The organism is Pseudoalteromonas sp. 4NS20-0020 (assembly GCF_057554385.1).
This window is the reverse complement of sequence record NZ_BAAJMI010000003.1, coordinates 173,015-230,685: the sequence shown is the minus strand read 5'-3', so window position 1 is coordinate 230,685 and position 57,671 is coordinate 173,015. Positions and strand designations below refer to the sequence as shown.

Here is a 57,671-nt window from a genome sequence, read left to right as displayed (position 1 = left end):
GCCAAGTTCAGTAATTTTATTTTTAAGTAATCGCCCACCAGCACCATCTATTTGTACGCCCATAAGTTGAGGTGCAAATTCTATTACATGGGTTTGCAAGCCAAGCTGCTTTAACGCATTTGCAGCTTCTAGTCCTAGTAAACCACCACCAATTACTACGCCCACTTTACTATCTTGTGCTGATTTTTTTATGGCATGTAAATCGTTAATGGTTCTGTAAACGAGGCAATGATCACGATCTTTACCTGGAATGGGTGGCACAAATGCAAATGAACCGGTAGCCAGTATTAGCTTGTCGTATTCAAATGACTCGCCTTTTGCAGTAGTAACTTTTTTTGCATCTCGGTTTATATCAACCACTTTAGAATGAGTATGGAAACACACTTGCCAATCTTGATAGGTTTTACTGCAGGTAAGTGCTAAATCGTCTTCGGTTTTACCGTTAAAAAATGACGAGAGCTGAACGCGGTCATAAGCGAGGCGGTCTTCACCACTGAGCACGGTAATATCAACATTTTTGTTATCACCTTGCTGCGATACTAGCTGCTGTACAAAATGATGCCCAACCATCCCGTTTCCTACGACGACAACACGCTGCTTGCTTGGCATTAAAATCACCTATTTTGTTCAAAGTACTCAATGCATAAATGAGTACTTTAAACGTATAATTTGTTATGTAGTTGTTATAGCAATATGCAAGCCAGATATATAATCAATATATTACAGTGACTTAACCAAATTGGTGCAGTAAAAAAGAAGTGAAAGCACCACAAGCTGGCGCTATTGCACCAACTTGTAACGCTTCAAATTAAATAACCAGAGCTCTGGTTAAATACTTAAAATTTAGCGCTCACCCACACCCATAGTTTTTGGGTATCAACTTTGCCTGCAGCGCTATCGCCTGCTGAATAATCGGCATATTTAGCGCCAACGGCATAGGTTTTATTAATAGGCTTAACGTATTGCACGTTTAGCTCTGAGCCTAAATCATCAACGCCATTTGCATTATCGTTTGCATCAAAGCTGTGATAAGCAACTAACCATTTACCGTCAAAGGCTTTACCATTTAAGCTTACATAAGTGTCATCAAGCCCTTGTGCAGGCGTTGCTAAAAACGTATCAGCCCAGCCATTAAATTTATGCATAGTGGCAAGCGGCGTGGCAAAACCATAATCGCCATCATCAGAGCCCAGTGACTCAATACCGGCTTTTAGTGTCACGTTTTTAATACCTAAACCGGCTAAATCAACGCCGCCTTCAAATGCATAATAATCAGCATCAAAATCACTCATGCTTGTTGATGCAGATTGCGTGGCGTACTCTGCTTTATAGTAAACCTTAGTATTGCTGAGTGTTTTATTCCCACTAAAAGAAACGCCATAAGTATCTAAGCTGTCATCATCTACTGCGTCGTTACTCAATAAATAACTGTATAAAACCACTTTACCCAAGCTTGTTTTAAAACTTGCATTGATAAGGTGATCGGATGAATCAATATCTTTGCTTTCGGCAAATATACGGTTGCGCTTGCTTATGTAGCTATAGTGTAAATTAATATCATTAAACGTGTAATTGACTGTTGCCGCATCAAAAGTTTGCCTGTCTTGTCTAAAGCCAACGTGGCCCACAAACCGCTGTCCATCAAGCGCTATTACTTGCCTACCCACTTTAATTGATAACGAATCTTTCGCGTATTTTATAAAACCTTGATCTACTTCTGTAGTTTCTGGGTCGGCTATTACTGAGTAATTAGTATTTTTACCCAGTGTATTGTTGTAATCGTCAACACCTAACAGGCTTCGGCTGTCTTCAAATTCAATAAGTGCAGAAAAACCATTCACTTCATCTGTTTTATGAGTAAGGCGTGTGCGCAGCGTTAAGCTACTTGCATCTTTTAACGCGTTATCTTGCTCTGCGCTTTCAAAACGCAGTCTAAAGTTAAGATCGGTTTGCGCTGCAACACTAATTGAAGGCGCAGTTAAGCTACCCAGTATAAAAATAATAGGTAAGTTTTTTTTATGATTTAACATGTTTATCTCTTAGTTTTTAATTATGAGTACACACACCAAGGCTATAAATAAACACAACGAAATACTTTTCCAGACTAAAACCGGATCGCGTTTCATTATTGAGTCTTTCGGGGCGGTACTTTTTAAATGTGGATTAGGTTTATTGATATCGCTTATAAATTCAGAAAATGCGTGGTATCTGAATTCAGGTTTGGGAGCCAATGCTTTCATTAAAGCCTGATCTAACCAAAACGGGATATCTGCTCTGTGTTTACGAATACTAGTGTATTGCCAGTGACTGTAATCTTTTGGTACATGATTATGCGCGAGTGGCTGATACGGCAATTTTGAACATAATAATTCGTACGCAACAACGCCTAGCGAAAATAAATCACTCTTAAAATCGGCATGCATAGTGATAAGCGTCTCTGGTGCGGTGTAATCTACCGTACCTTGCGGGCAATCATCTGCAATTTGCTTTACCGACTCATCCATAGCCGCAACACTTACCGTGCCGTAATCGATTAATGTTACTTTGCCGTGAGCGTCTATCATCACGTTATCGAGTTTTAAATCGCGATGCACCATATCCAAACGCTGAAACGCTCTAAGTGCTTGTACTATTTGTTCAATAATACTGCGCACTTGAGTAATTTCTGGATGCGGCACATCATGCTTCCAATCACTCAGTGTTTGCCCGTCCATGTATTCGCAAATATGATATAAAAACAGGCTTTGAGATTGCGTATTTAAAACCTTCATTACATTGGGATGATTAATACGTTGCCCTACCCAACCTTCTCTTATAAAGCCTTGAAGGTAGTGCACATCGTCTTCAAAATTTACCGAAGGCGCTTTTAATACAACCGGCGGCGTATCGGGTGTTTGTTGCACTAAATAAATGTGCGAGCGGCTACTAGCGTGTAATTCACGGATAACAGTAAAGTCATCAATTTTTTGGCCAACTTTTAACGGTGGCGGAATTTTTCGCCTAGTTAAAGAGTGATATAACTCGTCTAAATTTTGTTTTGCAATACTATTCACTTTTACAAGTAGGCAGCTTACGTTGTCGTCACTGCCTCTTGCTATGGCAAGCTCTGTCACTGCTTTTGCTGCGTGTTCTAAATTAGTATGCTCATCAATTAGCTTTTGTATATCACTGTTTGGCAATACATCGTGTACACCATCGCAGGTAAGTATATAAATATCATCAGCTTTAAGTTCAACTTCGTATACATCAATTTCTTGATGAAGCTGCGCGCCTAAAGCTCGCGTTAGGGTATCGTTTACTTTATGGTCGCGTGTTATCGCCTCCATACTTTTTGCACGTAACCGCGTAATTCGGGTATCACCTAAATGAAAAATATAACCCGTGGCCGATTTTAAAATAAGCGCTGTAAACGTGGTCATCCAATCTGCTTGGCGCTGGCCAAGGTGATTGTAGTTAACCGATTGCGAATAAAGCCACTGATTTAAACTGGCCAATACCTTAGATACCGACTTTTTAACGGCCCAACTTGGCGGTGTATTTAAATACTCATTTATAAAGTGCGTTACCGATAACTGTGACGCTTGTTTAGCATTTTTTGCTGATGAACACCCATCGGCCAAGCAGGCAATAACCCCTTTTGACTCTTTTTCTTGCGCTTGAGTATTAAGAGCAGCAAACGCATCTTGATTTTCGGTTTTTATACCTTTGCTACTGTGCCCACCAAACTCAACGTTAAGTTCGTTTGTAAGTGCGCTGGCTTTTTGGGTTTCATCAAACATATGTATGCCTTAAGTCACAGAAATAAGTTCAACGGTGCCATCTTCGTTTACTTCTGTGATGTGGCCATCGGGTTCTTTCATGAAAAATAATGCACCTAAGCCTAATAATGCGCTTGCCGCAATAATCATAAAGAATGTTTGGTAATCAACTAATGAGAGCGCCGTTAAATACACAACAGCTCCTACATTGCCGTAAGCTCCCGTCATACCTGCAATTTGACCCGTTAAACGGCGTTTAATAAGTGGTACAGCCGCAAATACAGCGCCTTCCCCGGCTTGCACAAAAAACGAACACGCCATGGCAGCAGCAACTGCAAGCCAAAGCGGCCAGCTAGCGTCAACTAAGCCCATAACAAAATAACCTACAGCTAAGCCAGTGGTAAGTAAAATAAGTGTTTTACGACGACCCATTCGATCTGAGATCCAACCACCACCCGGGCGAGAAGCTAAATTCATAAACGCATACGCTGATGCAAGTAAGCCTGCGTATACCATATCAAGGCCAAACACCTCACTAAAAAATAATGGCAACATAGATACAACAGCAAGCTCTGAGCCAAACGTTGTAAAATAAAGAATATTTAAAACTGCAACTTGTTTAAATTCGTAACGGTGTGATTCTGGAACAGGTTGCTTAAAAATATGGCCGTTTATGTCGTACGTTTTATAAACTTCATAAAGATAAAGCAGCACCAAAAATACATATGTACCAATAACAAAATTTTCAGAAAGTAAATTTGCACCAGTAGGAGAAAGCTTCCAAGTAAGTAGTGCTAAAGCACCGTACATAGGTAGCTTCATTATAAGAAGTAGTACAAAGTCGCCTTTGCTGGTTACTTCCATTGCTCCTACTTTTTTTGGTTTAAAGTAAGTGCCACCTTTTGGCGTGTCAGTTACGCTGATGTACCAAATAACACCAAAAATGACACTTAATACACCGGTTAGGCCTATCGCATAACGCCAGCCATCGTCACCGCCAAACATAAGCGCTAATACAGGCAATAGCATTGCAGCAGCTGCCGAGCCAAAGTTACCCCAGCCACCGTAAATACCTTCTGCTGTACCCAACTCGTTTGCCGGGAACCACTCGCTCACCATGCGAATGCCCACAACAAAACCCGCACCAATAAAGCCAAGTGCAAAACGCGCGATAGCGGCTTGCTCAAACGTGGTAGCCATCGCAAACATAAAACATGGGATGCTACATAAAATCAGTAATGAAGCATAAACGATGCGAGGCCCAAATTTATCAGTTAACATGCCCACAACCACGCGAGCAGGAATGGTTAGTGCCACATTTAAAATAAGCAGCGTTTTTACTTGTGCCATAGTAATACCTAGCGAACCCGCTATAGCGCCTAATAATGGCGCATGGTTAAACCAGACAAAAAATGAGATAAAAAACACCATCCAGCTTAAATGCAGTATTTTCATTTTTCCGCTAAACGATATGAGGTTAAACCCAGTACTCGGTTGCATGTTATTTTTCCTTAGTTACGTTTGTAGTTATTTATAGCAGTTACTACTTTGTTATTAATTACACTGCTATATTTGTTAATTTCACGTTAACCATGCTGAGCAATTAGTGAGCCAATAATTTATTTCATTAAAAATCATTAACTTATGTTTTTTCTAATTCGTTATAATTTTCATTTGCACTGTTAAGGTAATCAATGTGAGCACTAACAGTGCAATTACTTTTAACCTCGTTCTTGCCCACATATTCTAAAAATTGCTATTGTGTATAAAAATAATGAGAAGCCGCTAATGACTAAACCAGCCCTGACTTACCAACAACAACTACGCTACTCGCGCCACATAATGCTTCCTAAATTAGATATAGAGGGGCAAGAAAAAATATGGCAATCTCATGCGGTTATAGTAGGTTTAGGTGGCTTAGGCTGCCCGGTTGCACAGTACTTAGCTGCCTCAGGTGTGGGTACGTTAACGCTTGTAGATAACGACGTGGTTGATGCTACAAACTTGCAAAGGCAGGTGCTTTACAAACAAACAGATGTGGGAAGCTTAAAAACACACGCCGCTAAAGCGCAGCTAGCTAGCTTAAATGATGAAATAGATATACATACAATCGATGTATTTTTAGACGAAAAGTCAAAGCTTGACGAGCTATTAAAAAATATTGATATAGTTATTGATTGCTCTGATAACTTAACTACACGTAATGTATTAAACACAGCCTGTTATAAAACAAAAACCCCACTAGTATCGGGCGCTGCAATTAGAATGGAAGGCCAAGTTGCCTGTTTTACAATGCAAGAAAATAGCCACTGTTATGAGTGTTTATCGCAGTTTATGTCTGATCAGACACAAAGCTGCTCAGAATCAGGCGTGCTATCGCCCATTGTAGGATTAATTGGCAGTATTCAGGCCACTGAAGCGTTAAAAATGCTTGCTGGATTACCAAGCGGGTTGAGCGAACATTTACTGCTGGTTGATGGTTTGAGTATGGAGTTTAATCGCTTTAAAATCACAAAAAACAGTCATTGTGCTACGTGCAGCTAAAACCCACTTTACACTACTCTAGATTATGAATAGTCGCATAAAGTGTATCGCCTACTTTATAGTTTTTTTGATCCCATACTCTTGGTGAAAGTAAGCAATACAAGCTTTGCCCGTCTACATCTAGCGTAAGTTGCCATATTTTATCTATAAGTTCTGCACTGTGCAGCGTACATATTAAAACATTGCTGTTATTTGTGTTCAATGGCGTTTCTGCACTTACCGATATTTGCTCACACTCTAATATAAGTTTATTTCCTTGCTCTACAGCGCTCGGTAATGCAAATAGCTGCTGCTCGCTTTTGTGTAGTTTAAGCAAATACACACCGTATTTTTCATCAAATGTAATGATTTGAAAGTTAATTAAGCTCAGCGGTGCTTGTTTATTATTAGCGTAAATAGCTTTAGCCACCTGCGCACTCGGGCCATGGTTAATTACTTTACCGTTATTGAGCTGCACCAGGGTATCGCAACAAAATAATAGTTCTTTTAACGAGTGGCTCACTATAATAAATTTAATAGTAAACGTTGCCGCCAATTCACTTAATGTTGAGAGTGTTTTAAAGCGCAGCGGCCAATCAAGTGCGCTAAATGGCTCATCTAAAATAATTAATTTTTGACCTGCTAACAACGTCCGTGCAAACACCACCCGTTGGCGCTCCCCGCCAGACAAGCTTTGAACGTTGCGTTTAAGTAAGGGGTGTAACTCAAGTGCATCAATAACTTTTTGTTCAGTTAAGTCAGTTTGCCTATTAAAACAATGCTTTTGTGTAAACGCTAAATTACCTGCTACATCCAAATGCGGAAATAATGGGCAAGATTGAACTTGCAACGTAACACCGCGTTGTTCAGTTGGTAAGTGATGTACCGATTTATCATTTATATAAACACTCTGCTCACCCTCAAGGCCACTAATACAACGTAGCAAGGTGGACTTACCCGAGCCCGATGGGCCAAAAATTCCCGCAATAGTAAAAGATTCAAGATGAAGGTTTATGTCTAAATCAAAGCTATTTAGCGATTTATAAAGGGCTAACTTAATCATACTATTGCTTAACCCCCACTATGCTTTTATTAAATTTAAATAACAGCACTAAACACGCAAATGAAATAGCGAGTAAAATAAGCGAAAGCTGATGCGCCGCTGCATAGTTTAACGACTCTACATGGTCGTACAAAGCAATAGAAACAACCTGTGTTTCTCCTTGTATATTGCCACCAATCATCAGCACTAAGCCAAACTCCCCGAGCGTATGCGCAAACCCCAGTGCAAATGCACTACCAATACTAGGTTTTAACAACGGCAATATTAAGTAAAAAAAACGCTTAAAGTGGCTCAAACCCAAGGCAATTGCAGCCTCGTTATAGGTGTGGTTAATCTGCTTAAACCCTGCCACTAAGGGTTGCATCACAAACGGCAAAGAATAAAAAAGCGAACCAATAACAACACCCTGAAAACTAAACGCAAGTTGGGTGCCTGTTAGCCAAAACCAAAATTGCCCAAAAGCATGTGTGGGCGAAAATAAAACCAGTAGATAAAAACCAAGCAAGGTCGGTGGCAATACTAACGGCATTGCAATAAGCGCTTCTAAAAACGGTTTAAACTTACCTTTGTACCCCGCTAGTTTGTATGCAACAGGAATACAAAAAGCGAGTAGTAATATAGCGGTTATAAAGGCTAGTTTAATTGTTAACCACAGCGCAGTTAAATCACTTTGAAGCATTGCTATCCTTTGTTCTATATCCTAATTCAACAAGCTTAAGTTGAGTGCTGTTGGTCATTAAAAAGTCCATAAGCTTTTGAGCGGTTGCCAGTTTTTTACTCGATTTAATAATAACCCCCTGTTGAATAATTTCGGGATACTCGCTAGGCGGTATTAACTTGTACGACAAATACTGTGGGTCCTGGCTATTATTAAACGCCATTTTTAATGTAGAGACAGCCACGACCCCTACAGATGCATTCCCACTTTGAACAAACTGAAAAGCTTGCGTAATATTATTACCATACACATAATTTATTGGCTTTTTAAAATTGGCATTCGCGTAAAACTCAGACGCCTGCCCATAAGGTGAAAAACGCGGATTAGCGATTGCCACTTTATTATTTACTCTATTAGCATTGGGCTGCCACACAGCAAGTTCACCAAGTGCATAGGTAATTAAGCTACTTTGACTAGCAAATCCTTCTTTTATTAAAGCTTGCGGGCGTACATCGTCAGCCGATAAAAACACATCAAACGGCGCTCCATGTACAATTTGAGAATATAAAACACCGCTAGAAGCCGCTGATATTTTTACTTGTATACCCGGTATTGGGGAGTCTTGCAGTAAAGTTTGTAACACGGTTTTAAAATTACTTGCCACCGCAACATGTATTGTTTCTTTTGCGTTTAACGAGCTTGAAAACACGCAAATACCAAACAAAAAATAACCCAGCCATGTATTGTAAAGCTTTGACATTGTAAGTATTGTTTTAAAAAATGAATTAAGTAAGCAATATATATGAACGATGTTTGCAATGCACCCGGTTTATTACCAATAGAAACCGCAATCAGTAATATGTTAGATGCAATTAGCTTTAATAAGCATGCCGAAACAATACCTGTAATGAGTAGTGTTGGCCGAATTTTGGCTACTGATGTTCAATCAACAATTAATGTGCCCGCACATGACAACTCTGCGATGGACGGCTATGCATTGTGTATTAGCGACGGCCTAACCACCTACACGCAAATAGGCAGTGTATTTGCGGGTCAAACCTTCGACAAAACGCTAACGCCCGGTCAATGCGTAAGAATTATGACCGGTGCAGCACTTCCGCCAGGTGCTAACGCGGTTGTTATGCAAGAAAACGCCACTATAAATAACGATGAAATTACTTTTACAGGCACTATTGAGCACAATAACAATGTCCGTTTTGCAGGTGAAGATATTGCAAAAAACAGTGTGGTATTAAAAGCAAGCAGAAAGCTTAAAGGCGTAGACGTTGGATTATTAGCCTCTATTGGTATTAACGAAGTAAACGTTTACCAAACACTCAAAGTAGCCGTATTCTCAACTGGAGACGAACTGATAGAGCCGGGTAATGCACTTCCAGCTGGCGCTATTTATGAAAGTAATCGCGCTGTCATTATTAGCGAGCTTAATAATCCAAATATAGAGGTAATTGATTTTGGCATTATTCCCGATGATAAAGCGCTTATTCAAAAAACCTTTTTAAAAGCGGACGAGCATGCCGATGCCGTTATTAGCTCTGGTGGTGTATCGGTTGGTGAAGCCGACTTCACAAAAGAAGTACTAAACGACATTGGCGATATACACTTTTGGAAAATAGCCATGAAACCAGGCAAACCATTTGCCTTTGGTAAATTGCCTAACAGCTACTTTTTTGGTCTACCTGGCAATCCAGTTTCTGCAGCCGTTACGCTTGAGCGACTTGTAAAACCAGCATTGACTAAACTATCTGGCAATGAGCCTAAAACCACACTTCGTTTAAAAGCAGTCACAACTCAACAAATTAAAAAGCGCCCAGGCCGAACAGACTTTCAACGTGGTATTGCCAGTAACGACGAAAACAACAACCTTGTTGTCACACCTGTTGAAAAACAAGGCTCAGGCGTACTGTCGTCTCTTAGTAAAGCTAACTGTTTAATTGTAGTCCCTGCACAAAGTGGAAACATTGCACAAGGCGAAACTGTTGAAATAGAACTCTTATAACGGCAGTTACAAAATACAAAAAGCCCAACTAGGTGTTCACCTTGTTGGGCTTTTTAATATTAGTTTATAAAACTAACGGTGGTTTAAAACACCGATTCAAAATCACCATTTGGAAATAAAACACCTGGGATCCCACGAACAGCGGTAACCTCAGCAATTTTTTTATCACCAAAGTATAAGCCGCCGCTGTAATTACGACCTGCTTGTTTTACATCTAACCAGCGACCATTTTCACCTTTTGCAACTAGGCTAATATTACCATTAACATCGCGAATACGAAGATCCAACGCCTGTCCTTGAGCACTCACATATATATCCGTCGATGTTAGCTCTGTTAAATTATCTACAGCACCCACATAAGCAAATTTAAAATCGTTAGCGGCACTTAGTGGAAAATCTAATTCGAAGGTAAAGGCTAAATCATCATTTTCTTCACCAATAAAAGGTGACGATTCAATTGCAGTTATATGAAACGCAGTACTTTGAACCTCGCTTTCAAAGTCACCTTGAAAATCGAAAGACGATAACGTAGTGGATACCTCGCCAAATGAGTCCACAAAACGGTTTAGGTTTAACGATAAATCGCCTGCTAATTCACCATTAGCTTTATTAATAACAACATTAGTAGTGAGTTGTGCAATACCTGTATCAGCATCAGGATTTGTTTCGTTTACAACGTCAATACCATCAAACTGAATCACCAACTCGCTAACATCAACACTCAGTAAAGTTGAGCCATTGGTTACCGTAGCACTCATTACACCCTCAATTTTATTACCTAGCACGCCACTTACTCTAAAAGTAGGAATAGATAAGTCTATGCTAATCGGTAAGTTATCGTAGGTACCCGTTATAGCCCAAGTATAAGGCGATTTACTGTAATCAATGTCTAAATCTCTCAGCGAATATTGTCCAGAAGGTACTGAATCATCAGCCAAAGGTGAATAATTAGTTATAACCTCGTTAAGCGCATTAGTCAGTGCTGTAAGCGTTGCTTGAGTATCTTCGTCAAACGCACCCTCTAGTTCAGCAAATTTAGCGTCGAGTTCATTTGAGTAGCTTTTTTCTTGAAGCCTTGCAACACCAATAATATTTCTAACATCAACAAGCAGCTCTCTTGACTCTAAGCTCTGTGCTTCACTCACACGTGGCTCCCACTGCTGATAAGTAGTAACACTCGCAATGGTTTGGTTTACTTGGCCTGCTACATTAGGAAGTAAGCCATTTCCCTGTTCACTAAACAGGTTATCAGGAATATATTGAGCAGCTAATTGACTGTAATCTCGCCATGCTTGTTGTTCGCTATCATTACTAGAAAAGGTATTAAATACAGTATCAACGTTAAAGGTACTGTCAGCTACGCCTGCAATAATAGCGGCATACGTAAAGGCATTTGTGACCATTTCAGCTTCAACACTGGCTGTAAGGTTACTGTGCGTTAAATGATAAAACGGCGTGGCAGATAAACTTGCTTGCACTGCACTTAAGCCTGCATCAGTAATCGCTGTACTTAAAGGAGAAAAATATAGCGCGTTAACACCAGGGGCAATAAATGCATCTGCTTTATAATTTAATGTAACAGACGTTGGTTCTTGAAAATCAACTAAACGGTTACCGTTTAAATCATTAGGGTCATCACGTACTGTTCTGCCACACCCTGTAAATCGTGGACAAGATAACAACGTATCATCAGGTATAAATTCAAAGCGGCTGTATGTAAGCGGCGTTACACTTATGCTAAACGTATTAATGTTATCTACTTCAATCGACTCTTGAATAACACCTTCGTTATTTAAAATATTTAGTGTACCCTTCGGCGACTGCCAGTTGGCGACATAAAAACGGGCTGTTGAATTAGTTGTAATTTGAGTTACAGCCACACTTTCGTTGTTATCAGAACTAGAAGATGATCCACCACAACCCGCTAATGCTACTGCAACCCCTAAAGGTATAATTTGTTTTAACATCTTCATTCCTTAAAACTTAATGTTCATGTACCAATTTATATTTGCATAATACGCTTTATCCAAATCTAAACTATCGGTTTGCAGATTAAGACCAAAATACTCGCTTTCAATACCCACTAAATAAGCCTTGCTTTTAGTTTCATAGCCAGCCTGTACTTTCCAATGATCCCAAAAATGAACTCGCCCTTTTAACTGGCTAAATGTATCTTGATCGTAGCGTTTAAGAGTTAATTGAGTCGAAAATCGATCATTTATCCTATAGTCAGCAAACGCTTGCATGCGCATTTTCATATCAAAGTCATGAGATTGCGTATTTCCAAACGACGATGTTTTTAACGATACAGTTGGCTGCGTAATTATATCGCCATTATCGTTTTGGCTAAATGGGATCTCGGTTGTTTGCCCATTTACAAACCCACTGTCTTCATAATCAGTTTTATACAGCAAGTCTTTAACGCTAAAGCCTACATGCAACTCGTCATTTACTTGCCAATTAGCAAATATATCTAGGCTATAACCTAACCCTTCTGGGTTTTCAGATGGCGTAAATTTTTTAAATAAAATATCTTTTGAATAGTTATAATCTACAGAAATATCGCCTTCTACTTCATCGCTGTAAATACGCCCGTCAACAATTCCGTCTTGAAAATGCGTACTAGCAAAAATAGAAAGTTTTGGTGTAATGGTTAATGCGTTTTTATCTAAAAATTTAAAATCGTAAGACGCAAATATACCATTAGAGGTTGCTTGTTTAGCGTCTAAATAATAGGTGTAGTATCTATCTTCAAAAGCCAAATCATTTTTTTCAATGTGTGTGTATTTTGCCGTATCTGGATCAAAATTTAGTACGTAGTCAAAGCGACTTTGTAAACCAACTTTAAAATTACCGTACCCAACACCAACTTCAAAAATATTGTACGTAAATGCACTGTCACCCGACGTTAGCGGCGCATCAAAGTCATCAACAAATGCCTGAACTGGTTGCGCTTCGGTATAGATTTCTGCGTCAAAATGAGTAAAAACTTGAAACTGATTATTAGCGGATGCAAGTGGAGATAGTAGAGCTGATGAAAATCCTAGCAAAAGAATTTTTTTTTTCATAATTTAATCGCTTTCAATAAAAAAAGGGAAAAGCTATGTGCTTTTCCCTTTAATAGTTTAAAAATTACTTGCTTGAGTCAATTAAATCAACATCAGTGTAATCCATTGTTACACCATCAATGTAAGAGATTGAAAGCCCATTAGTAACTTTAGTAGCAGTACCAAACGACATCATCATGCCATTGTACATAGCTTTAACGTCGCCAGTGTAACCTGAAGACTCAGCACCCATAAGAGATAATGTGTAACCCATTGCTGCGTCACCTTTAACCATTACATCTAGCATGCTTTGATCTTCATCACCGCTTGCGTCAACCGTACCCATAACTTTAAAGTCTAGGTCGCCAGACATACCTTCAAGAGTAACAGTACCCTTGTCAGTCGCGTCATTAGCCGTTACGTTTAACATACCAGTAAACCCAGAATCACCGTCCATAATTGTCACGTGGTTCCAAGTTTCAGTATTAACGATTTCAGCATCATCTACTGTGTCAGCATCTACTTCGCCGTCAAAAGTAAATATTAAACAAGAATCAATTTGAGTCTCGTCAATAGTACCGGCTGCAAAATCAACACAATCTGCAAGAGCATTAGTTTGCGTGTCTGCAGTCATTAGCTCAACCGTAGCATCACCACCAACTAAGGTAGCGCCCCAAGCAACAACTAACTGCTCACCTTGGTAAGATGCAGCAGCGCTGATCATTTCACCTGTGGTTGCATTGTTAAGCATAAGCGTTAGGTCGTCTAAGCTGTAAGCATAAGTCCAGTTAGGTTGACGAGTAGACGTACCTTCACCAGAGTTGCCCATATCAGCAAGTTCGTTAATTACATCACCTAATACGTCAGCTGCATCAAGAACCGCTTCACCACCAGTGCTTGTAAGTACAGTCATTGTGCTTAGTGACTCTGATGTTGCTTTAACAGATACAAGAACTTCAAACTTAGCAACCGCTTCTTGCGCCGTTAATTGTAGAGCATACGCTGTAGCAAACTGCTCTGATGCAAGTTCAGCTTTAGCAGCAGCTGTAACAGCCATTGCCTCTGCAGAATCAATTAAATCTTGTGCATCGGCACTGTCAGCATCTAAAGCTAAGTAAGCTTCTGCAGCAGCTAATGCTTGTGCAATAGCAACTTCTAATGCGTCAACACTTGCAGCAAAGTCAGAAGCCGCAACAATCGCAGCATCTGCCTTAGCTAGCGCCTCAGCTGCATTATCAGCGTTGTTTACCATTGCATTTTCAGCAGCAGATAGTGCTGTTGTAGACGCTGTTTCAGCAGTCATTGCAGCCGTTTCAGCTGCTAGCGCTAGTTCGTTAGTTTCTGTAGCAAGGGCAGCTGCTGCTGCAACTTCTGCATCAAAATCAATAAGTGCTTGCGCTGCAGCAGCTTCAAGTGCTTCAAGTTCTGTATTAAAAGTAGAAACTTTATCAATTTCAGCAGAAGAACCGACAACTAACGCGTCTGCATCGTCTAAAATTTGTTGGTAATCAGAACTATTAGCCACAAGTAAAGTAGCTACAGACACTAAACTTTGAGACTGTACAAACAATGCATTCGATTCACCGGCTAAATCAGCAACTGCAGCTTCATTTACAAGTAACTCAACCGCATTTGCAAATGCTACTGCTGTGTCTGCGTCAACTACAGTGTCACCACCTAGTGCTTGTACTGCAACTAAATCAGCTTGCGCAGCAGTAACTGATGCCTGAATTGACACTAGCTCAGCTTCTGCAACAGTTACCGCAGCAGTTGTTTTAGCTGCAAGTTGCATGTAGAAACCATCGCCTACTGTACAATCGTCAGTACAACCAATTTTCTCAAGTGCTTTTTTAGATTTTTCAGCAGCCTTAGCTAAACCAGCATCACTTGCTGCGCCATTTTTAACAGCTTTGTCTTTTGCAGCTTTTGCTTTTTTAGCAATACCTGTTGATTGTGCAGCAAATGCCGCCTTTTCAGCGTCAGTTGCATCTGGGTTGTTTACAGCAAATGCAGCAGCAAGTGCAGCTTCAATATCGCTTTCTTCACCAGTAGCAATTGCAAAGAAAATATTAGCCGTATTTGTAGCAGCTTGTTGCAGTGCAGTAGCTAGTGCAGCTATGTCTGCATCGTCACTACCTGTTACTTTACCTGCTTTAATACCAGCAATAAGCTTTGTCATGTTGCCGTTAATATCCGCAAGGCCTTGAATAGATGAAGCAACTTGAGTTAACGATAAAATACCATCGTCTAGCATTTCTTCGCCGTCAACGTCAGTTAAATCGACTGCACCGCCGTTAGAAACATCACCTAGTAAAGAAGCTAGTAAAAGTGCTGTATCTGGGCCTAAAACTTGAACTAGTACGTCAACACTTGAATTTGCAATACCTGCAGCATCAACACCTTCGCCAGCATCAATTAAAAGTTGTGAAACAAGTGTTGTTAAGAAAGTCGCGTTTGCTCTAAGTGAACGCGCTACGTTTGCGTCGCCTAAAACGCCACTTGCGCCAGATGCATCTGCTTCAACCGCTGGCACAAATTTAACAACAGAAAGTTCTAGGTCTGCCTTGTACCATTCGCCAAACTCAATTGCTGTATCGCCATCGTTAACGTCGTCTTCTGCTGGTGCTTCGTCGTAAGTACCACAACCTAGGTAAGCATCACAACGTAGGTAGCTGTCGTCGCCTTCAGCTGATGTTTTAACAGTAATATACACAGGACCTGTAAAGTCATCTTCTAAGTAAACGCTGTAACGGCCACTCTCATTTGTTAAAACAGCGTCTGGGTTTGCTGCTAAAATACTTGCAGCAACTGCTGCATCTGCAGCTGCTTGAGTTGACTCTTCAGCAGAGAATGTTTCAGCTTCCGCAGATGCTGCTAAACGAAATGGTACTGCAACCATTTCACCAGTTGCATCTAATGTTGAAACGCTAACCACCGCGTTCATCATCGCACCTTTAACCGCTTTACCTGTAACTTCTACGTTAAATAAAGCTGTGTCTTCTGAGCTAAAAGACTCAACAGGTGGTGGTGGTGCAACATAGTTATTGCCATCGTTGTCAGAACCACACGCCGTTAAGCCGAGTGTAAGTGCAACTGATGCCGCTATTGGTGTAAATTTGATCATACGCTTCGCCATTTATTTCTCCTTGATAGCCATGAAATAAGTATCTGAAAAGTTTGGTTAAACTTGGGAAAGTATATTAGTCGTTTACAAAAAATGTAAACAAGCACAATAATCTAACCTTTGTTACTAGAACTTTAAAAGTACCATTAAGCTATGAGTTGTTGCTACATATTTATACATATAAAATGATGTAATTTTAGTTTAACGCCATGTTTTAATTTTTATAGGCCTTAATTAAATTCAATAACCTAGGTTACAGCCACAAAAAACCAACATGTTGGTTTATAATATATCGTGTTTATTGATTGATTATTACATTAAATTTAGTTTGTTAAATTTTTTCTTCAAGTATTTGCGACAGAACATTAAAAATAAATGCAGAACTGAGATAAAGCAACCCAAAAGAACTAAACTCTTAATTGAAAGCAAACCTTTAGAACTAGAAAAGCCAATCCCTTGTTTTTTTATTTATTTTAAAATCCTGCTTAATTGTTACTGCATTATTAATATTGTTACGTTAACCCTAACTGACTATAAGGGTCTTTTAATTTCACAAAGTTAATAATGCAGTAAAAAATTATTAAAAGGGAACTCTTACAACCCCTTCCATCAATACTCTGGCGCTTCGGCTCATACTCGCTTTAGTAACTTGCCAGTCTCCATTAATCTTTTTAGCTTCAGCGCCTACTTTTAACGTGCCCGAGGGGTGACCAAAATTCACTTCACTCAATGCGCCACCACCAGCAGCCATATTTACTAACGTACCGTCAATTGCTGCTGCGGTGCCAATTGCAACGGCGGCTGTTCCCATCATGGCATGATGTAATTTACCCATCGACATAGCACGTACTAATAAATTAATACTGCCAGCATCAATGTGTTTACCGCTTGATGCGTTATACGCCACAGGCATAGCAACAAACGCAACTTTAGGTGTATGCTGGCGTGCTTGTGCTTCATTTATATTATTAATCAAGCCCATTTTAACAGCGCCATAAGCACGTATTGTTTCAAGCTTTTCAAGTGCAGCGTCATCGTTATTAATGTCGTCTTGCAGCTCAGTACCGGTATAACCAATATCTTCAGCATTAATAAAAATAGTTGGAATACCCGCATTAATCATCGTCGCCTTTAGCGTACCAACATCTGGCACCTCTAAATCGTCAACAACATTACCTGTTGGAAATAAAGCACCACCCCCATCAGCAGGGTCTACAAACTCAAGCTTTACTTCTGCTGCAGGGAACGTCACACCGTCAAGCTCAAAGTCACCGGTTTCTTGCACTTCGCCATTAGTCATAGGTACATGCACTAAAATGCTTTTTTTAATATTAGCCTGCCAAACACGCACAATAGCTATGCCATTATCGGGCACACGGTTTTTATCAACTAAACCATTACTAATAGCAAAAGCTCCCACGGCTGAAGTTAAATTACCGCAGTTACCGCTCCAATCAACAAACGCTTTATCAATTGCGACTTGCCCAAACAAGTAATCAACATCGTGATCGGCTTGCTCACTTTTACTTAAAATAACCGTTTTGCTGGTGCTTGATGTTGCACCGCCCATGCCGTCGGTTTGTTTACCATAAGGATCGGGGCTACCAATAACACGAAGCAATAAATTATCGCGCGCCTCACCTGCCACTTGGGCAGGCTTTGGCAAATCGGTTAAATTAAAAAGCACACCTTTACTCGTGCCGCCACGCATGTAGGTCGCGGGCACTTTTATTTGTGGTTTAAACATATTTTTAAATCCTTATTACGCGTTTGTCGCTTCTAAAAAGTCTTGAGCAAAGCGCTGTAATACACCACCAGCAGCATAAATAGAAAGCTCCTCTTGCGTATCTAATCGGCATTTCATTGCTGCAGTTAGCACTTCACCATTTTTGCGGGTGATCACAAGCTCTAAAGTGGCGCCCGGTGCTGGTGCGCCTTTTACATCGTAGCTTTCACTACCATCAAGATTTAGTGTTTTACGTGTCGTGCCTGGTGCAAACTCAAGTGGTAAAACGCCCATACCAATTAAATTAGTACGGTGAATACGCTCAAAGCCTTCAGCAGCTATAACTTCAACACCGGCAAGCCTTACGCCTTTTGCCGCCCAATCGCGCGACGATCCTTGCCCGTAATCAGCACCGGCCACAATAATAAGTGGTTGTTTACGTTGCATGTAGGTTTCGATTGCTTCCCACATGCGCGTGTTTTCACCCTCTGGCTCTATGCGCGCGTAAGACCCCTGCTTAACGTCACCGTTTTCATCAAGTACCATTTCGTTAAGTAATTTAGGGTTAGCAAACGTGGCACGCTGGGCCGTTAAATGGTCGCCGCGGTGCGTTGCATACGAGTTAAAGTCTTCTTCAGGCACATTCATTTTAGTGAGGTATTCGCCCGCTGCACTGCTTGCCATAATTGCGTTAGAGGGTGATAAATGATCCGTTGTGATGTTATCGCCCAATACCGCCAAAGCACGCATACCACTCATGGTACGCTCACCAGCAAGTGCTCCTTCCCAATAAGGCGGGCGGCGAATATAGGTACTTTGCGCTCGCCAATCGTAAAGTGGGTCGTTGTCTTCACCGTAATCTACGGTTAAGTCAAACATAGGCTCGTACACTTTTTTAAATTGCTCAGGTTTAACGCTTTGCTGAATTACCGCATCTATTTCTTCATCGGTTGGCCATAAATCTTTAAGGGTTACATCATTACCTTGTTGATCTTGTCCTAAACTATCTTTTTCAATATCAAAACGAATCGTGCCCGCAATAGCATAAGCTACAACCAAAGGCGGTGATGCCAAAAAGGCTTGTTTTGCATAAGGGTGAATACGCCCGTCAAAGTTACGATTACCCGAAAGCACAGCCGTTGTGTATAAATCGCGATCTATCACTTCTTTTTGAACCACAGGGTCAAGCGCCCCACTCATCCCGTTACAGGTAGTACACGCAAAGCCAACAATACCAAAACCAAGCTGCTCAAGCTCTGGCAATAGGTTTGCGTCTTCAAGGTACGATTGCACGGCTTTAGAGCCCGGCGCTAACGACGTTTTAACCCAAGGTTTGCGCATTAACCCTTTTGCATTCGCATTACGCGCTAACAAACCTGCAGCTATTACATTGCGCGGGTTGCTGGTATTAGTACAGCTGGTAATTGCCGCAATAATACACGCACCGTCTGGCATTAAGCCTGCTTCGTTTTCAACAACGCCCGAAATACCTTCTTTCGCTAAATCGCTGGTTGAAACACGACGATGTGGATTAGAAGGCCCCGCAATATTGCGGCCAACGCTTGATAAATCAAAGGTCAAAACACGCTCGTATTTTGCGGTTTTTAAGCTATCGCTCCAAAGGCCAGCCGTTTTAGCATAGTTTTCTACAAGGGCTATTTGCTCTTCATCGCGCCCTGTTAAACGTAAATAGTCTATTGTTTTATCGTCGATATAAAACATCGCCGCAGTCGCACCAAATTCTGGCGTCATGTTCGAAATAGTTGCTCTGTCACCAAGCGTTAAAGCATCGGCGCCTTCGCCGTAAAATTCTAAATAGGTCGATACAACACGCTGCTCGCGTAAAAACTCAGTAATCGCCAACACAATATCGGTAGCGGTAATACCAGGCTGGCGAGTACCCGTAAGCTCTACGCCTACAATATCGGGTAAACGAATGTACGACGCGCGGCCAAGCATAACGCTTTCAGCTTCAAGCCCGCCTACACCCACAGCAATAACACCTAATGCATCAACATGCGGGGTGTGGCTGTCGGTACCTACTAGCGTATCGGGGAATGCAATACCATCGCGGTTTTGAATAACAGGCGACATTTTTTCAAGGTTAATTTGATGCATAATGCCGTTTCCTGGCGGGATCACATCAATATTTTTAAACGCGGTTTTAGTCCAGTTTATAAAATGAAAACGGTCATCGTTGCGGCGGTCTTCAATGGCACGGTTTTTTTCAAATGCCTCAGGATCAAAACCCGCATGTTCAACCGCCAACGAATGGTCAACAATTAACTGCGTTGGTACCACAGGATTAACTTTAGACGGATCGCCACCTTTAGCCGCAATGGCATCGCGCAAGCCTGCTAAATCAACAAGGGCCGTTTGCCCTAAAATATCGTGGCACACCACACGCGCCGGATACCACGGAAAATCTAAATCTTGTTTACGCTCAATTATTTGGCTAAGTGCATCGGTAAGCATGGCAGGGTCGCAGCGGCGTACTAAATTTTCTGCAAATACACGAGAGCTGTAAGGGAGAGTCGCATAAGCGCCTGGTTTAATGGCATCAACAGCGGCTTGGGTATCGTAGTAATCTACATTTGAGCCCGCAAGCGGTTTGCGGTACTGAGTGTTATTAATTATGGTCATAATAAAAATTCGCTAATAAGTGACGGGAAATAAAAAGGCAAAAAGGTGAGCTAGGCTCACCTTAAATGCTAACTAATTAGCCTCTTGATTCAATTGGCGTATAGCTGCGTGCGTCTGGTCCTGTGTAATCTGCACTTGGGCGAATAATACGGTTATTAGCACGTTGTTCTTTAACATGTGCTGTCCAACCAGTAACGCGGCTCATTACAAATATTGGCGTAAACAACTTAGTGGGAATATCCATAAAATGATAAGCCGATGCATGGAAAAAATCAGCATTACAAAATAACTTTTTCTCGCGCCACATTACTTCTTCACAACGAACAGAAACCGGGTAAAGTACATCATCGCCCACCTCAGCCGCTAATTTTTCAGACCACTTTTTAATAATTACATTACGCGGGTCCGACTCACGGTAAATAGCATGGCCAAAGCCCATAATTTTATCTTTACGCTCAAGCATACCCATTACTTCTTGCTCAGCATGCTCTGCGCTAGTAAAGCCTTCAATCATATCCATTGCAGCTTCGTTTGCACCACCATGTAATGGCCCGCGTAACGTACCAATCGCACCCGTTACACACGAATGAATATCAGACAAGGTAGAAGCACATACGCGCCCTGTAAACGTAGAGGCATTAAATTCGTGCTCCGCGTATAAAATAAGCGACACATTCATTACTTGCGCAAACAACTCGCTTGGTGCTTTGTCGTGTAATAACGTTAAAAAGTGTGCGCCTACTGAATCGTCGTCTGTTTGCGTTTCAATACGAACACCATCGTGTGAAAAGCGGTACCAGTAGCAAATAATACTTGGGAACACTGCAACCATGCGGTCAATCGCATCGTTTGCTTGGCTGAAATCAAGTTCCATTTCAAGGTTACCCAACATAGAGCAACCTGTACGCATTACATCCATTGGGTGCGCATCTTTAGGAATATTTTCAAGCACGGTTTTAAGTGCATCTGGCAAGCCACGTAAGCTTTTTAATTTTGCTTTGTACTCAGCCAACTCGCTAGATGTAGGTAACTCACCGCGTGAAAGTAAAAACGACACTTCTTCAAACTGCGCTTTTTCAGCCAGCTCGCTAATATCGTAACCACAATACGTTAAGCCCGAGCCACTTTGGCCAACTGTACATAATGCCGTTTGGCCTGCTACTTGTCCGCGTAAACCTGCGCCGCCTAATGCTTTATCTACCATGATCTTCTCCTATCTTAAATTTGTGTGTTGTCTAATTTAATAATTATTATTTGTCAGATTTTGATGAAAAAAGGTTATCGAGTGTGTTTTCGTATGTGTGGTAATCTAAAAAGTCGTAAAGCTCAGCTCGGGTTTGCATGTTTTCAATTTCGCTTTGTTGCGAGCCTTCATTTAAAATCGCCGAGTAAACATTAAGTGCCGCTTTATTCATCGCTCTAAACGCACTGAGTGGGTAAAGCACCATTTCAACGCCCACATCACTTAGCTGCTCTTTGGTATAAATTGGCGTTTGGCCAAACTCAGTAATGTTAGCCAAAATAGGCACATTTAACGCATTGGCAAACGCTTGGTAATCGGCAAGGTCGTGCACGGCTTCAGCAAAAATAGCATCGGCACCAGCTTCAACACAGGCTGCTGCGCGGTCAATAGCCGCATTTAAGCCTTCTTTTTGAAACGCGTCGGTACGCGCCATAATGTAAAAATCGCTATCGGTTTTTGCATCTACTGCGGCTTTAATACGGTCAACCATTTCGCCTTGGCTAACAATTTCTTTATTTGGGCGATGGCCACAACGCTTTTGCGCCACTTGATCTTCTATATGAAAACCCGCCGCGCCTGCTTTGGTCATTTCTTTAACGGTACGTGCAATATTAAACGCCCCGCCCCAACCGGTATCGGCATCAACAAGTAAAGGTAAATCGCTTGCACCGGTAATACGGCGAATATCTTCAAGCACGTTGTCTAGGCTAGTCATGCCTAAATCAGGCATACCGAAAGAGGCATTAGCAACACCCGCACCCGAAAGGTAAATAGCTTGGTGGCCCATTTTTTCAGCCATCATCGCTGTGTAGGCATTAATAGTACCCACTACTTGTAATGGGCGGTTATTAGCAATAGCTTGTTTAAATTTATATCCTGCTGACATGTCATTTCCTCTATTTGAACGGTGGCTACATGGAGTAACTTATATTTTTAATCTTTCTATATGACGCTTTAACTATTTTGCTTAACTTTTAGCTTTTAGCGGCTTTTACCAATCTGTGTGAGTAAACAATTATTCAGATTGGTATAAATCAAATTTGGTTTGAATATTCGCTTGCGACGCACTTATATGGCGCTTCATTAGCATTTCGGCCAGTTCGCCGTCGTGGTTTTCAATCGCGTTAATAATGGCTAAGTGTTCGTCAAACGCTTTTGATACACGCGGCCCCACCATGCCCATTTGTACGCGGTACATGCGTATTAATTGATACAGGTCGTTACAAAGCAAGTGAATCAAATGCGCGTTTTTACTGCCTTTTATAATGCGATAATGAAAATCTAAATCGCCTGCTTCTTGGTAGTAAGACTCACCTTCTTTAACGCGCTGTGTTTGTAAATGTTGATTAAGTAATTGCTTTAAGCCTTTAATTTCATCAGGCTCCATATTGTCGGCAGCTAATCGGCACGCCAAGCCCTCAAGCGAGCTGCGTACTTGGTAAACCTCAATTAAACGCTCAGCGGTAAGTGCTACAACACGGCAACCTACATTGGCTTTGCGCTCAACTAAATAACAGCTTTCAAGGCGGTTTAGCGCCTCACGCAATGTTGCGCGGCTTACGCCGTAACGCTTTGCAAGCTCGGGCTCCGAAATTTTACTACCTTGGGCAATAGTGCCTTCAACAATCTCACGGCGCATATTTACAAATACCTGATCGGATGCTGTGGTAACGGGCGCTTCGTTTGAAAATGAGTCTGTCATAAGTTATTTTTTTAAATTGTCGACAATTCGTATCGCCATAATGGGCGCATTAAAAAAACATGTCAACCCTAAAACCTAACATAAAGGCTAAAAAACAGCCTCATTGTCGACACTATTAGTCTAAAGTATGATCAAAATAGCTTATAAATACCTAAAATTCACAAAGTGTCGACAGCGAAACTTAATTAGGGGGCGCGTTTTTATCACTGAAATTTAGTTATTTAAATGCTAAAATCGCGCTTTATTTTTAATGTACGAGCTAGCGCGTGAACGCCAATACTTTTATTCCTGAGCACTTTATCGACGACGTAAAAACCTACCTGCCAACTCATTTAAAGTTAGATGACTTTATTAATGCGTGCCGTCGCCCACTCAGAAAATCTATCCGCGTTAATACATTAAAAATAACCGTTGAAGACTTTATTAAAAAAGCGGAGCAAAAAAATTGGCAACTTACGCCAATCCCTTGGTGTAGCGAAGGCTTTTGGCTAGAACGCCCAACTAATGAAGAACAAAACCTAGCCCTGGGTAATACCGATTTGCACCTAAGCGGCGCCATGTACGTACAAGAGGCAAGCTCAATGCTGCCGCCTATTGCGCTTAAGCAAAGCATACAAACAAGCAACACCGTGCTTGATATGGCGTCGGCGCCGGGTTCTAAAACATCGCAGCTAGCAGCACTAATGAACAACCAAGGCGTGTTGGTTGCTAATGAGCTTTCGTCGTCGCGTTTAAAAGTATTGAGTGCCACCTTAAAACGTATGGGTGTGGGTAACTGTGCGCTTTCACACTTTGATGGCGTTATATTTGGTAACTACATGTATGAATGTTTCGATAGCATATTGCTAGACGCGCCCTGCTCTGGCGAAGGCACCGTACGTAAAGATGCAGACGCATTAAAAAATTGGTCAATCGAATCAAACATTCAAATAGCCCAAGTACAAAAAGACTTAATAAAAAGCGCATTTTACGCGTTAAAACCCGGCGGCACGCTTGTTTATTCAACCTGTACGCTCACCCCGCTCGAAAACCAGCAAGTATGCGAATATTTGCTTGCAGAATTTGGCGAGTTTATAACGCCCGAGTCGCTTAGCGATTTATTTCCGGGCGCCGATAAAGCAACAACGACCGAGGGCTATTTGCACGTTTGGCCGCAAACCTACGACAGCGAAGGCTTTTTTATTGCCAAGTTTAAAAAGCACGCAAGTTGTAACAACCCAAACCAAACAGTTAAAAAAGGCGCATTTCCGTTTGTTGAGTTTGATAAAAAACCAACAACTGCATTTATGAGCGAGCTTAAAAAACACTTTGGTTTAACAAACTTACCCGGCACATTAATGCAGCGCGACAAAGAACTGTGGTTATTCCCGCAGGGGTTTGATGCAATTCAAAACAAAATTAAATACGCACGCTTAGGTATTCAAATAGGCATTATTCATAAAAATGGCGTAAGGCTAACCCACGAGTTTGCTACAGTTTTAGGCAATGCGTGTAAAACCAATACGTATGCGCTAAATGGCGAACAAGCAAACGACTACTTTAATGGTAAAGATGTTCGATTAGCCGAGCCTACAAAAGAGCTAGGCGAAGTGGTATTAACTTTATGCGGCTGCCCCATTGGGCTAGGTAAATGGCAAAAAAATAAGATCAAAAACTCACTACCGCGCGATCTTGTGCAAAATACCCAGTTAATAAACTGGGAGTAAACATACTTAAATAACGTATAAAATGTGTACAACACAGTTAAGTATTTGTATTAACTACAGTATAAAAAATGCACTAAAAATATGTAATTTTAAGAGCTTTGGCTATACTTAAAACACTTTCAACTTCTCCCTATGAATTAGAAAGTTTTTGTTAGCGCAAGGCTCAAAAGAGCCCGTTATAGCCCAGAGTTTCCCTAAATCACTCTGGGCATTTTTTTGTCTGCTTAAATACACCAGTGAAATGAAATAGAAATTCACAAAGAGGTTGAAAGACGCTTCGCTTTAGAGAAGTGATCTAGTGATAAAGGTAGGAAACCATTATTAGTGTTTTAATGTCTTATCATTTGCTCCTCATTTACTTCTCTTTGTGCAAATGGTTTTAATTAACATTTAACAAAGAAGCTAAGAGACGCTGCGCTTTAGAGAAGTGATCTAATGATAAAGTAAGGAAAGCATTATTGGTGTTTTTATGTCTTCTCATTTGCTCCTCATTTACTTCTCTTTGTGCAATCACGTTTAGTAAATTTTTCACAAAGAGGCTGAGAGACGCTGCGCTTTAGAGAAGTGATCTAGTGATAAAGGTAGGAAACCATTATTAGTGTTTTAATGTCTTATCATTTGCTCCTCATTTTGTTCTCTTTGTGCAATCACGTTTAGTAAATTTTTCACAAAGAGAGTAAATGAGCAAACATAAGCCAAAAACAGCTTAAAATTAATCTTTCCCTCTTTGTGAATAAGTCACCTTATGGGCTTTGCACATCACGCAGGCAAGCCTCGCGTCTACAAGTTAAACGCGAAACCTGTTTAATTTAAAACACATACATAGTTATTTTTTATGCAGCGCCTCTATTCGTGCAAGTAGGCTTGAAGTATCGTATCGGCCGCCACCAAGTGCTTGTACATCTGCGTAGTATTGGTCGACCGTTGCAGTCATTGGCAACGTCGCACCATTGTTTTTAGCTTCATCAAGCGCAATGCCTAAATCTTTGCGCATCCAATCTACCGCAAAACCAAACTCGTACTCACCTGCCCACATTGTTTTGTAACGGTTTTCCATTTGCCACGACCCTGCAGCACCTTTAGAAATGGTTTCAATTACTTTTTCGCCATCAAGCCCTGCTTGCTTAGCAAAATGTAAGCCCTCGGCTAAACCCTGTACAACACCGGCAATACAAATTTGATTAACCATTTTACAAAGCTGGCCCGAGCCCACGCCACCTAGCAATTGGCTAAAACGGCTAAATGCCGCCATTACAGGCTGTACTTTTGCAAATACGGCTTCATTGCCACCAGCCATTACCGTTAAAACGCCATTTTCTGCACCGGCTTGTCCGCCGGACACTGGCGCATCGATAAAGTCAATATTTTGCAGCGCCGCTTTTGCAGCTACTTCACGGGCAACTTCTGCAGAGGTTGTAGTGTGATCAACTAATATGGTATGCGGTAACATACCCGCCAAAACGCCATTGTCTCCATAAACTACAGAACGTAAATCGTCGTCGTTACCCACACACATAAATACAATATCAGCGCCTTGAGCAGCTTCGCGTGGGGTATCTGCAACGCTTCCTTTATATTGTTCAGCCCAACTTTGCGCCTTTGATTGCGTACGATTAAATACACATACGCTATGCCCTTTATTGGCTAAATGCCCCGCCATTGGGTAACCCATTACGCCTAAACCTATAAATGCGACTTTCATTGACATAAAAATGACCTATTTAACTGCTAACTTAGAAACTAGGTCCCGATTATGTCAACCGGCCCACAAAAAAGCGAATGAAAGTCTTTGTAAAATTTCCACCAATTGGAAATTAAGTAGGTAACCAATGGATAGTATTTATCAGTTTAATGCACCACTTTATAACAGTGAGAATTTTTCTTTAAGCGAGTTAAAAGGCAAAACCGTACTCATTGTCAATACAGCCAGTAAATGTAGTTTTTCAATGCAATTAAATGCTCTCGAAAAGCTATACCAAGAGTACAAGGATCGTGGCTTTACGGTACTTGCATTCCCATGTAACCAGTTTGGTCAAAACGAGCCACTTGATAATTTAGCTATCAGAGATTTTTACCAAATGCAGTTTGGTGTTTCGTTTAAAGTATTTGGTAAAGTTATGGTAAATGGCCCAGACGCTCACCCTTTATTTAGCTATTTAAAATGCCATACCCGCGGTATTTCACAAAACCGTGCAGTGAAATGGAATTTCACAAAGTTTTTAATTAACTCACAGGGGCAATTAGTCGCACGCTATGCACCGCGTACTAAACCTGAAACACTTAAACAGGTTATCGAAACACACCTACAGAAAGCCGTTGAACCAAGTGACATAAAAGCAACACCCATTATGTCTGCTTTAAATAGGCGCACAGCGCTGTAAATAAAAAGTAATCGCTACTTGAGCACATGGCAGTAACGTAGTTTAATTTAAACAGGTTAACTATTTTAAACGCACCAAATTGTTGGATCCACACCATGAACATTGCTTTTTTTAGCGCACAAAAGTACGAAAAACCTTTTTTTGAACAGAGTATTGCAACTCATAATAACTTAGCAATAACCTATTTTGAGCAATCGCTTAACGAGCAAACTGCGGTGTTAGCAAGCAATTACAATTCAGTATGTGTATTTGTAAACGATACAGTTAATGCTCAAGTTATAAGGCTATTAGCAGCCCAAGGTGTAAATACTATATTACTGCGCTGTGCCGGTTTTAATAATGTTGATTTAGATGCGGCAAAAGCACATAACATTCATGTTTTGCGTGTACCCGCATACAGTCCCGAAGCCGTAGCTGAGCATTGTATTGCGCTTATGCTTACACTGAGCCGAAAAACACATAAAGCTTACAACCGCGTGCGCGAAGACAACTTTGATCTAAATGGGTTACTTGGCTTTAACTTGCACAAAAAAACAGTGGGCATTATTGGGTGCGGAAAAATTGGCTTAGCACTGTGTAATATACTCAATGGATTTGGCGCAAACGTTTTAGTGTGCGACCCAAATGCACAACCTGGTAACTACTCCATTACCGACCTAAACACGTTACTTACCCAAAGCGATATTATTTCGCTGCATTGCCCACTAAACGATCAAACCCATCATTTAATCGATGAACATGCTTTCGCTAAAATGAAGCCCGGCGTTATGCTTATCAACACCTCACGTGGTGCATTACTCGACAGCAAAGCCTGCATACAAGCACTTAAAACACAAAAACTAGGTTACTTAGGACTAGATGTATACGAGCAAGAATCCGAACTGTTTTTTAAAAACCACAGCGACGAAATAAACCAAGACGATATATTTTCCCGTTTAGTTGGTTTTAAAAATGTTCTGATCACCGGGCATCAAGGCTTTTTTACTCAAGAAGCGCTCACCGAAATAGCAAACACCACCATTACAAATGCTCTTGAGGTTGAACAGGGTAAACCGCTTACTAACTCCGTTTTTAAAAATTAACATTTATAGTCATTTACACTTGCCAAAATATGCATTGCAGTGGTATCAATTAGTTATATTTAATGGCTTTTTAGCAGGTGTTTAAATGGAAAAAACAGCGTTATTCATAGATGCAGAAAATATAAGCCATAAATATATAGAGCAAATAATGGCTAAGTTTGAACATATTGAGGTTAAAAAAGCATATGGCAACTTTGGGGCTGTACAGCTAAAACCTTGGGTGAATATATGCTCGCGCTTTGCTATAGAAATGGTGTACCAAGAAAAACTTGTAAAATCGAAAAGTAATGCTGCCGATATTGCGTTAACTGTCGGGGTTATGGAGTCATTGTATGTCTCGCCGATTGACACTTTTGCAATAGCGTCATCTGATTCTGACTTTGCGGCGCTAGTACACTTTTTAAGACGAAATGGTAAAAATGTAATAGGGTTTGGTAATAATACAGCGAGCGCTAAACACTATTTTGATGATTTTTATATTTTAGGTAAACAAAACACCATACCCAAAGTAAAAAATAAAAGTATTGCCTCTGTTGATACCTACCATTTAGCACTGGTGAAAGAAGCCGTTGAGAACACACAACATGCAAAAACTGGACTCTCTGAAACAGTGGATGTTGGTACCTATCTTCATCGAATATTTAATATTACAAAAAAGCAGCTAGGCGTAAGTAAGCTATATCAATATTTTAAATATCACGATCAGCATTTTAAAATGCAAAAAGCCCCCGACGGAGGCTTTTTAGTCTCGTTGCATTAAGTTATTAACCAAACGCGACGTTTGCAAACACCAAGGTCATTAATATTGGGCATACAAAACGAATATACTGGGCAAACCAAAAATGCGCGCCGGTGCTAGCTTGGTGTAACTTATTACCTCGTTTGAACATCCAGCCAACCGTTATAAAATAAAATAACCCCATTAACGGGAGTTGGTACTGAGTAAACACCATAATAACTAAACCAAATAACCAATCAAAGTTTACTATAATTGCACTCGCACATATTAAAACCACTAAGCTTACCAACCACGTGGCTTTAGTTCGGTTTACATTGTGGTTTTCAACTAAAAACGCAACCGGAATTTCAGTAGACGAAATAGTCGAGGTCACAGACGCTATCGACATCAAAACAAAAAACAATAAACCAACCAGTAACCCTATTTCTCCCATGGTATTAAATAGCTCAGGTAAAATGGCAAATATAAGCTGCCCTTCACCTATTAATTTACCGCCACTAAATACCTCAACGCCATTATGCTGTGCAACATAAATAGCCGGAATAATAAGTAAACCAGCTAAAAATGCAACGCTCGTATCAAGTAATGCAACACTTGCCGTTAGTTTTGGTAAATTGGCATCAGGCTGTAAATACGAGCCGTAAATCATCATACACCCCACCCCTAACGACAACGAAAAAAACGCTTGTCCCATAGCGGCAATAATTAAATTTGGATCGAGTATTTGGCTAAAGTTAGGCATTAAATACGCTGCAAAGCCTTCGCTTGCGCCATCCAAAGTGGCTATATAAGCAATTAGCGCAACAAGTAACACCAATAGCATAGGCATCAGTCGGCGCGACCAGGTTTCGATACCCGATTTAACACCCTTTAAAATAATGCAGGCCGTTAAAATAAGCATTAATGGTGTAAATACAAAATTACGGGCTTGCGAGTCACTGTGTAAAAACTCGCTCACACTGTGTAAACCAACAAACGTTGTAACAGGCTCAATTGCGTACGACAGCATCCACCCTGCAACAATTGAATAAAAACTCAACATGACCACAGCACCCGCAAGGCCAATATAGCCCGCAGCTGCACCTATTTTACGGTTGCTATCTTGCCATGCGTTACCCAGCGCTTTTACCGGGTTTGCTTGTGCGTTATGGCCTAAATAAAGCTCGGTATATAGCGCCGGTAACGCCAATAAAAAGATAACCAGAAAATAGACGAGTAAAAATGCTCCACCGCCATGATTAGCAGCTTGTGTAGGAAATCCCCAAATATTACCCAAACCCACTGCCGCGCCAGCAGCGGCTAAAACAAAACCAAGTCGGCTTTGAAACCCATCACGCATTTGTGCCATACATCTACAAATCTGTTATTATTTTGATTGTTGTGAATTAAACCATATTTAATGCCAGCTGAGTAATAAAATTGTATTCAGCCTTTGTTTGTCGCGTTAACTGCTCACAATAACAACGACTTTTTACTTTTTGAGCTGATATGACCGCACATTTTTTTAATAACGCCTTAACCATAACGCCAACAGATTTTGCCAATTTACCTAAAGGCAAAAGTACCGTTTTGTTGTTCGACGCTAATACTCTTAGTTTGGCTGATTACAACTTGGCGAGCTTACTCAGCGAATTTGAATTAACCGTTATTAACCGCCGTAAAAACCAAATAGCTAAAAAAGAATATGTAGCAAGCCGTTTACTTTTAAAATTGCTTGTAAAATCCATCCTCCCTGAATTTTCAAATGTGCCATTAAATGCCATTAACACAAGCTTTAATCAATCCACAGCTAAATTAGAGCTGCATATTAACGAGTGCGTTATTAATACGTGTATATCGCACTCACATGGTTTTGTTGGGGTTGCTTTAAATTTAGAAAGCGAGGCGTTTGGCTTCGACCTTGAAAAAATTAGCTTAACGCGCCCGTTTGAAAAACTAGCCAAGCATTTTTACCATACAGACGAAGTTACATTAATTACGTCTCAACCCAATACGCAAAGCCAAGCCAATACCTTTTTTAGAATTTGGACATTAAAAGAGTCATTAGCTAAAGCAACTGGTCGCCCTATTGCCAAATTACTTAGCCCCAACGTATTTAACGAATTAACCTTAGTAGGCTTGGCCGCAAGCAGCCAAGTAGTAAACACACAAACAGAGACGTTTGATTTAACCTTAGTGCATAAAAAAAGCACCGACTGGCGGTGCTTTTTGTTAACCGATGTCTCGCTTATACCAATCCGCTAAATTAAGTGATCTATTTTGAGTATAGATAAACGTGTTGATAGCTAGGCAAAAAATTCGTTATTTAGTTGTTCTAAATGAGAATTTTTTAACGCAGATAGCGACACTTTTAGCCCCTAAAATGATTAAGTATTATTGCGAATTGGTATTGCTAGTTAAGCTTCTAACAAACGGCTATGAATAGCCTGAACCACATTATCAGATTCACTTTGTTCGACTAAAAAGCATAGGTTGTGCTTACTTGCTCCATGACAAATTAAGCGAATATTAAAGTCACTTAATACCTGCATTAAGTTCATTTCGTGTTGGCGAAGTTGAATCTCAGAGCCAATAAGTGCCACCAGTGTTAAGTTGTTTTCAACCGATACATGGCAAAATTCAGCAAGCTTATCTAAACACGCTTGGTCGAGCTCTGGGCGCGACGCGTTAGGTGCATTATCAAGCGTTATTGCTACACTAATTTCAGACGTAGTTACCAAATCAACCGATATATTAAACTCGCTTAAAATAGTAAATACACGAGCTAAAAAGCCGCTAGCCAATAGCATTTCAGGGCTTTTAAGGGTGAGCAAAATTTGATTTTTACGCTGGGTTACCGCGCGAATTCCTGGTTGCTGCGATTTTTCACGCTCTATCCACGTACCACCACGTTCAGGCTCGCGGCTTGAACCAACAAACACATTAATATGACTACGGCTAGCAGGTAAAATAGTAGCTGGATGCAATACCTTTGCACCAAAGGTAGCCATTTCAGCGGCTTCATCAAAGCTTAAGCGAGCAATGGGCGATGCCTTTACACATAATCGCGGATCGGTACTAAAAATACCCACAACATCAGTCCAAATATGTACACTTTTGGCGTTTATTGCCTCAGCAAGTAAAGCGGCACTGTAGTCAGACCCACCACGGCCAAGCGTTGTTGTTTGTCCAAATTCGTCACTGCCAACAAAACCTTGGGTTACAATAACTTTATCATCTAACAGTGGGATCAAATATTCTTTAGCAGCTTGTGCTGTTGCGCTTACATTTGGCGTTGCTTTTCCAAACTGACTATCTGTTTTAAGTACTTGGCGTACATCAAAGCGATCGGCATTTAAGCCTTTTAAACGCAGCACTTGCGCAAATAAGTACGACGATAAACGCTCACCAAAGCTAAGTAACTCATCGTGCTGCTGATCAGTTGTCAGTGTTTCAAGCGCTAGCGTTTGGAATGCTTTTAACGTTTCGTTAAAACCTACTGCTAAATCGGCATCAAGCGATAATTCATCTAAGATTGCCTGTTGAATGGCTAGCACGCCACCAATGTGTTCTTGGCGCTGCTCTGGGGTGATGCTTGATTTACACAGTGCAACCAAATGATTAGTTACGCCGGCACTGGCGCTTACAGCAACAATACGCACGCTTTTATCGGCAACAATAATTTCGCTACAACGACTCATCGCATCAAAGTTAGCCACACTGGTTCCGCCAAATTTGGCAACGATGTAATCTGATTTAACGTCCGATACTGTTTGCGGCACTGATTGGGTAGTCATTTAGTCTCCTTTTGCGGTATCCAAACCGCGATAAAACAAGAAGAACTTGGCAAGTGAATGCTTGAAGGTAAATCCACTGCCAGAAGCTCTCCACCTAGATTGGTGACAGTTTTGAGGATTCAGCCCCATAAACCGAAAAACAACATCGACGTAACGTTGGTTTTCTCGGCGAGTACTTCCCTCTTTAATGGTTATGGGCGTTCGTCACCTACCATTAAATACCTAAGTATCGCACCTCTTCTGAATGTTGTATTAACCAATGGCTAATAAAACAAAACCCCACTATAAAGTGGGGTTTGAAAGTTAACGTTTAGACGTCTAGCTGTCAAGCGTTTTAATGCGGTTTGTTAAGCAAAACTTAAACAAACCCGCCCATGTAATAAGCGCCCGCATAACCCACGGTATAACTTACTAACAAATAGAGCGACAAACGTAAGTAACTCATAAAAGTTAGCTCTGTTACTTTACTCATAGCAATAATACCCGCAGCCGATCCAATAATTAGCATAGATCCGCCAACACCGGTTGCATAAGTAAACGATAACCAATCTTGCTGGCTCATTACTATATTAGCTTTTAGTAAAGCAGCAGTGAGCGGAACGTTATCAACCCCAGCCGATAAAATACCCATTAAGTAGTTAGCGTACTGTGGCGCCATAACGGTGTAAAGGTCGGTAAACTTACTAAGCATTCCAATCTCTTTTAAAGCACCTACCAATAATAAAACCCCGACGAAAAACAGTAAGGTGTCGTATTCTATGTCGCGTACGTAGTCGATAATATTTTTGTTTATGTCTTTTTTGCGCATTAAAAATTGCGCCACTAAAAACATGATTGATAGGCCACATAAAAAAGTTAATAAAGGCGGTACACTGTAAATTACACTCAGCGCAAGTATGCTTATAACTGTAGATACAAAAATAACTGCAATGGTGATATCGGTTTTTTCTATGCGTTTTTTTCCAGACTTTGAAAAGGTTACATCCCCTTTCATGCCAATACTTAGCATTGCTGCTAACAGCATAACGCTAATAAATGCAGGCGCAATAAGCAGTAATAAGTTAGCAATGGTTACCTTGCCATCTAAAAATATCATTAAGGTTGTTACGTCACCGGTAATTAACGACACACCCCCGGAGTTAACACCAAACACAATAAGTGTGGCATATTTTATAAGTTTTTTAGGCGGTAGCTTTAACGACATAACTACAGCAAGCGATATTAACGTAGCCGTTACGTTGTCTGAAACCGACGAAAACAAAAAGGCAAATACCCCAACCAAAAACATCAGCTTGCGTTCGCTAATACTTCTTGGCATTACTCTGTGCACAATATTTTCGATAAACCCTTTTGAGTTTAAATAAGCAACAAAGGTCATGGCGGCCATTAAAAACAACCACAGCGATGCTATCTCTAAAATATTTTCGTTAAGGAGTTCTTGTACTTGCTCTGGGCTTTGCCCATGCAAAGGGAAAATAAACAGGAGGATCCAGCAAAGCGTGCCAAAAAAAAGCGTGGTTTTAGCTTTATTTACATGGATGATATCTTCTATAACAATCAATAAAAATCCGATCGCTATCAGGGTTAGAATAATCGTGGAAACCATGGGTATTAAATAACCTTTGATATTGTTTTAAAGAACACACGTAAAGTCCCTCTCGACGTGCCTATTTTCGGCGCGAATGTTAGCACTGCGGCTATACAAAAACTATTATTAAATAGTCTTAAAAACGAATACCATATACAGGCTAGATTAATTAGAATACGTAATAATGAGACGCTTCTAAATTCTCAATAATAAATTACTAGGATGTTGTAACACCTTATGATCCCAGCTAAAAAGCGACTAAATACCCTTAGCGAACATTGGGGAGTTTTAGAGCTATTATTTAAACGTTTTAAAATGGCCGACTTTAGCCTAAAAGACGTGCAAAATGCGATAAAACAAAAACAACCCACGTGGAACAACGAGCGCATATACAAAGAAACAAACCGTTTGCTCAATCAAGATATTTTAATTCCACTTGCTAAATCATCACAGCTTGAAATTAACCGTGCAATTGCTGACTTTGCTACTTTTTTACTGCAAGAAGAGCATTTGGGCCTAGCACAAGAAATTAGCGTGTTAGTAGACGATCTTGCCCGTTTAGGTAATCGTTTAGATAACGCTGGTAGCATGGAAGACTTTGACGATTTGCGCCGATTTAGCCGTATTATGGATGATCGGGTACGTAAAATAATGAAGCTCTACGCGCACAACGAAAACGCCATTTTAAATATTGTTGAACAAGCCAAATCAAACAATGCAGTGCAATCACTACAAAAACGCTACAAAGCAGTAATTGAAGCCTTTGACGAATATATAGAGCCCATGCTTGAAATGGTCGATATTAGGGGCGATTTTCATGCCTGCTTTACAATAATAGAGCAGCAAATCAGTAAACAAATCGAATTTATTGAACGCTCTGGTAAAGCATACACCGACAAACGCATGCTAGAACAGCTACGAACTCGCATACTCGAAATGAACCTAATGGGCAGAGAGAGTTTACGTAAAAGTGCCGATATGCTCATGCCCCTGCGCGAAGAGCTACGCCGAAATAACTTAGTTACACGCCAAGCGGCCAAAGTGCTCGGCCTTGCGCGTAAAAATGGCGTAGATAACATGCTAAGCGCTGTACAACCTAATTTTGTAACCGACTCTCAGCGTTATTCGCTTGGACAACAACGCCATATTGTCGCGTATATGGCAAGCTTGGTAGAATTTGAACATGAAGAATATCAACTTCCCGAACAACAAGACGTACCCGCATTTGTAACGCCTAACATCCCTGACTACAACGATGTAAAAACAAGCTTTGCTAAACGCTTTAACAAAAAACGTAAAAAACCACAGCCGCTGCTGCAGTTTTTAGATGAAAGCTACCCCGACTTAGACGCCGACGAAATGCTCTTTTTATATCAAAAATTAGTCAGTGATAGCGACATTGAAATTAGTCAAAGCGATGAAAAAGCCCGAGTTAAAATTGCCGGCCAACACTTTTCACTTTACCCATTTAATTCTCAGGCATCAGATTCAACAACTCAGCCTAATACTGAGGCAGATAAGTAATTACCATGACACATATAAACCTAGAAGAACTCACTCACCTGCAAGCAATCAATAAAAAATTAACTGCGGGTTACCACATTTGCGAACAAGACAACGTAATGTGGCAAGAACTCGACCAACACATTGAATCTTACAGCGCACTATTTACCGCATTAGGCCACGACATAAAACACGATAGCCGTGGCTTTTACTATTTTGCCAGCGACGAAAGTACGCCAAATATGGGTAAAATATCTCGCGCTATCGCACTCACTACTTACATTTTAATTGAGCACTTTGCCAATACCGGTAAAGACCCAATGCGCGCCCTGTTTGATGAAGTAAACGATTTAGAACTGATGCAAACCTTAGTGCAAATAAACAAGCACTTGTTTGATCAGCTTGAGATATTTTCGGGCTCAGATTTACGAAAAGATGTTTACCTACGTATGGTTCGTTTAGGCCTTGCCCGTGAAGTAGAAGGCGGCTTTATGCTACAAGCCCCTATTCACCGCTACATTGATGCATTAATGGAAGTAAACGAAGAAACCTACATGACGGAGGACGAGCAATGAACAACTTATACGGACTGAGTAAACTCGCCCTACTTAATACCGCAGGTTATGCAAAGTGTGTGATCCCGCTTGATAAAAGCAGCTCTATTTGTGCGCCAAATAATACCGGTAAAAGCTCGGTTATTAACGCCCTGCAGTTTCCACTTATAAACGATTTGCGCCTAACCGAATGGGACGGGCACGATTTAGATGAAACCCGTAAGTTTTATTTTTCATCGGATCAGTCGTACATTTTACTTGAAGCTAACCTCCCCCATGGCTCGGTGGTTATTGGTGTAGCGGGTCTGGGTAAAATAGCCGGTTACGCGCACCAGTACTTTTGTTATCAGGGCAAGCTCGATTTAGAACAGTACACGCAAGGTAATACCATAATTAAATTTACCAAGCTGTTTAATCATTTAAAGTCGCTTAATTACAATCCTATTGAGTTAAAAGCACAAGAGCTAAACGCCCTGCTTACCGGCGGCGCAACGCCCTTTGACGGCGACATTAATTTAAAAATGATCCCGCTTAATAACGTGCAAGACTCCGCCATTTATAAAGAAATTTTTAGGCGTATTCTTAACTTACACAAATTGGGCGCAAGCGATGTTAAGCGCTTTATGCTGCGAGTGTTTGAGCGCCATATGTCAAACTCAAAGGTTGATTTTTACGAAGTATGGCGTCGCTCGTTTGACAAAGTAAACCGGGCTAAGCGCGAATTAAAAGCCCTTGAATCAATGCAAGAGGCAATAAGCGCACTTGAATCAATGCTTGAAAATCAAACCGTGCTTAAAGGTAAATTAGCAGCGTACGCGCCTAAAATTGACCAAGCACTCATTGACTTTGACACCTACCAAGAAGAGCAGCTTAGTGAACTTGGTATAGCACTTGAAGACATTGAACACGAAAAGCACGAATTTGAGCAAAAACAAAGCCTATACGTACAGCAATCGCGCGATATAGAGCGCAAACAAACTCAAATTGAGCAATGGTTTTTAGATTACAGCGCCCTTAAAAGCGAGTTTGAACTGGTAAATAAAGCCACAATTAAAACCAACCTTGGCCAACTTAAGCAAGACTACGAGTCGCTTTCGCACTCTATTACCAGCGCACAAGGGCAAAGCTTGCACACGCTTGATTACCGCATTAGCGAAACGCAAAAACAAATTAAAAGCTTAAAACTGCAGCTTAAAAACCTGGAGTTTAATTTGTTCACCCGTATGCGCGAAGACCTATCGCTTAAAGAAGTGGAAGAAATCTCACGCATTTTAAACCCCGACTTACTTTCGTTTGCCACCACCACTAATGGCGATATAACCATTGATGACGAAGATGCCTTTGGGGAATTTTTATCGTTATTAAGCGATAACGTTAAAGGCGGTGTGCTTACTTTGCCAGGCGCAAGTATTAAACTTAAAAAGCTTTCGCCAGTACAAATGCAAAGCGGCGAAAACAAAGAGCAATTAACCGCCCAGTTAAGTGCGCTTGAACTCTCGTTAAAAGAGTTTGAACAACAGCGCGAAGTGGCAGCCAATGTTGCCGATAAACAAAAAGAAAAAGACGCACTTTACGACGAGTTAATGAGTCTAGAGGGAGCACTAAAACGTTTAGAGCAATTTGAAGTAATGCAGCAGTCGGTAGACGCGCAAGCCATGCTAAAAGAGCAATTATTAGCAGAGCGCGAACAAGTTGACGATTACCTGCAAGACATTCAAAAAAATAGTGGCTCAATTGCAGACAGACGCTCGTTAATTAAATCAAAGCAAGAGCAAATTAATCGCCAAACTGAGCGCCTTCGCCAAGTTAAAAGTGAGCGAATTGATCACACGCTTGATTTATACAGCGGTAAAGTGACCCCGTACATGATTGATATAACGGTCGATTTTGATAACCTAAGTGACTTAGTACATCACTTTAATAAAGACTGCCAAGAGCTACGCAACTTTGACATAAACGTGCGTAATACCTATTTGCATGTGTATAACGCAGGCATTACTAAGTTCGACAACGAAACCGACGAATTTACTAAATACCAAAAGTTGATTAGCGCATTTCATAACCTTGATAACGAGCGCGATGCCGTTGAGCGCCAAGGCCGCGTGGCACTAACCGAAGTAGCCGCCACGATTAAGGGTTTGCGTGAAGACTTAGACCGCCTTCGCCGCGAAATGAATAGCTTTAATAAAGGCATAAGCCAGCACCGTATTTCTAACCTTCAAGCGTTTAAAATTAACGTAATACCACGCAAAATGCTGGTTGATAGTATTGATACCATTATCAGCACGTCGCATCAGTTTGAACAAGGCGACACCCTTGATTTATTGAGCCAAGAACCTTACAGCGAAAGCGCGGTAAACGAAGCAAAAGATCACCTAATAAAACTTGCCTCAGACAAAGCAGGCCTGACATTAACTGACTTGTTCGATATTCGTTTTGAAGTGGTAAACCGCGCTGGCGAAACCGAACACTTTGAAAAAATAGACTCAGCCGGCTCAAATGGCACACGTATTACTATTAAGTTATTGTGTGGCATGTTGTTTATTCGTTACTTATTAAGCGATCAGGAACAAAACCTGTACCGTATACCTATTTACATAGACGAAGCGGCCGACATTGACCCGCAAAACCAAAAAGCAATTATAGAAACCGCACTGAGCTTTGGCTTTGTGCCTATATTTGCCTCAGTTAAGCCGCAAATAAGTTGTGACTACATTGTGCCGATTCGTTCGGTAAAAGATGGCGCACAAAACTGGGTAGATGAAAAAGATTGGATAGAAGTAGAGCATTAAATTTTTGAGTGGCTAATTAGCATTAATTAGTCATTCATGTTCATCACACTAAACTAATTTTTAGAACCTTTTAATAATACACATTTATATAAGGTGTGTTATTTTAAGGTAATGCATTTTATTGGAGCAAACGTAATGAAAAATATACTTATTGTTGCAGCACTAGCACTACTTAGCGCTTGTACTCAAACCCCTGATTGGGATTACGATAAATCAGCTAACTTTAGTAATTTTAAAACATTTGCTTGGGTAGAAAACGCGAGTTTAACTAAAGACACCAACAACTACCAAATTAACGGTTTAATGGAAAAACGTGTGCGTACTGCGGTAAATAATGAGCTTACAAACACCCTTGGTATGACATTAGTAAATGCAGCCCAAGCTGACGTACTTGTTAACTATCATGCGTCGGTAGATAAAGAATTAGAAGTAGATACATTTAATACTGGTTACAGTAACCGTTGGGGTTACTGGGGTACTGGTTTTCAACGAGACACAACAGCGCGTGAATACGAAGTGGGTACATTGGTTATCGATATTGTAGACAGTGCATCTAATCAACTAATATGGCGCGGTGCTAAAGAAGGCCGTTTAAAGAAAAAACAAACACCTGAGCAACGCGAAGCTTCAATTAAAAAAACAGTCGCAAATATTTTAAGCAACTTCCCGCCGCAAAAGCAGCAATAAGTTTAAAGTTAGTTTTAAAGAGCTCACAGTATGTGAGCTTTTTTGTTAACAAAGGACTCATACCTTGGCATTTTTAAAGTACTTTACAGTCACTCTACTCGCTTTTTTTGCTGCGCTCCCCGCACATGCGGAAAATTTAAAATTAACTCCGGGTTTGTGGCAAGGCATTTACAAAAATAATTTTGAATACAATGTACTGGAAATAAAAGAAAACGGAGAACACCGTTTAATCATTGCAAATATCGCCAGTGCATTTCATAGAAATAAATCAATTGCGTTTAATAATAACGATATTAAATGCAGTCGCCTTAATTGTACTATTACACTTATTAGCCCTAATAAAGAACATCTGCAATTTACATTAATTTTAAGCCGTTTTTTAGATAATTCATTTGAGGTATTAGAAATTTATTCTAATGCAGAAGATGATTTTGTCATGTCAAAAACTTACCGGTTGGAAAAACAAGAACGGCAATCTACCGTTCATACATTTATAGATAAATACCGCTCTAAAATAGATAAGTTAGCAACAATAGAAAAGTCAGGCTTATATGGTTTTTGGATAGGATTATTAAATTTAGACGGCAATCAGAAACTCGCAAGTATTGAATTTCATCCCAATAAACAGTCATATTTCAATTATTTTATGAGTGATGGCATAGTCAGTACCACATTTATGCCACAAGATATTAAAGAAAAAGACAACGTACTGGAAATCACGACCAGCAATCCACTCTTCGCAAATAAACTAATTATTCATAAAGACAACCGAGAACTCAAAGGCTATATGTATTCAAACCACAAAGGTACAACACTTCAAACTGGCTCATTTAAATTGTATCGCTTTGAAAGGCCTGAGTGACCTATAATCCAAGTATAATTCTATGACAATTTATACTTATACAATAAATCTAGTGGTATATGGCAGTAATCATCTGGGTGGTTAGTTAAACGGTCTTGATGCTCTGGATCGCTTGGAACATAATTAGTTAACTGCTCTACCTTTACCGCAATTTTATCGGCATCGCTGCGCTTATTTATATAATTGCGTGCAATATTTAAATGGTTTTGGTTTTTGCTGTAAATGCCTGTACGGTATTTTGGGCCTTCATCTGCCCCTTGCTTATTAATACTATAGGGGTCGATAATTTCAAAAAAATAGTCAAACAGTTGATTGAGTGAAACAACACTTGAGTCAAACGTTACTTTCACACACTCGGCATAACCATCGTATTCTCCTTGCGTGGTATTACTTGCGCCGTTTGCACGCCCTGCTTGCGTTGTTATAACGCCGGGTAAATACTTCATAAATTCTTGCACGCCCCATAAGCAGCCGCCGGCAAAATAAAGTGTATTGTGTTGCTGAACTGTCATCGTTTATCTAACTCAATAAAGTTAATTAAAATACATATGTATTGTAACGCGTTAATTATACAAATGATTATCAAATGCAGATTTTTATAATTACTGTACAATAGCGTACAAAATTGCACTGACTAAGTTAAGCTAGCCAACCCGCTTTATATAGTTTTTATTAGTGCCCAAACACATTATGAGATACACCATGAATCGCACTGAGCATTTTATATTTTCTGCACTGCTGTGCAGCGTTACGCCTTTTTCTTATGCGCAAGCTACAAGCAACACCGAAACAGCAATAGAACAAATTACTGTTGAGGCATCGGCCACGGCAAATAAATTACCTGTTGGCACCTTTGACTCCCCCGTCTCTAATTTAGAATACGACCCTCGTATTGATTTACAATCACGAAATATGGCAGAAGCCCAGGCTGATGTAACAATTCGTGGTGGTATTTTCGAAAACACAGGGTTTAGAGTCGGCAGTGCTACCCTACTCGACCCACAAACAGGTCATTACGTTGCTGAGCTCCCAATTGCACCGCAAATGCTAACTGGACCTTACATTTTAACCGGAGCCGACAATGCCTTAAACGGTATGAACAGCTCTGTGGGATCGATTTCGTTTGGTTTTAAACCCATCACAACTGGTGGCAATGTCTCTGTTGGTACCGGTACTAACGACTTTAACTTACAAAGTTTTTACGCAGGAATAAGCACCGATGTCGACGATGCTAAAAATTGGCAGCTTGGCTTTGAGGGCGAATATTCTCATTCACAAAGTGACGGCTCAATAGAAAACGGCGATCACGATTTTAATCGCGCCTCTGCGCGCATACAGTTAATAGGTTCGGATTCGCAAACCGATGTGCTGTATGGCTCACAAGAAAAGTTTTTTGGTTGGCCAAATATGTACACACCATTTGGCGTAAACGAAACAGAAGAACTAGAAACCCGCTTACTCATGCTTAACCACCAGCAAAATTACGCAGATAATAGCCATTTTGAAGTATCTGCCTATTACAGAAAACACAACGACCATTATGTATTTTCTCGTGAGAATCCAAGCGCCTTTGAAGCATTTCATGAAACTAAAGTAAAATCGATTGCGGTATCAGGAAGCCATGCACAAAACACCGCGTTTGCAGTAAATTATTCAGCGCAATATATTGAAGATGAAATAGAGTCGACCACACTTGAGAATAATTTTACCTCACGCACTTATTACAAACTGAGCGTATTACCTGAATATAAAATCGACCTTAAACAAAACCAGCTATTAACACTTCGCCTAGGTGCGGCTTTTGACGACACAAACCGAGATGACTCTGAGTTATCACTCATTGGCGATATTTCACTAAACACTCAAAACAGTGATGGCTCTGAGCAAACCGTTTACTTATCGTATGCGCAAGCGAGCCAAGTTGCAGGTTACACCGCTATTGGTGGCAGTGATCAAGGCGGGTTATTTAGAAGTAATTACAACCTTGAGCGCGAAACAACTAAAAACCTAGAGCTTGGCTATTTAATGCAAGAACAAACCTGGCAACTTAATTCAGCGGTTTTCTACCGAGAGGATAACAACCTAACCGATTGGACTTTTAGTTTTGACTCTAGCTCTGCCCGCTTTGCTAATCCGGTAGACATAGACGCCACCGGCGTTGAATTTTTTGCGACTAAGTATTTTGATACAACCGAGCTCATTGCAAGCTACACCTACTTAAATAAGTCAGAAAACTATGGTGATGCAGATATCGACGCCAGTTTTTACGCGTTAAATTTTCCTGATCACCGTGTTACCTTAGGTGCAATTTGGACACCAAACGACCTAATAGAAATGAGGATTGATAACGAGTGGCGTAAACAGCACGAAAACGCACTGCGCAGCGGCAAAGACACCGCATTATTTACGCAATTGTCGCTAAAAATTACGCCAACCGTTATTAATAATTTATTTATTACGTTAGCTGCAGACAATGTGTGGGATGAATCGTTTGAAGAAATACCCGGCACACCTGGGCGCGGTGAGCAATATACGTTAAGTGCAACGTATAGCTGGTAATAAATAAAGCCGGCGTTTACAAACTCAATGTATATTTTGGTTTGTAAACGCTGTGTTTGTTTATATAAAAACGTCTTTTAGGCAAAATATTGCACAAAGAGAAATGAGTGAGGAGCAAATGAGATAAACGTAAATAAGCCAATGCATTAAATTAATCTTTCCTCTAAAAGCGCAGCGCCTCTTACCCTTTTTGTGAATTATTCACTTTATGAGCTTCAACCAATAAAAGTAGCGCGTTTTATATAACGCAAAGCTAAAAAACGCACAAAGAGAAGCGAATGAGGAGTAAATGAGATAAAAGTAATCAGCCAATGCTTTTAATTAATCTGCACTAGCTCATATCTTATCTTAAAGTTTAATGGAATAGATTTAGACTTCACCTGACAGACAGCGATAAGCGGTCGTTAACAGTTACTTTTTAATTTCGTCAAAGTATATTGCTTTCATAGTCAGGAAAACGACCTAATCGCTCGTTTTTGTCCTTAAGTACAAACCAGAAATACTATATTTTGCTAGTGCTGGCAAATAGTTAAGAAGTTTGTTACAAATGAGTAATTCAGACAAAGGAGCGACGCTGTGGTAGAAGAACGCGCGATTCGCTCGCTATAAACATGTTATGAGTTATTCAGATTTCAATGGAGATTTCAAGTTTGAACGGAACTATTAATTTTTACTCTTTGCTAGCAATAATTTTTGCCTTTAATGTTCTTGCAGGGTGCAAGTCTACAGATACGAAATCTAAAGGTTGGAATATCGAAATGGGCGGTTGTCAGTCTAGGGTACACCCTACCAAAACCAATCCAACTGCTGACTATAAAGCTTGTTCTTTTAATTTTAGTAAAGTCAAAGATGAAGTTAACACATGTATGCTTAATCAAGGTTGGTCTGAAATGCATGTAATGTCATGTAGTAAAACGAATAAGTTTTATTCGAGTGAACAGATTAATGGTTGTCTAAATGCTTCAAATGAAAACAATAAAATAGACCATGAAAAAATGAACTCTTGTTTGGCTAAATTTGAAGAGTACGAAGTAGACTCAGAGAAAACCAAAGCTACAATTAAGAAAATTCTTGATGAGCGTACGAATTAACTCATAACAATCTGTTAAACAAGGACAAAATACAGTTGGCTTTTGCTCCTTCGTCGCTTAATTTTAGCCAACTATATTTTGCCCATTAACAGGGCGTTATAAGCCATGATGATCGAATTAGTTTTAGCCTCAACTTTAGTGTCATTTGTTAATACCGAAATGTATGAGGTAGATTCGTGCATAGGTGAAAAATTTGCGTTAATTGAAGCTGAAAACCCTCAGTGGCCGATACATTCCGAAAGGTTCATAGGTGTCGGTTACGTTGACTTTATGGTAATAGTGAATAGCGAAGGCAAGGTTGTAGAACACCAAATTAGTCGTTCTCAGCCAAGAAGAATTTTTGATAGGCAATCACTTCGTGCATTAAAGAAATGGAAATTTAATCCATCAAAGCATGCAGAACGATGCTTTGATGTAACTTTTAAATACGATTCGGAAAAATTTGAGTAAATGGCTTATAACAAGTTGCTCAAGTTCGTTCGTAAACTCACTGGGACAATTAACAGTTGGCTTGGCGCTTCGCGCAAGTTTAGCCAACTATTAATGGCCCCTTAGCAAAGCGTTATAACTCTAAGGAAAGTGATGCGTAAATTTCTATTATTGATGCCAATATTGATGGCAACTGGTTGTGCTAGCACTACGGAAAAAGAAGTAGCTCAAACCTCTGAGACACACTGTGAAAAACTAAGTAGCGTTGTTTCTGGCGCTGTTGCTATGAAGTGGGCATCAAGACAATCTTCTGAAAACTCATCTGCCAAAGAAGAAGCCTTAATGGATTGGCGTTTTTTAGCCGTTGTAAATCATGAAAGTCTAACTGAATTAGGATTGTCGCAAGATCAAATTAAGGCTCTAAGTAAAGAGATCTTCAATACAGATGTTGTAAATGAAATGTCTTACGATATGCTTTCATTCAAATATTATACGCAAGAAAAGTGCGAAATGTCTCAAAAGGGACTCACGGCTAAATCAATTGAAGTCCTTAAACCTTCAATTCAAAAATGTTGGTATAGCTCACAAACTATGGACTCTGAACAATGTGTATCAAAAATAGTATCCGGTGAAATCGAGTTATAACAAGTTACTTAAAAGGACAATGCTCCTCACCCGATTTAGTGGACACCTCCTCATCACTTTGAGGAGGCTAACATGCCTAGATATACCCAACCTAGAAAGACATGGTTTTACCCCGTTAATTTCAAAATCAAAGCAGTCGAACTAAGCTTACGAGACGATGTCATGTCAAAGGACGTTGCCGAGGCGCTGGATATTCATCCGTTAATGCTTAGTCGTTGGCGAAAAGAGTATCGAGAAGGTAAGTTTAAAAACACGCCGCGCTATCAAAGCAACAACAAAACAATGAGTAAACTCCCAACAAAAAAAGAGCTCGATAACATTCAAAAGCTTAAGAAAGAAAATGAGCGTCTCAAGCAGGAGAATGACCTGCTAAAAAAGTGGCAACGGTATCTGGCGGAAGTACATCAGAACGATTTGGATTCATCCAAAAGTTCGGACAAGCCTTAGGCGTCAAATACTTGTGCTCTTGGCTTAATGTGTCGCGTAGTGGGTTCTATGCTTGGCGTGAGCGTACAGTGTCAGCTAGAGCGCTGTCAGATGCTAATTTGTTGCTTAAGATAAAACACGTCTTCAATGTCAATCATCAAACCTATGGTAGCCCACGCGTATTTCATGCGCTAAAAAAAGAAGGTGTAAACACAAGCCAAAAACGTGTTGCCCGCTTAATGCGAGAAAACGGTTTAAGAGCTAGGGCGCTTAAGACTTACAGCAAACCGGCGAAGGTTAAGTTCTTTTATAAAGAGATAGAAAATAAACGCAAAGATAGTGAAAAGGCCACGGCAATCAACCAACAGTGGTCTGGCGATATTACGTATTTAAAAGTCGGGGCTCGTTGGCATTACCTTGCAGTGGTTATCGACTTATATTCACGTAGAGTAATCGGCTGGGCGTTTGGTAAAAATAAAACAACGGAGCTTACGTTAAAGGCGCTAAGGCTTGCGATAAAAAAACGACAGCCAACAGAAAGTGTATTATTTCACACTGACCGAGGCGCAGAATACCGTGCTCACGTTGTACAAAAGTATTTGGCTAGCAAAAACATCAAAGCCAGTATGAATAGGCCTGGGTGTTGTACTGACAACGCAGAAGTCGAGTCGTTCTTTCATTCGCTTAAAGCAGACTTAATTCGAGGAAATAAATTTGAGAGCAGCGGTAAACTATTATCAAAATTAAAGGTTTACCTAAATTATTTTTACAATAGACAGCGATTGCATTCGAGTTTAGGATATAAATCACCTGCCGAGTTTGAATCGGCAGGTGATTAAAACGTGGACGGTGTCCACTTTATCGGGTGAAGATCACAAATAATAGTTGGTTTTTGCTCCTTCGTCGCTTATTTTAACCAACTATTATTTGCCTCTTAGTAAGGCGTTAGTTTCCTGTCGAGGTTTCGTGAAAAAATTTGCTCTTGCTATATCAATTTTGGCCTTAGTTGTTTTCTATTTTATTACAAAAGAACATAGTGAAATTGAAAAGTTTAGCGATAAAAATGATAGTGAAAACGCTGTTTCTAAAGACTTAAAGCGCAAAGAAAAATCAACGATTGAAACTGATATAGGTGTTAGTGAACTTGCATCAGCAGAAGAATACTTACTTGAAGCAAAAGAAATACGTCGTTGCAGCGCAATACCCAAAACTCAAGATGAACTTGATAAATGGATGAGCAAAGTAAATGAGGTGGGTGAGCCCTACGAGTATATCGAAGAGGTTTTGTCTCGTTTTGAGCGCTGTTCACAATTTAATTTTATATCTGATGATTTTGTTGAATTACTTTTTAAAGCAATTGAATTAGGTTCCGATAATGCCGTAGCAGAGTTATGGGCTGTTTCGGATAGAGAATATTTTCAAAGTAAAGGCTTAGATGAATTAAGCAGAGAAGACACAATAAAGCAAAGAGTTAAATTTAATAAATTGAAATACCGCCTTTCCGAAAGTGTTGCTTTGACTGGTGGAGAGCAGTCAATATTAAGGCTGGTAAAAGAGTATCAAAATTACGATCCTGACACTGGAAACCCAAACTATTTAAAAGTCATAGCATATGCAGACTTTGGGTTAAAAATAGTAGAGGATAACGATATTTACTTGAAATTAGATTTTATCAAGCAGCGTATTCATCAAAATATGGAATTTCAAGATATTGAACAGGCGCAAATGCTAACTGAAAAGTTGTTGAATAAGTTTGGTGAAAATGGAAACTAACAAAACAATTAACAGAATTCGCTTCGCTCATTGGAAAAAATCCTCGCAGGCACCTTGTGCCAAAGCACTCGGTTTTCCCGTTATTGTAAGCGTTATAAGACGAGGGAAGATATGAGTTTACCAAGGGAACAATTAGCAAAAGTTAGAACTTCGTTTAGGGTTCTATCGGGTTTCATCTTTGTACTTTCATTGTTTGCTATTTTAGCTACTGTAACTTTTGCGTTCGCAGAACCATATGATCATATTATTTGGCTTTTAGGTGTTGTGACGTTTGGCATGTCATATATATCTGGGCATATTGTATTTACAGGTTATGCCCCCAAATTTTTACTGTTTACGCATGGTGCTAAAGATGGCTTATAACAAGTGACTAAAGTTATGAGTGTCCACAAGTGGCACGTATGCGACTGTCAGATTTGATCATAATAAAAAAATTAAATCTGACAGGTTAGTTAAGACTTATTCAATTAGTCTTTGCTCTAAAAGCGCAGCGCCTCTTACACATTTTGTGAATCGTTCACTTTAATGGCCTCGTCCATCAAGTTGAAGGTATTCGCTTTTTATTATGGAAAGAAAAAATACTGCACAAAGAGAACTGAATGAGGAGAAAATGAGTAAACCTAAACTCATGATCAACTTTTATGTTTGTCACTTTCTATAAAAGCGCAGCGCCTCTTACCCTCTTTGTGAATAAATCACTTTTACGTCTTTGCCAATAACGTAAGCATGCTTTACGTCTATAAAATAGCCGTATAACTGCACATTTGTAGTAGACGCAGAGCTTGCTCGCGTGAAAAGCGCAGCTTTTAATAACTTAAAAAAGTTACTCGGTAGTAGTTAAATGTAACTATGTGTGTATTGAACACACCAACTAAGTTAATTGTTCAAGCTCGGTGATAAGCGCTAGAGCCTCTGCATTAGTTGACCCACACACATCAACTGTGGCACTAAAATCACTGCATACTTTTGGTCGAGACTCATCACCAAATAACTTACATAAATTGCGCTCATCTAGCTGAATACAACGTTCTCCGGCCTTTTTGCCATTTGGCATACCCGGTATTGGCGAGCTAATACTTGGCGCAATGCAACATGCACCGCAGCCTAATCGACACGCCATTGGCTCTGTTTTCATAACACCCTCAGTTTAAATTAACTACATATTTAACAATACAGACTCCTTTTTAGAGCCAAATATTTATTTGTAATACACATATGTAATGCTTTGTTACATCTTCAAACGCCTTGTAAACACTTTATTGCGTATTATTGCCCTATCACCACTTTTATGAAGGAATGCCTTGTGGCTACTAAAAAACAAATTGTTCTTCCAATCGCAGTTTTAGCTGCCGGAATTGCACTGGCAATTGGCTTTTCAAATATGAAAACCCCGCCTGAAGAAAAACCAGTGCAAGATACTCGTCCACTGGTTGCTGCGCAAACAGTCAACATTGATGCAATAACACTCGACGTAAAATCGTACGGGGTTGTAAAACCTAAAGACCGTACCGAGCTAGTTGCACAAGTCAGTGGCCAAGTTATTTCCGTAGCAGATGAATTTGTTGAAGGTGCATTTGTAAAACAAGGCGACATATTAGCACGAATTGATCCAAATGATTACGAAGCCGATTTTATTGAAGCACAAGCAGGCCTTGCTCAAGCAAGTTCAGCCCTTGAAATAGAACGCGCCCAAGCACATGTAGCAAAAGCTGAATGGGAACGTATTAAATCAGACTCAAGTGACTCAACTGCATCAGAGCTTTATTTACGTAAACCGCAATTAGCCGAAAAGCTAGCGCGTTACCGCTCTGCACAAGCCAGTGTTAAACGTGCAAAACGTAACCTTGAACGCACTTATATAAAAGCCCCATACGACGCTATTATTAACGCACGCACAATAAGCTTAGGCTCTGTAGTAAACCCGGGCAGTAGCTTTGGCGCACTAAGTGCCACATCGGTGGCAGAAGTACGTTTACCAGTAGCCGATAGCGAAATGCAATACCTAGCCAATGGAGGCATTGGTGCTACTGTTACCCTTAATGCTGAATTTGCCGGCAAGCAAACGTCATGGCAGGCCGAAGTTGTGCGCAGCGAAGGCGTAATAGATCAAGTAAGCCGTATGAGTTATTTAGTTGCGCAACTGCCAACGCCATACGCCGATAACACTAAGCCACTACGTTTTGGTTCATATATTAATGCAACCATTGAGGGGCGATCTCTCGATAACGCAATTATTGTCCCGCATCACCTTGTTAAAGATAAACAAATTGCCATTTTAAACGCGAACAATACTCTAAGCTTTAAAACACTGAATATTGTACGTGAACAAGATGGCATGGTAATAGCCGATCAAGGGTTACAACTTGGCGAACAGTTAATTACCTCAGCACTAGAATACCCAAGCGAAGGAATGGCTGTTAAAACGGATGAAGATGACAAACAAGGTGAAGTAACACAGCTTGCTCTTAAAGAGGACACCCTATGAGTACCTCTGAAAAGGGCCTAATTGCCTGGTTTGCTCGCAACCCTGTTGCAGCAAATTTAATCATGATTTTTATTCTGGTTGGCGGTTTATTAACAGCCTTAACGATTCGTAAGCAAGCATTTCCGCAATTTGAAAGTAACTGGGTGAGTGTTCAAGCCGTTTACCCTGGCGCCGCACCGCAAGAGGTTGAAGAAGGCATTACAATAAAAATTGAAGAAAACCTAGAGGGATTAGAGGGCATTAAACGCTTTATAACTTACTCTAATCGCGGCTACGCACAAGCATGGATTGAAATTGAAGAAAAATACGACCTTCAAGAAGCTTTAGACGAGATAAAAGCCCAAGTAGATTCTATTAACTCGTTTCCAGCGGGTATGGAAAGGCCAATAATTCAGCGCGATAAGTTTCAACAAGAAGTGATGTTTATTGCGCTATATGGGGATATGACCTATGCCCAACTAAAAGAACTAGGTACCGATTTAGAAGATGAATTACTCGCTTTACCTGGTGTTAATTTAGTCAGTTTTTTTAGCGGCTTAAATTATGAAATAGGCATTGAGATTAGCCCCGACAAACTGCGTGAATACGGCCTTACTTTTAGAGATGTATCAAATGCTGTAAGAAACTTTTCAACTAATATGTCGGCTGGCCAAATCCGTTCAGATAACGGGTATATTTCTATGCGTGTTGAAAAACAAGCATATAAAGGCAATGAGTTTGAGCAGTTGCCTTTAATTACCCTTGCTGATGGCGCACAAATATATTTAGGCGATGTAGCCACCATTAACGATGGTTTTGAAGAAGGCTTATTATATTCAAAGTACAATGGTAAAAATTCGTTAATGTTTGATATTGCAGCATCTAAAGATCAAGACATTACCGACGTTGCCAAAGTACTTAAAAATTACATGGCCGAAAAAGAATCTAAATTACCACAAGGCGTAAAACTAACCCCTATGGTTGATTTAACCTACTACCTGCAAGGTCGTCTCGATATGATGATCGATAACATGGTATGGGGTGGTGTTTTAGTTATGCTGGTATTGGCATTGTTTTTACCGCTTAGATTAGCATTTTGGGTAATGATGGGTTTACCGGTTTCTTTTTTGGGTGCCTTTTTGTTCATGCCAATAGGCTTTTTAGATATCACCATTAATATGGTGTCGCTGTTTGCCTTTATTATTGTACTCGGTATTGTGGTGGACGATGCAATTGTTGTGGGCGAATCGGCCAGTGCCGAAATAGAAAAACACGGCCACTCACTCGATAACGTAATCCGTGGTGTTAAACGTGTTGCAATGCCCGCTACATTTGGCGTACTCACCACCATTGCTGCTTTTTTACCGCAAGCTATGGCATCAGGGCCCGGCGCAGCATTTTCTAAAGCGATTGGTGTCGTTATTATCCTGTGTTTAATTTTTTCGTTAATTGAATCAAAACTTATTTTACCGGCTCATATTGCCGCAATGAACCCACGTAAACCTAATCCTAAAAACCCATTGCACAAGGTGCGTATGGTTGTTGATAAAGGCCTTAAATCGTTTGTTCAAAATTACTACACGCCTTTCATAGGGCACTGTATTCATTATCGTTATACCGTAATTATTGGGTTTATATGTATTTTAATTATGAGCGCAGGCATGTTTGCAGGTGGTTTAGTTAAATTTGTACCAAACCCTAAAATACAACATGACTTTCCGCGTGTGGTTGTAGAAATGAATCTTGAATCATCAGAGCAAGCAACACTTGAAACAGCTAAGAAAATTGAAGCGGTACTTCTTAGTGTAGATGAAGAGCTTGAAGCACAATATGGTCAAAAAATGATTCGTGACCTCTCGGTAAGCCTTCGTGGCCGTACCACTGCACAATTAATGGCTGTGCTCATTGAACCTGATAAACGCCCTATTGATACCTTCACTCTTAGCTCATTATGGCGTGAAAAAATGCCACCATTGCCGGGCGTTAAAACGTTGACCATTGAAGATAATTTATTTGGCGGCGGACGAGATGACGGCGACGTAAGTTTTAGACTGCAAGGTAAAGATACCGACAAACTAAAAGAAGTTGCTTCGTTATTAAAAACGAAATTGCAAAGCATGGAAGGCGTAGGCGATGTTAACGACTCACTACAAAGCGCTACCGATGAAGTACAACTTGATTTAAAACCACTTGCATACAGCATGGGATTGACCCTTGCAGATGTGGCATCGCAAGTTAGCTTTAGTTACTACGGTTTAGAAGCACAACGTATTTTACGTGAAGGCGAAGAGATCAGAGTGATGATCCGCTACCCTGAAAACGAACGTAACTCCATTAGTAACATACACAGCACACGTATTATCACGCCAACAGGTGTTGAAGTGCCGTTAAGTGAAGTTGCACAAATCAACATTGTAGATGGTGTAAACAGAATCCGCCGTGAAAACGCAAACAGAACAGTTAATGTATGGGCAGCCATTAATACTGATAAAGTTGAACCTTTTGCCATTGTAAAAGAAATCACTGACGAGTATTTACCAACCCTTTTACAAAATTACCCAGGTGTTACCAGTAATGTCGCTGGTCGAGTGCAAGAGGAAATGGAAAGCGCTGATGAGCAATTACGTGACTTTGCAATTTCACTAATGATTATATTTGCATTATTAGCTATTCCGCTTCGCTCATACTCACAACCATTGATCATTATGTCGGTTATTCCATTTGGTGTGGTCGGTGCAATGTTTGGCCATATGGTATTAGGAATGACCATGAGCGGCCTTTCAATGTTTGGCATAATTGCAGTAGCCGGTATTGTAGTTAACGACTCTCTCGTTATGGTTGATTTTGTAAATAAAGCGCGTGCTGAAGGTGTACCTATAAAAGAAGCGGTTATGCAAGCGGGAGCTCGTCGTTTTAGAGCTATATTGCTAACCTCAGTGACCACCTTTATTGGCGTGTTACCTATTATTATGGAAACGAGTTTACAGGCACAAATCGTAATTCCTATGGCAGTATCACTCGCCTTTGGTGTGCTATTTGCCACCGTGATTACGCTTATTCTTATACCGTGTCAGTATGTCGCGCTTGAAGATACAAAACGAATGATTCGTAAGTGGCGTGGTAAACACCCTATTGTCGATGGCCAACCAACAACGACCAATAGCTAATTAAGTAAAACCCCAACCAAAAAAGCTCGGCAACATGCCGAGCTTTTTATTTATAGTTAAAAATAACCTTCAATTATTTGCTAACTTCCCCTTTTCACTGGTATTTTGACTCTCAGTTTACTTTCTTAAAGGATTAACCATGGGTACATTTCAACTTATTTTATTTATCATATTTGCAGTACTAACCATTGTTGGATACAGAAAAAATAACCGTAATTTAATGTTATTGGGTGCCATTGTTGTAGCGTTTGCCTTTGCAGGATTAGATTTTATGATGGGGGTTGATCATAGCCTGTCAGCTTATTAATAGTTAACGGCAAAAATACACTAAATAGTAAAATTAGTGCTCGTTTTTTATACCCGATACGTTTAGGTACTTAATATTAAAAAGCATAACAATTAAGGAAAACCATGAATTCACCTCAAATAGATCACATTCCTCAAGAAGCGTTTGATTGGTACGACGAATATGCCCATGGTTTAATGGACCGCCGTACTTTTATGAAAAAGCTAGGTGGCCTTGCAGCACTGGGGATTTCAATGAGTGTGCTCACCAGCGCGCTTTTACCTAACTATGCACTTGCAGAGCAAGTCTCGTTTAACGATGACGATATTAAAGCCACCTACGAAGAATTTGATTCGCCAAACGGGCATGGTAAGGGTAAAGGTTATTTAGCGGTGCCTAGCAAAATTGAAGGTAAACTGCCGGTTGTATTAGTTATTCACGAAAACCGTGGTTTAAACCCTTACATAAAAGACGTAGCAAGGCGCTTAGCCAAAAAAGGTTTTATTGCTTTTGCTCCCGATGCACTTTTCCCGCTTGGTGGCTATCCGGGTAATGATGATGAGGGGCGTGCAATGCAACGCACGATGGACAGAGCTAAAATTCAAAACGACTTTGTAGCCGCCGCTCACTTTTTAAAAGCCCACCCTAGCAGCAACGGCAAATTAGGCGCCGTAGGCTTTTGTTTTGGGGGTTATATTGTTAACTACTTAGCCGCAGTTGATAGTGACTTACTCAGCGCGGGCGTGCCCTTTTATGGCACACCTGCAAGTGAAAGCTTACACAAAAATATAAAAGCCCCTTTACTGATTCAATTAGGTGAACTTGATAAACGCGTTAACGCCACATGGCCTGAGTATGAAAAAAGCTTAAAAGCTAACAATGTTGAGTACACTATGCACATGTACGAAGGTGCTAATCATGGTTTTCATAACGACTCTACTGGGCGTTATGATGAGCAAAAAGCAGAGCTTGCTTGGCAGCGTACCTTAGCGTTTTTTAATGAAAAATTAAGCTAAACACCATAAAAAAACGCCGCATAAGTTGAATAATGTGGCGTTTTAAATTTAATTATTTAGCGACTTAGTTATATAGATGTTTAGTTATTTACATATCTGCGTTTTAAAACAAGTAGCGATATAAAAACCAGAATAAACACACTAAATGCCCCAGCACTGCTTGAGCCATCTTTATTCTCTATTTTTGCTATTTTTTCTTCTTTAACCCGCGTTTTAAAGCGTGCTAATTCCGCATCTAAATTTAGGCTCATATCGGTAACCGCTAAATTAAACCCTTCAAGTGACTTTTCATTGAGCGTTTCGTCAATACCAATAGCGGTGGTTCTTTTTTCAAGCTTGCTGATGCCTGGTGCTCTAAAAAGCATTTTTTTACTTTTTATATCAAAAACAGCAGTGTCGACGAAGGTTTGAATCGTATTTTCGTTACCGGGAATAACGTACATACCTACAATGGTCCAATACAATAATGCGGCGTTATTTTCATAGGTTTGTGTTACTTGATCGTAAGAAACCAATGCCATCACGTCTACATCGTACAGTCGCCCTACTTGTTCAAGCGCTGAAAACCCTTCTCCACCTTTAAGATACGTACTTGGAATTACTTCTATGCGGTCAATGTAATCGTACTGCAAAAACGATTTTTTAACTCTTTCGAGCAACTCTACCTCATTTTGGCTTTCAATTGCGTTTGCTCGCCAATCTTTAGAAGGCACAAATGAAATGCCCACTGTAACAGGTAATTTTAACACTGGAATTTCTGGTTTATACGTAGCACGGCTATCTTCGTTTGGATAAAGAAAGTCAACCAAACTGCTAGAACGCGTATTTTTACCTGCGTTATTACTCACAAGCGCACTACATGAGGTCAGTAAAAAAACCACCAACATGACAAAAAACGTATTTTTTTTCATTATTATTCCTTTTTAATTAAATTCAGTTACGTGTAAAAGCTCGCCTGATGGTCCCCATAAATAAATCACCTTGCCCCACAGCTCTTGTTTTATCCCTTCAAAGCGAATATCAAAGTTAGTGAGCTTACTAATAATGTCAAAGGCTTCATTTATGTTTAATACGCACACTTGCAGCATTAAATTTTCAGCAAATTCTTGGTTGTAGTAACGCTGTAAAAAGAGGCTGCATTCACCTGATGTTGCAATACTTAAATCAGCTGATGCCTGCTCAACATTAAAGCCCAGCGCCTGATAAAATGCACACGATTGTTGATAGTTTTTACATGGCACAAACACTCTGATGTCATCTATTTTCATTGTTTTCCTGTTGTTATTTAGGTGCAGCAGAGCTTATTAACTTACTTTTAAAAGCGACTTTAGAGACTAATAAACTTTCAGGGTTAAGGGTTGTCCTTGCTAAGAGCCATTTACTATTTGTTGTCTGTATAAATTAGGCTAAAGGCGTAAGCTGGACGAATAGGCATTGCTCGACTTTTGCTTAGTCCGCTCGGCTGCACACATAGCGCAGTTATTCCACGTCCACTAAATTAAATAAACTCAAGCCACTAAGGTCAATATGCCCTATCGCTTTTACCATCAAGCGCGGTATTAAGCGCTCAATAAATTACACGTAGTTAATATCAATGTTCTCTTTTTCATCTGAATTTAGCAGTGAGTTAAACTGTTGATAAATTTCATCTTTTGAGCCTAAAAGTTGAAAATCGTAACCATTGCCGTTTCCGTCAATAATTATTGATAACCAATTATCACTTATATTAACAATAGAAATTCGCTTAACCTCGATCGACTCTTGATCTGATATAAACTTAAAGCGACTCAAATTTGGCTTTGTGATTTTTATAGTGCCGGCGCTTCTCTTGATTAGATTATGTGGGGAATGTTTAGCTTTATATTCATCGGTAAATCGATACCTAAACGATAAGCATGCAAAAAATAACAGCAAAAAAGAAGCTTCAATTTCATTGTTTATATACCAAATTATAAAAAAAGCGATAAACATAACAACGGCAATAAAAGCAAAGCCGTTTTTATAATGAGCGTCCGTAATTTTCAACTTAGCGATTCCTTTTCAAATATACAATACGTATAAAAACTAATGATTAACTAAAATAAATTAAAGAGCTTAATTTATCCATTACTTTTATATGATTAGCCACCAATAAGAACGACTTTATAATTAACACAGCTTAGTGCTTAGCGATGCCTTAATCACTTTGCCTTCATTTATGTCTGCGTTAATCGTACAGCTTGCACCATTAATTAAGTTTAAATTAGGTGCAACATGGCCAATATCAGCATCAAACAGTACGGGGAAAATACATTTACCAAGTGCTAATTCTATTGCTTGGTAATAATCAATTTGCTTATGGGGGCTATCAATAACGGCACTGCGACCAAGTATAATACCGTTTACATCAGTAAGTACGCCATTTAGTTTTAAGGCAATGAGACTACGTGCTACGGCTGTTGGGCTTAGCTCTGCGTTTTCTAGAAATAGCACAAGGCCCTCTGGTGCATACTCTTGTTTAAAGCGATGTAAATCGAGGTAAGGCGAGCCAAGCAACAAGTTAAGCGTGTCTAAACAACCGCCAAAAAGCCGGCCTGTTATTTCTAATTTACGCGCATCGTTGTAATTTAAACATTGCCACTGCGTTAGCTCAGTAAGTTCA

The 57,671-nt window shown here is 40.2% G+C and carries 48 protein-coding genes and 1 riboswitch (2 of these 49 running past the window's edge); of the genes, 23 read left to right on the top strand and 25 right to left on the bottom strand.

Features of this window, described 5'->3' with window-relative positions; translation table 11 throughout:
* The 4 genes from AC27JL_RS08275 to AC27JL_RS08260 all read right to left on the bottom strand — a co-directional run.
* Window positions 1–609, bottom strand: the beginning of a protein-coding gene (locus AC27JL_RS08275; RefSeq protein ID WP_487195359.1) for an FAD-dependent oxidoreductase. The gene continues 918 nt to the left of window position 1, outside the view; the window shows 609 of its 1,527 coding nt (coding positions 1–609); the start codon lies at window positions 607–609; its stop codon lies beyond the left edge, outside the window.
* A gap of 227 nt (window positions 610–836) precedes the next feature.
* A complete protein-coding gene (locus AC27JL_RS08270) occupies window positions 837–2,030 on the bottom strand; it encodes an alginate export family protein (RefSeq protein ID WP_487195358.1) in 1,194 nt (397 codons plus the stop codon).
* Between the two features lie 9 nt (window positions 2,031–2,039).
* Window positions 2,040–3,779 (bottom strand): bifunctional protein-serine/threonine kinase/phosphatase, encoded by a 1,740-nt coding sequence (locus AC27JL_RS08265; RefSeq protein WP_487195357.1) that lies wholly within the window; start codon window positions 3,777–3,779, stop codon window positions 2,040–2,042.
* A 9-nt stretch (window positions 3,780–3,788) separates the two neighbouring features.
* On the bottom strand, window positions 3,789–5,258 hold the full coding sequence (locus AC27JL_RS08260; RefSeq protein WP_487195356.1) for a NarK family nitrate/nitrite MFS transporter: 1,470 nt from the start codon (window positions 5,256–5,258) through the stop codon (window positions 3,789–3,791).
* A 288-nt stretch (window positions 5,259–5,546) separates the two neighbouring features.
* Between AC27JL_RS08260 and AC27JL_RS08255 the strand changes: the two genes are divergently transcribed.
* On the top strand, window positions 5,547–6,302 hold the full coding sequence (locus AC27JL_RS08255; protein WP_487195355.1) for a HesA/MoeB/ThiF family protein: 756 nt from the start codon (window positions 5,547–5,549) through the stop codon (window positions 6,300–6,302).
* A gap of 13 nt (window positions 6,303–6,315) precedes the next feature.
* On the opposite strand, the gene AC27JL_RS08250 is transcribed toward AC27JL_RS08255, so the two are convergent.
* Genes AC27JL_RS08250 through modA form a run of 3 tightly spaced genes read right to left on the bottom strand, consistent with a single transcriptional unit; the run spans window position 6,316 to window position 8,762 of the window.
* On the bottom strand, window positions 6,316–7,344 hold the full coding sequence (locus AC27JL_RS08250) for an ATP-binding cassette domain-containing protein (RefSeq protein ID WP_487195354.1): 1,029 nt from the start codon (window positions 7,342–7,344) through the stop codon (window positions 6,316–6,318).
* A gap of 1 nt (window position 7,345) precedes the next feature.
* Complete coding sequence (gene modB, locus AC27JL_RS08245) at window positions 7,346–8,023, bottom strand: molybdate ABC transporter permease subunit (RefSeq protein ID WP_008131252.1); 678 nt, start codon at window positions 8,021–8,023, stop codon at window positions 7,346–7,348.
* Complete coding sequence (gene modA / locus AC27JL_RS08240; protein WP_487195353.1) at window positions 8,010–8,762, bottom strand: molybdate ABC transporter substrate-binding protein; 753 nt, start codon at window positions 8,760–8,762, stop codon at window positions 8,010–8,012. The genes modB and modA overlap by 14 nt, the downstream gene beginning before the upstream one ends.
* Before the next feature lie 42 nt (window positions 8,763–8,804).
* On the opposite strand from modA, the gene moeA reads away from it, so the two are divergent.
* Window positions 8,805–10,019 carry a molybdopterin molybdotransferase MoeA gene (gene moeA / locus AC27JL_RS08235; protein WP_487195352.1) on the top strand — a complete coding sequence of 405 codons (1,215 nt, stop codon included), beginning with the start codon at window positions 8,805–8,807 and terminating at the stop codon, window positions 10,017–10,019.
* A gap of 83 nt (window positions 10,020–10,102) precedes the next feature.
* On the opposite strand, the gene AC27JL_RS08230 is transcribed toward moeA, so the two are convergent.
* The 8 genes from AC27JL_RS08230 to AC27JL_RS08195 all read right to left on the bottom strand — a co-directional run bounded on the left by AC27JL_RS08230 (window position 10,103) and on the right by AC27JL_RS08195 (window position 23,504).
* A complete protein-coding gene (locus AC27JL_RS08230; RefSeq protein WP_487195351.1) occupies window positions 10,103–11,986 on the bottom strand; it encodes a hypothetical protein in 1,884 nt (627 codons plus the stop codon).
* A gap of 9 nt (window positions 11,987–11,995) precedes the next feature.
* Window positions 11,996–13,087, bottom strand: a complete 1,092-nt coding sequence (locus AC27JL_RS08225; protein WP_277054545.1) for a hypothetical protein — start codon at window positions 13,085–13,087, stop codon at window positions 11,996–11,998.
* A gap of 64 nt (window positions 13,088–13,151) precedes the next feature.
* Entirely contained in the window at window positions 13,152–16,202 is a 3,051-nt protein-coding gene (locus AC27JL_RS08220; RefSeq protein WP_487195350.1) for a hypothetical protein, read from the bottom strand.
* Window positions 16,203–16,770: 568 nt separating this feature from the next.
* Window positions 16,771–17,937, bottom strand: coding sequence for a 2-methylaconitate cis-trans isomerase PrpF (gene prpF / locus AC27JL_RS08215; protein WP_487195349.1), 1,167 nt, complete (start codon window positions 17,935–17,937; stop codon window positions 16,771–16,773).
* A 15-nt stretch (window positions 17,938–17,952) separates the two neighbouring features.
* Complete coding sequence (acnD, locus tag AC27JL_RS08210) at window positions 17,953–20,559, bottom strand: Fe/S-dependent 2-methylisocitrate dehydratase AcnD (protein WP_487195348.1); 2,607 nt, start codon at window positions 20,557–20,559, stop codon at window positions 17,953–17,955.
* Between the two features lie 76 nt (window positions 20,560–20,635).
* The gene (prpC, locus tag AC27JL_RS08205) at window positions 20,636–21,763 is read right to left on the bottom strand and encodes a bifunctional 2-methylcitrate synthase/citrate synthase (RefSeq protein WP_006794389.1); all 1,128 of its coding nucleotides are present in this window, start codon (window positions 21,761–21,763) and stop codon (window positions 20,636–20,638) included.
* 46 nt (window positions 21,764–21,809) lie between these two features.
* Window positions 21,810–22,688 (bottom strand): methylisocitrate lyase, encoded by an 879-nt coding sequence (gene prpB, locus AC27JL_RS08200; protein WP_006794390.1) that lies wholly within the window; start codon window positions 22,686–22,688, stop codon window positions 21,810–21,812.
* Between the two features lie 129 nt (window positions 22,689–22,817).
* A complete protein-coding gene (locus AC27JL_RS08195; protein ID WP_010556308.1) occupies window positions 22,818–23,504 on the bottom strand; it encodes a GntR family transcriptional regulator in 687 nt (228 codons plus the stop codon).
* A gap of 266 nt (window positions 23,505–23,770) precedes the next feature.
* Between AC27JL_RS08195 and rsmF the strand changes: the two genes are divergently transcribed.
* The gene (gene rsmF, locus AC27JL_RS08190) at window positions 23,771–25,210 is read left to right on the top strand and encodes a 16S rRNA (cytosine(1407)-C(5))-methyltransferase RsmF (protein ID WP_487195347.1); all 1,440 of its coding nucleotides are present in this window, start codon (window positions 23,771–23,773) and stop codon (window positions 25,208–25,210) included.
* A gap of 826 nt (window positions 25,211–26,036) precedes the next feature.
* Here rsmF and AC27JL_RS08185 read toward each other — a convergent pair.
* Window positions 26,037–26,918 carry an NAD(P)-dependent oxidoreductase gene (locus tag AC27JL_RS08185; protein WP_198434402.1) on the bottom strand — a complete coding sequence of 294 codons (882 nt, stop codon included), beginning with the start codon at window positions 26,916–26,918 and terminating at the stop codon, window positions 26,037–26,039.
* A gap of 121 nt (window positions 26,919–27,039) precedes the next feature.
* Between AC27JL_RS08185 and AC27JL_RS08180 the strand changes: the two genes are divergently transcribed.
* The 3 genes from AC27JL_RS08180 to AC27JL_RS08170 all read left to right on the top strand — a co-directional run bounded on the left by AC27JL_RS08180 (window position 27,040) and on the right by AC27JL_RS08170 (window position 29,433).
* Complete coding sequence (locus AC27JL_RS08180) at window positions 27,040–27,591, top strand: glutathione peroxidase (protein WP_010556305.1); 552 nt, start codon at window positions 27,040–27,042, stop codon at window positions 27,589–27,591.
* A gap of 95 nt (window positions 27,592–27,686) precedes the next feature.
* Window positions 27,687–28,673 carry a 2-hydroxyacid dehydrogenase gene (locus AC27JL_RS08175; protein WP_487195345.1) on the top strand — a complete coding sequence of 329 codons (987 nt, stop codon included), beginning with the start codon at window positions 27,687–27,689 and terminating at the stop codon, window positions 28,671–28,673.
* A gap of 85 nt (window positions 28,674–28,758) precedes the next feature.
* The gene (locus AC27JL_RS08170; RefSeq protein ID WP_487195343.1) at window positions 28,759–29,433 is read left to right on the top strand and encodes an NYN domain-containing protein; all 675 of its coding nucleotides are present in this window, start codon (window positions 28,759–28,761) and stop codon (window positions 29,431–29,433) included.
* A 4-nt stretch (window positions 29,434–29,437) separates the two neighbouring features.
* Here AC27JL_RS08170 and AC27JL_RS08165 read toward each other — a convergent pair whose 3' ends face one another.
* A complete protein-coding gene (locus AC27JL_RS08165; protein WP_008130843.1) occupies window positions 29,438–30,760 on the bottom strand; it encodes a sodium-dependent transporter in 1,323 nt (440 codons plus the stop codon).
* A gap of 140 nt (window positions 30,761–30,900) precedes the next feature.
* Here AC27JL_RS08165 and AC27JL_RS08160 point away from each other — a divergent pair, with 140 nt between their 5' ends.
* Entirely contained in the window at window positions 30,901–31,656 is a 756-nt protein-coding gene (locus AC27JL_RS08160; RefSeq protein ID WP_487195341.1) for a 4'-phosphopantetheinyl transferase family protein, read from the top strand.
* Window positions 31,657–31,808: 152 nt separating this feature from the next.
* Here the strand turns inward: AC27JL_RS08160 and lysC are convergent, their stop codons facing one another.
* Both lysC and nhaD read right to left on the bottom strand, forming a co-directional pair.
* The gene (gene lysC, locus AC27JL_RS08155) at window positions 31,809–33,188 is read right to left on the bottom strand and encodes a lysine-sensitive aspartokinase 3 (RefSeq protein ID WP_487195339.1); all 1,380 of its coding nucleotides are present in this window, start codon (window positions 33,186–33,188) and stop codon (window positions 31,809–31,811) included.
* 75 nt (window positions 33,189–33,263) lie between these two features.
* Window positions 33,264–33,436, bottom strand: a riboswitch (Lysine riboswitch).
* 110 nt (window positions 33,437–33,546) lie between these two features.
* The gene (gene nhaD / locus AC27JL_RS08150; RefSeq protein ID WP_487195337.1) at window positions 33,547–34,794 is read right to left on the bottom strand and encodes a sodium:proton antiporter NhaD; all 1,248 of its coding nucleotides are present in this window, start codon (window positions 34,792–34,794) and stop codon (window positions 33,547–33,549) included.
* 219 nt (window positions 34,795–35,013) lie between these two features.
* On the opposite strand from nhaD, the gene AC27JL_RS08145 reads away from it, so the two are divergent.
* The 5 genes from AC27JL_RS08145 (at window position 35,014) to AC27JL_RS08125 (ending at window position 41,174) form a co-directional block, all read left to right on the top strand.
* Window positions 35,014–36,300, top strand: coding sequence for a hypothetical protein (locus tag AC27JL_RS08145; RefSeq protein ID WP_487195336.1), 1,287 nt, complete (start codon window positions 35,014–35,016; stop codon window positions 36,298–36,300).
* Window positions 36,301–36,305: 5 nt separating this feature from the next.
* Complete coding sequence (locus tag AC27JL_RS08140; protein ID WP_487195334.1) at window positions 36,306–36,854, top strand: condensin complex protein MksE; 549 nt, start codon at window positions 36,306–36,308, stop codon at window positions 36,852–36,854.
* Entirely contained in the window at window positions 36,851–39,625 is a 2,775-nt protein-coding gene (locus AC27JL_RS08135) for an AAA family ATPase (protein WP_487195332.1), read from the top strand. Before AC27JL_RS08140 ends, AC27JL_RS08135 begins: the two co-directional genes overlap by 4 nt.
* A gap of 135 nt (window positions 39,626–39,760) precedes the next feature.
* The gene (locus AC27JL_RS08130) at window positions 39,761–40,312 is read left to right on the top strand and encodes a DUF4136 domain-containing protein (protein ID WP_203983750.1); all 552 of its coding nucleotides are present in this window, start codon (window positions 39,761–39,763) and stop codon (window positions 40,310–40,312) included.
* Between the two features lie 64 nt (window positions 40,313–40,376).
* A complete protein-coding gene (locus AC27JL_RS08125) occupies window positions 40,377–41,174 on the top strand; it encodes a hypothetical protein (RefSeq protein ID WP_006794705.1) in 798 nt (265 codons plus the stop codon).
* A 20-nt stretch (window positions 41,175–41,194) separates the two neighbouring features.
* On the opposite strand, the gene AC27JL_RS08120 is transcribed toward AC27JL_RS08125, so the two are convergent.
* Window positions 41,195–41,686, bottom strand: a complete 492-nt coding sequence (locus AC27JL_RS08120) for a peptide-methionine (S)-S-oxide reductase (RefSeq protein ID WP_006794706.1) — start codon at window positions 41,684–41,686, stop codon at window positions 41,195–41,197.
* 190 nt (window positions 41,687–41,876) lie between these two features.
* On the opposite strand from AC27JL_RS08120, the gene AC27JL_RS08115 reads away from it, so the two are divergent.
* The 7 genes from AC27JL_RS08115 to AC27JL_RS08085 all read left to right on the top strand — a co-directional run bounded on the left by AC27JL_RS08115 (window position 41,877) and on the right by AC27JL_RS08085 (window position 48,460).
* Window positions 41,877–43,733 (top strand): TonB-dependent receptor plug domain-containing protein, encoded by a 1,857-nt coding sequence (locus AC27JL_RS08115; RefSeq protein WP_487195329.1) that lies wholly within the window; start codon window positions 41,877–41,879, stop codon window positions 43,731–43,733.
* Between the two features lie 650 nt (window positions 43,734–44,383).
* Window positions 44,384–44,824, top strand: coding sequence for a hypothetical protein (locus tag AC27JL_RS08110; RefSeq protein WP_487195328.1), 441 nt, complete (start codon window positions 44,384–44,386; stop codon window positions 44,822–44,824).
* A 105-nt stretch (window positions 44,825–44,929) separates the two neighbouring features.
* Window positions 44,930–45,274 carry a TonB family protein gene (locus AC27JL_RS08105; protein WP_006794709.1) on the top strand — a complete coding sequence of 115 codons (345 nt, stop codon included), beginning with the start codon at window positions 44,930–44,932 and terminating at the stop codon, window positions 45,272–45,274.
* Window positions 45,275–45,406: 132 nt separating this feature from the next.
* On the top strand, window positions 45,407–45,898 hold the full coding sequence (locus tag AC27JL_RS08100; RefSeq protein WP_006794710.1) for a death domain-containing protein: 492 nt from the start codon (window positions 45,407–45,409) through the stop codon (window positions 45,896–45,898).
* A 72-nt stretch (window positions 45,899–45,970) separates the two neighbouring features.
* Window positions 45,971–47,163, top strand: a protein-coding gene (locus AC27JL_RS08095; RefSeq protein ID WP_487195326.1) for an IS3 family transposase whose coding sequence is annotated in 2 segments (ribosomal slippage) — window positions 45,971–46,276 and window positions 46,279–47,163 — 1,191 coding nt in all. Because the reading frame shifts where the segments join, the coding sequence is not laid out codon by codon here.
* A gap of 127 nt (window positions 47,164–47,290) precedes the next feature.
* Window positions 47,291–48,097 carry a hypothetical protein gene (locus tag AC27JL_RS08090; protein ID WP_487195325.1) on the top strand — a complete coding sequence of 269 codons (807 nt, stop codon included), beginning with the start codon at window positions 47,291–47,293 and terminating at the stop codon, window positions 48,095–48,097.
* 111 nt (window positions 48,098–48,208) lie between these two features.
* Window positions 48,209–48,460 carry a hypothetical protein gene (locus tag AC27JL_RS08085; protein WP_487195323.1) on the top strand — a complete coding sequence of 84 codons (252 nt, stop codon included), beginning with the start codon at window positions 48,209–48,211 and terminating at the stop codon, window positions 48,458–48,460.
* 508 nt (window positions 48,461–48,968) lie between these two features.
* On the opposite strand, the gene AC27JL_RS08080 is transcribed toward AC27JL_RS08085, so the two are convergent.
* Window positions 48,969–49,232, bottom strand: coding sequence for a YkgJ family cysteine cluster protein (locus AC27JL_RS08080; RefSeq protein WP_033035838.1), 264 nt, complete (start codon window positions 49,230–49,232; stop codon window positions 48,969–48,971).
* 168 nt (window positions 49,233–49,400) lie between these two features.
* Here AC27JL_RS08080 and AC27JL_RS08075 point away from each other — a divergent pair, with 168 nt between their 5' ends.
* The 4 genes from AC27JL_RS08075 to AC27JL_RS08060 all read left to right on the top strand — a co-directional run bounded on the left by AC27JL_RS08075 (window position 49,401) and on the right by AC27JL_RS08060 (window position 55,030).
* The gene (locus tag AC27JL_RS08075; RefSeq protein WP_487195322.1) at window positions 49,401–50,582 is read left to right on the top strand and encodes an efflux RND transporter periplasmic adaptor subunit; all 1,182 of its coding nucleotides are present in this window, start codon (window positions 49,401–49,403) and stop codon (window positions 50,580–50,582) included.
* The gene (locus AC27JL_RS08070) at window positions 50,579–53,728 is read left to right on the top strand and encodes an efflux RND transporter permease subunit (protein WP_277054319.1); all 3,150 of its coding nucleotides are present in this window, start codon (window positions 50,579–50,581) and stop codon (window positions 53,726–53,728) included. The genes AC27JL_RS08075 and AC27JL_RS08070 overlap by 4 nt, the downstream gene beginning before the upstream one ends.
* Before the next feature lie 139 nt (window positions 53,729–53,867).
* Window positions 53,868–54,035, top strand: a complete 168-nt coding sequence (locus AC27JL_RS08065) for a hypothetical protein (protein WP_006792439.1) — start codon at window positions 53,868–53,870, stop codon at window positions 54,033–54,035.
* Between the two features lie 104 nt (window positions 54,036–54,139).
* Window positions 54,140–55,030: a dienelactone hydrolase family protein gene (locus AC27JL_RS08060; RefSeq protein WP_006792438.1), complete on the top strand. Its 891-nt coding sequence runs from the start codon at window positions 54,140–54,142 to the stop codon at window positions 55,028–55,030.
* Between the two features lie 80 nt (window positions 55,031–55,110).
* Here AC27JL_RS08060 and rhlP read toward each other — a convergent pair whose 3' ends face one another.
* From rhlP to AC27JL_RS08040, 4 genes are all read right to left on the bottom strand, one after another.
* Window positions 55,111–55,941 (bottom strand): rhombotarget lipoprotein, encoded by an 831-nt coding sequence (rhlP, locus tag AC27JL_RS08055; RefSeq protein WP_341219654.1) that lies wholly within the window; start codon window positions 55,939–55,941, stop codon window positions 55,111–55,113.
* A 12-nt stretch (window positions 55,942–55,953) separates the two neighbouring features.
* On the bottom strand, window positions 55,954–56,298 hold the full coding sequence (locus AC27JL_RS08050) for a VOC family protein (protein WP_305398532.1): 345 nt from the start codon (window positions 56,296–56,298) through the stop codon (window positions 55,954–55,956).
* A 307-nt stretch (window positions 56,299–56,605) separates the two neighbouring features.
* Window positions 56,606–57,055 (bottom strand): hypothetical protein, encoded by a 450-nt coding sequence (locus tag AC27JL_RS08045; protein ID WP_006792435.1) that lies wholly within the window; start codon window positions 57,053–57,055, stop codon window positions 56,606–56,608.
* Window positions 57,056–57,178: 123 nt separating this feature from the next.
* Window positions 57,179–57,671, bottom strand: the 3' end of a protein-coding gene (locus AC27JL_RS08040) for a S66 family peptidase (protein ID WP_487195321.1). Its footprint extends 551 nt past the window's final position; the window shows 493 of its 1,044 coding nt (coding positions 552–1,044); its start codon lies off the right edge, out of view; the stop codon is at window positions 57,179–57,181.

Coding starts and splice junctions, on each gene's coding strand:
- AC27JL_RS08220 (WP_487195350.1), bottom strand. CDS start 16,202: ATGGCGAAGCGTATGATCAAATTTACACCAATAGCGGCATCAGTTGCA.
- modA (WP_487195353.1), bottom strand. CDS start 8,762: ATGTCAAAGCTTTACAATACATGGCTGGGTTATTTTTTGTTTGGTATT.
- AC27JL_RS08250 (WP_487195354.1), bottom strand. CDS start 7,344: ATGATTAAGTTAGCCCTTTATAAATCGCTAAATAGCTTTGATTTAGAC.
- AC27JL_RS08050 (WP_305398532.1), bottom strand. CDS start 56,298: ATGAAAATAGATGACATCAGAGTGTTTGTGCCATGTAAAAACTATCAA.
- AC27JL_RS08135 (WP_487195332.1), top strand. CDS start 36,851: ATGAACAACTTATACGGACTGAGTAAACTCGCCCTACTTAATACCGCA.
- AC27JL_RS08185 (WP_198434402.1), bottom strand. CDS start 26,918: ATGTCAATGAAAGTCGCATTTATAGGTTTAGGCGTAATGGGTTACCCA.
- AC27JL_RS08195 (WP_010556308.1), bottom strand. CDS start 23,504: ATGACAGACTCATTTTCAAACGAAGCGCCCGTTACCACAGCATCCGAT.
- AC27JL_RS08065 (WP_006792439.1), top strand. CDS start 53,868: ATGGGTACATTTCAACTTATTTTATTTATCATATTTGCAGTACTAACC.
- AC27JL_RS08085 (WP_487195323.1), top strand. CDS start 48,209: ATGAGTTTACCAAGGGAACAATTAGCAAAAGTTAGAACTTCGTTTAGG.
- rhlP (WP_341219654.1), bottom strand. CDS start 55,941: ATGAAAAAAAATACGTTTTTTGTCATGTTGGTGGTTTTTTTACTGACC.
- AC27JL_RS08145 (WP_487195336.1), top strand. CDS start 35,014: ATGATCCCAGCTAAAAAGCGACTAAATACCCTTAGCGAACATTGGGGA.
- AC27JL_RS08120 (WP_006794706.1), bottom strand. CDS start 41,686: ATGACAGTTCAGCAACACAATACACTTTATTTTGCCGGCGGCTGCTTA.
- AC27JL_RS08080 (WP_033035838.1), bottom strand. CDS start 49,232: ATGAAAACAGAGCCAATGGCGTGTCGATTAGGCTGCGGTGCATGTTGC.
- AC27JL_RS08105 (WP_006794709.1), top strand. CDS start 44,930: ATGATGATCGAATTAGTTTTAGCCTCAACTTTAGTGTCATTTGTTAAT.
- moeA (WP_487195352.1), top strand. CDS start 8,805: ATGAACGATGTTTGCAATGCACCCGGTTTATTACCAATAGAAACCGCA.
- AC27JL_RS08165 (WP_008130843.1), bottom strand. CDS start 30,760: ATGGCACAAATGCGTGATGGGTTTCAAAGCCGACTTGGTTTTGTTTTA.
- AC27JL_RS08180 (WP_010556305.1), top strand. CDS start 27,040: ATGGATAGTATTTATCAGTTTAATGCACCACTTTATAACAGTGAGAAT.
- AC27JL_RS08170 (WP_487195343.1), top strand. CDS start 28,759: ATGGAAAAAACAGCGTTATTCATAGATGCAGAAAATATAAGCCATAAA.
- AC27JL_RS08255 (WP_487195355.1), top strand. CDS start 5,547: ATGACTAAACCAGCCCTGACTTACCAACAACAACTACGCTACTCGCGC.
- AC27JL_RS08140 (WP_487195334.1), top strand. CDS start 36,306: ATGACACATATAAACCTAGAAGAACTCACTCACCTGCAAGCAATCAAT.
- AC27JL_RS08160 (WP_487195341.1), top strand. CDS start 30,901: ATGACCGCACATTTTTTTAATAACGCCTTAACCATAACGCCAACAGAT.
- modB (WP_008131252.1), bottom strand. CDS start 8,023: ATGCTTCAAAGTGATTTAACTGCGCTGTGGTTAACAATTAAACTAGCC.
- AC27JL_RS08175 (WP_487195345.1), top strand. CDS start 27,687: ATGAACATTGCTTTTTTTAGCGCACAAAAGTACGAAAAACCTTTTTTT.
- AC27JL_RS08130 (WP_203983750.1), top strand. CDS start 39,761: ATGAAAAATATACTTATTGTTGCAGCACTAGCACTACTTAGCGCTTGT.
- lysC (WP_487195339.1), bottom strand. CDS start 33,188: ATGACTACCCAATCAGTGCCGCAAACAGTATCGGACGTTAAATCAGAT.
- prpB (WP_006794390.1), bottom strand. CDS start 22,688: ATGTCAGCAGGATATAAATTTAAACAAGCTATTGCTAATAACCGCCCA.
- AC27JL_RS08230 (WP_487195351.1), bottom strand. CDS start 11,986: ATGTTAAAACAAATTATACCTTTAGGGGTTGCAGTAGCATTAGCGGGT.
- AC27JL_RS08270 (WP_487195358.1), bottom strand. CDS start 2,030: ATGTTAAATCATAAAAAAAACTTACCTATTATTTTTATACTGGGTAGC.
- prpF (WP_487195349.1), bottom strand. CDS start 17,937: ATGTTTAAACCACAAATAAAAGTGCCCGCGACCTACATGCGTGGCGGC.
- AC27JL_RS08265 (WP_487195357.1), bottom strand. CDS start 3,779: ATGTTTGATGAAACCCAAAAAGCCAGCGCACTTACAAACGAACTTAAC.
- AC27JL_RS08260 (WP_487195356.1), bottom strand. CDS start 5,258: ATGCAACCGAGTACTGGGTTTAACCTCATATCGTTTAGCGGAAAAATG.
- prpC (WP_006794389.1), bottom strand. CDS start 21,763: ATGGTAGATAAAGCATTAGGCGGCGCAGGTTTACGCGGACAAGTAGCA.
- AC27JL_RS08115 (WP_487195329.1), top strand. CDS start 41,877: ATGAATCGCACTGAGCATTTTATATTTTCTGCACTGCTGTGCAGCGTT.
- AC27JL_RS08060 (WP_006792438.1), top strand. CDS start 54,140: ATGAATTCACCTCAAATAGATCACATTCCTCAAGAAGCGTTTGATTGG.
- AC27JL_RS08070 (WP_277054319.1), top strand. CDS start 50,579: ATGAGTACCTCTGAAAAGGGCCTAATTGCCTGGTTTGCTCGCAACCCT.
- nhaD (WP_487195337.1), bottom strand. CDS start 34,794: ATGGTTTCCACGATTATTCTAACCCTGATAGCGATCGGATTTTTATTG.
- AC27JL_RS08225 (WP_277054545.1), bottom strand. CDS start 13,087: ATGAAAAAAAAAATTCTTTTGCTAGGATTTTCATCAGCTCTACTATCT.
- acnD (WP_487195348.1), bottom strand. CDS start 20,559: ATGACCATAATTAATAACACTCAGTACCGCAAACCGCTTGCGGGCTCA.
- AC27JL_RS08100 (WP_006794710.1), top strand. CDS start 45,407: ATGCGTAAATTTCTATTATTGATGCCAATATTGATGGCAACTGGTTGT.